Genomic DNA, 52,891 nt, shown 5'->3' with positions numbered 1-52,891 from the left:
TCTGGGTCTGGCGGGCCCGCCGGGCGGTCGCGGCGGGGGACTGGTGGGCCGCGTTCGCCCTCACCGGGCTGACCGCGTGCCTGGTCAGCCCGATCACCTGGGTGCACCATCTCGTCTGGCTGCTGCCGTCGTTCGCCGTCCTGCTGCGCGACGGGCACGCGCGCGTGACGGCCGCTCTGTACGCGGTGCTGTGCACGAGCGTGGTGTGGCTGTGGATCGACGACGGGTCCGGTGTCGACGGCTTCGTCGGCGGCAGCGCGTACGTCTGGGTCACGCTCGGGCTGCTGCTGTGGCTGCCGGTGGACCCCGCCGGTCAGACCCGCTTCACGCCCATGATCCGCAACAGCAGCGACACCGCCCCGGCGCCCAGCACGGCCGCTCCGACGATCGTCCAGGTCTCCGGCCAGCCCGGCCCGCCGTCGGACGTCACGGTGGCGGCCACCGGAACCGGAACCGGAACCGGCGCGGACACGGACGCCGGCAGTGCCGCCGGAGCCGCCGGGCCCGCCTGCGACACGGCCCGCACGGTGCCGAGCGAGCCGACGGGATCGACGCGTCCGGCGGCCCCGAAGCCCCAGTCGAGAAGGGAACGCGCCTCCTCGTAGACGGCGTATCCGCCGCCCTCCTGAGGGTTCATCACCGTGACGACCAGGGTGCGCCCGCCCCGGCGCGCGGCGGCGACCAGGGTGTTGCCCGCCTTGGTGGTGTAGCCGTTCTTGACGCCGATCACCCCCCGGTACCGCTCGACGCCGTTGGCCCCGGTCAGCAGCCGGTTGGTGTTCTGGATCTCGTACGAAGAGCCGCCCCCGCCCGGGAACTTCGCGTAGGCCGTGCCGCAGTACGCGGCGAAGTCGGCGTTGCGCAGCCCGTTCCGGCCGAACACCGCGAGGTCGTACGCCGACGACACCTGGCCCGAGGTGTCGTAGCCGTCGGGCGAGCGCACATGGGTGTCGCGGGCGCCCAGGGCACGGGCCTTGGCCTGCATCCGGACGGCGGTGTCGCGCCAGCCCCCGCTCAGGGCGGCCAGCACATGCACGGCGTCGTTCCCGGAGTTGAGGAACACCCCCCGCCACAGGTCGGAGACACGGTACGTATGCCCCGCCGCGACCCCGACCAGACTGCTGCCTTCCCCGATGCCCGCCAGATCGGCCTCGGTGACCTTGTGCCTGAGGCCGGCGGGCAGTGTGGGCAGCACGGTGAGGGCGAAGAGCGTCTTGAGGGTGCTGGCCGGCGGCAGTTCGCGGTGCGCGTTGCGCGCGGCGAGCACCTCACCGGTACCGGCGTCGGCCACCAGCCACGACAGCGCGGACAGGTCCCGGGGAAGGCGGGGCGCGCCGGGGCGGAGCCGGGCCTGGGTGCCGGAGCGGTACAGCAGCCGTGCGTCCGAGGCCGTCGGCGTGACCGGGTCGGCACCGGTGCGGGCGTTCGCCTGGACGGGCGTGAGCGCCAGCACGCCCGTCACGCACAGCGCACAGCAGGAGGCGGCGATCCGGGAAGAGAATCTGATGGTCATACCGCAAACGTAAGAATGGCCGTGCCGAACACGGCGCTGCCGGGGCCGGGAAGCGCCCTCGAACACCCGGATGCGCTAGCGCAAAGCGGGGATGGGCGTGGTTCCGTGGCCGGCTTCGGGCGCTCGGGTCAGCCCGCTGCCGGGAGCGTCGGCTGGATCCGGCGCAGGAAGGACGCGTTGTCGGGGGTGGCGCGCAGCCGCTCCAGCAGGGTCTCCAGGCTCGCCTGGCCGTCCCGCGTCTGCAGGGCCCGCCGCAGCCCCTGTACGGTCGTCAACTCGGCCTGGGGAAGCAGGAGTTCCTCGCGACGGGTGCCGGAGGGGTTGATGTCGACGGCCGGATAGACCCGCCGGGAGGCCAGCTCGCGGCTCAGTCGCAGCTCCATGTTGCCCGTGCCCTTCAGCTCCTCGAAGAAGAAGTCGTCGGCGCGGGAGCCGGTCTCCACCAGGGCGGTGGCGAGGATCGTGAGCGAACCGCCCTCCTCGGCCAGGCGCGCGGAGCCGAACAGCCGCTTCGGGCCGAGCAGCGCGGCGGCGTCGACCCCGCCGCTGAGGGTCCGGCCGCCGGAGGCCGCCGCGTTGTTGTGGGCCCTGCACAGCCGGGTGAGGGAGTCCAGGAGGATGACGACGTCCTCGCCCGCCTCGACGAGCCGCTTGGCCCGCTCGACGACGAGTTCGGCGAGTGCGATGTGCTGCTTGGGCGCCTTGTCGAAGGTCGAGGCGTACACCTCGCCGCGCACGGAGCGCCGCATGTCGGTGACCTCCTCGGGCCGCTCGTCGAGGAGGACCACCATCAGACGGCACTCCGGATGGTTGCCCGCGACGGCCGCCGCGACCTGCTGGAGCAGCACGGTCTTGCCGGTCTTGGGCGGGGCCACGATCAGCCCGCGCTGGCCCTTGCCGACCGGGGCGACGAGATCGGTGACGCGTCCGGTGAGTCCGGCCGCCGGGTGTTCGAGGCGGAGCCGCTCGCGCGGGTGCAGCGGGGTGAGATCGCGGAAGTGGCGACGCCCGCGCAGTTCCTCCGGCGTACGGCCGTTGACCAGCGCGACCTCGGTCAGCGCGCGCTGGGTGCCCTGCGCTCCGGCGACGAGGTCGCCCTTGCGCAGGCCGTGACGCCGGATCAGCGCCGGGGAGACCTGGAGGTCGGCAGGTGAGTGCAGGCAGCTCTCGGCTGCCCGCAGATACCCCTTCCCGTTGCCGTCGATGTCGAGGACACCGGCCGCGATCCGGGCCGGGGGCAGTTGCCGTACCGGGGGGTGTTCGAGTGTGGTGGTGGTCATGGTCGGGAGTCCTTTCACGGACGGGGACGCGCGCCGCATGGGGCACGCGGAAGAAAGAGGAAGGGGGGAGCCGCGAGAAACCGGGCGCGCCGGGCGCGCCACGGGCGGCGGGAGACAGCGACACCTCGGGAGGCAGGCTGGGGCAGGCGGCGCAGCCGCCGCCCCGAGGGGCGCGGGGAACCGCGCGGCCAGCCACAACGCACCCGCACCCGCCGCCCAACGGCAGTGCCGCGCGCCGCAGATGGTGAGGTGGTACTGGAACCTGGAGAAGTCGATGCGCCGATCGGAATCCGACGGGTGGATCATCGAGCTGAGGAAGAACCGCACCGGCGCCGAGAAACCCGGCGTACACAAGTGCTGCGAGCACCGTACCACACAAAGCGCGGGGAGTGGCCGTCAGTCGCGTGACCCGGTGGCTCGGCGGCTCGCGAGGAGCCCGTACAGAAGCGGGATGCGCGGCTCCGGCAACCGCCACCAGCCCGACTCCGTACGCTCCATACGGGGCCAGCGCGGCCAGGGCAGTTCGTCGCTCTCGCGCAACCGCCGGATGGTCAGTCCCGCCCCGATCAACGCGTTGACGGCCTCGTCCATTCCGTGCGTCCACTCGAAGCTCTCGGTGGCCCCGGTCACGGCCGGACCGTCGGTGTACGTGAACGTGGAGTCGCGGTGCACGACGGCCCCCGGCGCGCCCAAGTAATCGTGCCGCAACAGCAGTTCACCGGTGTCGTCCGGCGCGGGCTTCGGGCCCAGCGAGTTGAGCAGCGGATGGAACTCCACGAGGTACAACAGGCCACCGGGACGCAGCAGCCGGCACACCGTCTCAGCCCAGCGGTCCAGGTCGGGCAGATAGCACAGGGCGCCCTTCCCGGTGTACACGACGTCGAACCGCCGCTGCTCCAGGGCCTCCACGGCGTCGTACACGTTCGCCCGTACGTAGGTCACGTCGAGGCCGGCCCGCGCCGCGATACCTCGTGCGGCCGTCACGGACGCCTCGGAGATGTCGAGGCCGACCGCCCGCGCCCCGCGTTCGGCGAAGGCGAGGGTCTCCGTGCCGAGGTGGCACTGGAGGTGGAGCACATCACGGCCGGTGAGTTCGCCGAGGTCCTCCCACTCCCAGGAGGCGAACCAGCGCGACGGATCGAGGTTCTCGTCAAGACCGTAGAAACGGCTGGCGAGATGGACGGGGGTACGGGCGTCCCAGTTGGCCTCGTTGGCCCGCATCATCCGCGCGTGCTCGTCGGTGGTCATGCGGCCATCCAACCAAAGCGCGCCCGCCGCCGGAGTGCGGACGCGCGGCTTCGGCTCCCCGCACACGCGGGGTCCTCCGCACTCAGGCGGACCCGGCGGCACGCGCCTCCCGCGCGATCCGCTCGAACTCGGCGCCCATGGCCGCCGACAGCTCCTGCGCCGCCGACAGCGGACGGACCATGACCGTCAGCTCGTCGATCAGACCGTCCTCGTCGAGATGCAGCAGGTCGCAGCCCTGGATCTCGCGCCCGCCGACCCGCGCCGTGAACACCAGTGCGTGGTCGCTGCCGTCGGGCGTGCCGATCTCCCGCTCGTATTGGAAGTCCTCGAAGACCCGGGACACACCGCGCAGGATCGCCGCGGTGATCGCCCTGCCGGGGTAGGGCCGGAACGCGACCGGACTGGTGAACACGACGTTCTCCGCCAGCAGCTTCTCGACGGCGTCGAGATCCCCGGCCTCCACAGCTTCACGAAATGCGCGCATCCGCTCACCCTAAAGGGTGAACCTGTCGGCCGGGAGTCCGCGGCGGCGGCACCTGGGCTCCTTCTAAGCTGGCCCGATGTTCAGCCCCGAAGGCCCCACCCTCCGTGAACTCGCCGTACAGGCGCTGTCGTCCGTCGAGCACGGCTACGACCTGCTCGCACCGAAGTTCGACCACACCCCGTTCCGCACGCCGGACACGATCCTCGACGCGGTGGCGTCGGCGCTCAGCCCCCTCGGGCCCTTCGACGACGGCCTCGACCTGTGCTGCGGAACCGGCGCCGGTCTGGCGGTCTTGGAGGGGGTGTGCCGGGGGAGTGTCACCGGGATCGACATCAGCGCGGGCATGCTGGAGGTGGCCAGGCGGCGGGCGGGCGAACTGTCCGGCGGCCCGCGCGTCACCCTGGTACGCGGTGACGCGCGAGCCCTGCCCTTCGCCCCCGCGTCCGTCCCCGCCTTCGATCTGGTCGTCAGCTTCGGGGCGTTCGGCCACTTCCTGCCGGGCGAGCTGCCGGGGCTGTTCGCCCAGGTCCACTCCGTACTGCGGCCGGACGGGCACTTCGCCTTCCCCGTCGTGGCCCCGCCCCGCCCGGGCACGCGTGCCTACTGGGCGCTGCTCGCCTTCGACGCGGTGATGCGGGTCCGCAACGCCGTGTGGAAGCCGCCGTTCGTCATGTACTACCGGGCCTTCGGGCTGGCCGACATCCAGAGGGGGCTGACACGCGCCGGCTTCGACGTGGAGACCCAGGCCCTGCCCGAGTTCGGGCGCCGGCCGGACGGCAGTCCGCGCTGCCGGATGGTGGTGGCGACGCGGACGACCGCCGGGTGACAACCCGTCAGCCCCTGATGGACGACCGGCCCCTGACGGGCTAGCTCTTGATGAACTCCAGCAGGTCGGCGTTGAACGCCTTCTCGAAGTCGCCCACCAGGCCGTGCGGAGCGCCCGGGTAGACCTTCAGTGTCGAGTCCTTGACCAGCAGTGCCGTCTTCTCCGCCGACGCGGCGATCGGCACGATCTGGTCGTCGGCGCCGTGCGCGATCAGCGTCGGTACGTCGATACGGCCCAGGTCCTCGGTGAAGTCGGACTCCGAGAACTGCTTCACGCAGTCGTAGGCCGCCTTGATCCCGACCTGCATGCTCCACAGCCAGAACGCGCGGCGCATGCCCTCGGACGGGGTCGCGTCCGGCCGGTTGAAGCCGAAGAAGGCCTCGCTGAGATCCCAGTAGAACTGCGAACGGTCACCCTCGACGCCCGCCCGGATCCCGTCGAACGCCTCGATGGGCGTGCCCTCGGGGTTGGCGTCGGTCCTCAGCATCAGCGGCGGCACCGCACCCAGCAGCACGACCTTGGCGACCCGCGCCGTCCCGTGCCGGCCGATGTACCGGGTCACCTCGCCGCCGCCGGTCGAATGACCGACGAGCACGACGTTTTCGAGGTCGAGCGACTCGATCAGTTCGGCCAGGTCGTCCGCGTACTGGTCCATGTGGTTGCCCTGCCACGGCTGCGCGGAACGGCCGTGCCCGCGCCGGTCGTGCGCGACGGCGCGGAAGCCGTTGTCGGCGACCAGCCGCGACTGCCCGTCCCAGGCATCCGCGTTCAGCGGCCAGCCGTGACTGAACACCACCGGCTGCCCGGTACCCCAGTCCTTGAAGAAGATCTCGGTGCCGTCGGAAGTGGTGAACGTACTCATATGTGCCTTTCGAGAGGCGGGACACCAATTACATCGGTTACGTCAGTTATGTCAGAGCGCGCTGTACAGGGCGTCGATCAACGCCGTCTTCCGCGGGTCGTCGGCGATACGGGGACCCATACGGTTCATGACGTACCCCATCGACACACCGGCCTCCGGGTCGGCCAGCCCGCAGGAACCGCCGAAGCCGTCATGGCCGTACGCCCTCGGGTTCGGCCCGTACGAGCCGCGCGGGCCGCTCAGCCACAGCCCCAGCGCGATCTCCGTCTCATGGCCGAAACCGGCGCCCAGCACCAGGTCGAGGCACTTGCCCTGGCCCTCGCGCACCCGCTCGACCGCCTCGGCGGACAGGACGCGCCGGCCGCCGTACGTGCCCCGGCCGGCGAAGACCCCGTACAGCGCGGCGATCGCGCGTGCCGTGCCGTGGCCGTTCGCGGCCGGTATCTCGGCGGCCCGCCACTCGGGGCTCATGGCATCGGCGGCGCCCAGCAGGGGGTTGGTCAGGGCGGCGATCGCGACAGGCGTCAACTGGGCGAAGACCGCGGCCTGTTCGCCGGCCGGCGCGGCCGGTGGCGGTACCAGCTCGGCGGCCCGTCCGGCCTCCTTCTCCGGCAGCCCGATGGTGAAGTCGATGCCCAGCGGTCCGGTGACCTCCCGCTCAAGGAAGGCGCTCGGCAGCAGACCCGACACCCGGCGGACCACCTCACCGACGAGGAAGCCGTACGTGGACGCGTGATAACCGGACCGCGTCCCCGGCTCCCACCAGGGCTCCGTCGCCGCCAGGCGGCTGGTCGTCAGCTCCCAGTCGTAGAACTCGGCGAGCGAGTGCGGCTCCCGCAGACCGGCCAGGCCCGCCCGGTGCGACAGCAGATGCCGTACCAGCACGCCTTCCTTGCCGGCCGCCGCGAACTCCGGCCAGTAGTCGGCCACCGGGGCGTCGAGGTCGAGCAGCCCCCGGTCGGCGAGGATGTGCGCGCACAGCGCCACCGGGCCCTTGGTCGTCGACCACACGTTGACGAGCGTGTCGCGCTCCCACGCGCGGGTGCGCCCCGGGTCGGCCCAGCCGCCCCACAGGTCGACCACCGTCTCGCCGCCGACCGTGACGCTCACCGCCGCGCCCAGCTCGCCGCGGTCACGGAAGTTCTCCTCGAACGCCGTGCGTACCGCGACGAAGCGGGCGTCGCAGTCGCCGTGGACGGGTGGTGCGTGCTCGGACATGTGCTCTCCACGGTTCGCCGGAACAGCGGGCCGCGACACCGCGGCCCGGCACCGACGAACGTACCGACTGGTCGGATCACGCGGAAGGCATCGGAATCGGCCACTCGGCCGTACCGGACCGTCAGACGTACGAGCGCAGCCAGTCCACCTTCACGGCCTCCTGGAACGGGCCGCCGCCCTCGTGGTCGTTGAAGTCGTAGACCTCGATCCGCTTGTCGTCCTGCGCCCAGGCGTTGAAGGCCGCGTAGACCGTGGACGGCGGGCAGGTCGCGTCCTCCAGCGCCGTCGAGAAGAGCGCCGGGGCCCGGCCGCGTGCCGCGAAGTGCACACCGTCGAAGTAGGAGAGCGTGTTCAGCGCGTCGGCGGTGCGGCCGCGGTGGGTCTTGAGGTAGTAGCCGATCTCCCGGTAGGGGTCGCGGTCAGTCATGGTCGCCGCGCGCGGGAAGTCGCACAGGAACGGCACGTCCGGGGCGATCGCGGCCAGATCGGGGACCAGCCCGCCGACCGCGATCGTGATCCCGCCGCCCTGACTGGAACCGATGGCCACCGTGCGCGCCGCATCGGCCAGGGGATGCGAGCGGGCCGCCTCCACCGCGCGTACCGCGTCCGTGTACACCCGCCGGTAGTAGTAGTTCTCGGGGGCGTCGATGCCCCGGGTCATGAATCCGGGGACCGAGGGCGCGCTGCCCACCGGGTCCGACGTCGCACCGCCGCCGCCCCAGCCGCTGCCCTGGCCACGGGTGTCCATGACGAAGTGGGCACGGCCGGTCGAGGCCCACAGCAGGTGCTCGTGCGGCAGACCGCGCCCGCCGCCGTACCCGATGAACTCCACGACCACCGGCAGCGGCTCCGACGCCCCGGCGGGCAGCCGCAGCCAGCCCTTCACCGGGTGACCGCCGAACCCGGCGAACGTCACGTCGTACACGTCGACAGTCGTCAGCCCGGTCTCCACCGGTACGAAGCGGGCCTCAAGGTCGTGTTCCCGGGCCTCCTGGAGGGTCTTGGACCAGAAGGCGTCGAAGTCCTCCGGCTCGGCGGACGCGCTCCGGTACTTCTGCAGTTCGTCGAGCGGGAGGTCGAACTGGGCCATGTCGGACCGCCTTTGAAGGTAGTGGCAAGCGCTTGCGGATGATCACACCGTACGTGGGGGAGTCGGCGACCCGCCAGACCTTATGTCCTGGACAGACCCCGTACGGGAGGGCCGCGCCTCTACGATGACGCCCATGCCGACTGCTGTGGAGCTGCTGGTCAGGGACGCCGAACTGCTCGTCGTGGACGGCGCGCGGGAGATTCCCGGCGGGTGGGTGGCCGCCCACGGCGGGCGGGTCACCGCCGTGGGCGCCGCCGGGACCGAACCCGAGGCCCTCACCACCGTGTCGGCGGCCGGGCGACTGGTCACCCCCGGCCTGATCAACACGCACCACCACATCTACCAGAACCTCACGCGCTCCTACGCGCCCGCCGTCAACGGCACCCTCTTCGACTGGCTCACCACCCTTTACCCGCTGTGGGCGGCGCTCGACGAGGAGGCGGCGTACGTGTCCGCGTACGTCGGCATGGCCGAACTCCTCATGGGCGGCTGCACCACCTCCTCCGACCACCTCTACGTCCATCCGCGCCCCGGACTCGTCGACGCCGAGATCCGCGCCGCCCGCGACATCGGCTTCCGCTTCCACGCCACGCGCGGCTCCATGACCCGGTCCGTGGAGGACGGCGGCCTGCCGCCCCGGAGCGTCACACAGACCGAGGAAGAGGTCCTCGCCGACAGCGAGCGCCTCATCAAGGCCCACCACGACCCGCACCCGGGGGCCCTGATCAGGGTCGCCCTCGCCCCCTGCTCACCCTTCTCGGTGACCCGGGAGCTGATGACGGCCACCGCCGAACTCGCCGAGCGGTACGACGTACGCCTGCACACACACCTCGCGGAGGACCACGACGAGGACACGTACTGCCTGGAGACCTACGGCTGCCGGCCCGTCGAGTACTTCGAGGAGGCCGGGTGGATGAGCGACCGCACCTGGGTCGCCCACTGCATCTACCCCAACGACGCCGAACTGCGCCGCCTGGCCGCCGCGGGCGTCGGCGTGGCGCACTGCCCCAGCTCCAACATGCTCATCGGCGGCGGCACCGCGCGCGTGAAGGAGATGCGCGAACTGGGCCTGCCCGTCGGCATCGGCTGCGACGGCTCCGCCTCCACCGACCACGCCTCCCTCTGGATGGAGACACGCGGCGCCCTGCTCCTCGGCCGCTACCGGGGCGGCCCCGGCGCTATGACCGCGCGCGACGCCCTCGACATCGCCACCCGGGGCTCGGCGCGCTGTCTGGGCCGCGCCGACGAGATCGGGCATCTGCGGCCCGGCGCCTGCGCCGACCTGGTCGTGTGGGACCTGCACGAGGTCGCGCTCGCCGGTGCGTTCAGCGACCCCGTGGAGGCGTGGCTGCGCTGCGGACCGGCCCGCGCGTGGACGACGGTCGTCGCCGGGCGGGTCCTGGTCGACCGGGGCGAACCCGTCCTGCCGGGCCTGCGGGACGCCCTCACCGACCACACCCGGATCGCCCGCCGCATGCAACGGACCGCCGAGCAGCACTGATCACGCCCGCGGTCCCGGTACACCCACGGTCCCGTCACGCCCGCCGTTCCGTCCACTCCGGCTCCGTACGCTCCCACGCGCGGTCCCACTCCAGGAGCCGACGCCGAACGACGGTATGGCGGACGACTGTTCGGGCAAGAAGGACGACACCGGCGGCTGCGCACGAGGCCTGCGGCACACGACCGGCCCCCGCCCCCGTGGCTCCGGCGAACCACCCCGGGCCGGGGCGCCGGCTCAGCCGAAGCGTTCGATGCGGATGCGGTCCACGGGCTGGCCCGCCGCCACCAGCAGCCGTGAGGCGTGTTCGGCGAACGCGTTGGAGCCGCACACGTATGCCTCCCAGCCGGCCGGTGGCCGCCCGGCGGTCAGGAGTGGCGCCACGTGGGAGGCCGCCAGACGGCCGACCGGCACACCCTGGGGCGCCCGGCGGGTGAAGACGGGCGTGGTCTCGGGCCCGTACTCACGCGCGTAGATCAGGTTCTCGGGGTCGCGCGCGGACACCAGCAGTCGCAGCGGTACCGGCAGGGCACGTGCACGGTGGTGCCGGAGCATCGACATCAGCGGTACGACCCCGGAGCCGGCGCCGATGAGCAGCGCGGGACGGTCGCCCGGCCAGGCGAAGAAGCCGCTGAGCGGACCGCGCACCTCGACCTCGTCGCCGGGCTTGGCCACCCTGTGGAACCAGCCGGACACCTCGCCGCCCTCGACATGGTCCAGGGTCAGCTCGATGTGCCCGGTGTCGTCCGGGGGCGAGGCGATCGAGTAGTGGCGCTGAGCCGTGTAACCGTCGTCGGCGGTCAGCCGCAGCATCAGGTGCTGGCCGGGCAGATGACCCGCCCAGCCGGGCACCGCGAACCGGAAGGTGGACGCGTGGGGCGTCTCCCGCCGGATCTCGGTGAGCGTGGCCGTCTGCCACAGGGCCGCCGCCCGGTTGCTGACGGCGATCCGGCCGGGCACGGCGAACCTGGTGGAAGGGACGAAGCTCCCAGTGGTCCCAGTGGTCCCAGTGGTCCCAGTGCTCCCAGTGCTCCCAGTGGTCTCAGCGGTGGCAGTGGTCTCAGTTGATTCAGTCACCGGAGTACCTCTGCTCCTCCCACGGGTTCCCGCGCGCGTGATAGCCGTTCTGCTCCCAGAACCCCGGCTCGTCGTGGTCGAGGAGCCGCAGCCCCGCGATCCACTTGGCGCTCTTCCAGAAGTACAGGTGCGGCACCAGCAGCCGCGCCGGGCCACCGTGCTCGGCGGGCAGCGGCTGCCCCTCGTACTCCCAGGCGATCCACGCCCGGCCGCCGGTCAGGTCGGCGAGCGGGAGGTTGGTGGTGTACCCGGTGTGCGAGTAGGCGACGGCGTGGGTGGCGGACACGTCGGGGCGTACCGCGTCGAGGAACGCGTCCAGGGACACGCCCCCGAACCGCACCCCGAACTTCGACCAGCTCGTCACACAGTGGATGTCACCCTCGTACGCCGACGCGGGCAGCGCGTGCGCCTCGGCCCAGTCCCAGGCGCGGGCCTCGGCCACCAGGCCGTCGATCCGGAAGGACCAGTCCGCGGGCGCGAGATCGGGGGTGACCTCGGCGGACAGCACGGGCCAGTCGTCGCCCGCGTCGTACTGTCCGGGCGGCAGCCCGGCGTTGTGGACACGCGGGCGTCCGGTGAAGCCTCGGGTGACGTTCATACGGTGGATGCCTCACGGTCAGGCCTGGTCAGTGGGTACGCGTACCACCGTACGGGGTCGCTGGGCGGGCCTCGGACCCCGGGCCCGCGGTGATCATTGCGGGCGTATGAACTCTCCCCGGGGCCTCGGAACCCCGGGAATAGCACTCCCGTGATCGGCCTTGCCCATGAGTGCGGGTTGTGGTGACCGGCGTTTCGGCCGGTCCGGCGCGAGCGAGGAGAGTGGGAGCAGATGCCCAAGGCGTACGTCTTCACACGGTTCGGGGGTCCGGAGACCGAGGCGCTGGCCGATGTGGACCGGCCGAGCCCCGGCCCCGGACAACTGCTCGTGGCGGTGCGCGCGGCCGGGGTCAACCCCGTCGACTGGAAGCAGCGCACCGGCTACGCCCGCGCGGGTGAGGTGGCGCGCGAACTGCCCGCCGTCTTCGGCAACGAGGTCGCCGGAGTGGTCGCGGAGCTCGGCGAGGACGTCACCGGCTTCGCCGTCGGGGACGAGGTCTTCGGCAACCCGGTGGCCGGCGGCTACGCCGAGTACGCGCTGCTGCCCGTCACGGTGACCGCGCACAAGCCCGCCACGCTGTCCTTCACGGACGCGGCGACCCTGCCCGTCGCGGCGGCCACCGCGTACGACGGGGTGGCCCAGCTCGCCCTGCCGGAGGGCGCGACCCTGGTGGTCACCGGCGCGGGCGGCGGGGTCGGCGCCGCGGTCCTCCAGATCGCCCGCGCCCGGGGCCTGCGGGTCGTCGGCGTCGCGAGCGACGGCAAGAAGGACTTCGTCGAGTCGCTGGGCGCGGTCCACGTCCCGTCCGGCCCCGACCTGGCGGCACGGGTGCGGGCGGCGGCCCCGGACGGCGTCGACGCCGTCTACGACCTGGTCGGCGGCGAGGTGCTCGCCGAGGCGGCGACCCTGCTGCCGGAGGCCGACCGCACGAAGCTGATCACGGCCGGCGCGTACGCCGACGTCGCGAAGCGGTTCGGCGGCGCCCGGGTGGCACGCGCCCGCAACGCCGCCGTCCTCGAAGCGGTCGCCGACCTCGTCGTACGCGGCGACCTGACCCCGTACGTCACCCGCACCTTCCCGCTCGACCGGGCCGGCGAGGCCCTGCGCACGGTCGAGGACGGCCACGCGCGCGGCAAGACGGTCATCGTGGTCGGGCCGACGGCCGAAACCGGGGCCGACGCATGAGCACGACCGCACACCCCCTCGACAGTCCCGCGCTCGCCGCCCTCACCGGCCCGCACGCACACTTCGCCGAATGGCGGGGCCGCATCGTGCGCTACCAGGTCGACGTGACCCCCTGGCTGGCCCTGCCCGCCGAACTCGACGACCGCGACTGGGCGGACCTCGCCGCGCTCGCCGGCCCCGGAGCCGATGTCCCGCTGCTCGGGTTCCAGGGGCGTGTTCCGGACGGCTGGGAGATCACGTTCCACGCGGAGGGCGTGCAGCTCGTGGACGACGGAGTGGCCGCCGCCCCGGACCCGGAGGCCGTGGAACTGGGCCCGGCCGACGTGCCCGAGATGCTGGACCTCGTCGAGCGCACCAGGCCCGGCCCCTTCCTGCCCCGCACCATCGAACTCGGCACCTACCTCGGGATCCGCCGGGGCGGCGCGCTCGTCGCGATGGCGGGGGAGCGGCTGCACCCGCCGGGCTGGACCGAGATCAGCGCGGTCTGCACCGACCCGGCCGCCCGTGGCGAGGGCCTCGCGACCCGGCTGATCCTCGCCGTCGCCCATGGCGTCCGCGCCCGCGGCGAGACCCCGTTCCTGCACACCGCCGCCGACAACACCAACGCCATCCGGCTGTACGAGTCCCTGGGCTTCCGGCTGCGCCGTACCACCGCGTTCATGGGCGCCCGGGCACCTGAACGCCTGTCCGGCGAGCGGGAGTTGGCGGTGCCGTAGCCGGGATGAGTGAACCGGGGGCGCCCGAGCCGAACTGTTCGGGTAATGTTGCCGTCCGGCTGTGGAACACCCCCAGCCGGACGTCACCAGGGAGGTGAGACCCATTACCGCTGTGTCAGGTCGGGTGCTCTCACCTCAGGACAACGTGGACCGCCTCCGCTAGGCGACCCTGAGAGCGCCCTTCGGCTTCCGAAAGGCTCTCGGCTCAATGTCCTCCACTCCTCCCGGTTCTTCTGGTTCCCCCGGTTCCCCTGGTTCTTTCATTTCTTCCGGTGCTGCCGGTTCTGCCGGTTCCTCTTCGTTCGGTCGCTCCCCGGACTCCGTCGTCGTCGCCCTGCGCGCGGCCGGCTGTGTCTTCGCCGAGGACGAGGCACGGCTGATACTCTCCGCCGCCCGCGACACGGAGGAACTGGCCGCCATGGTCGCCCGCCGCAGCTCGGGCCTGCCACTCGAACACGTCCTCGGCTGGGCCGAGTTCAGCGGTCTGCGCATCACCGTGGAACCCGGTGTCTTCGTGCCGCGCCGGCGTACCGAGTTCCTGGTGGCGGAGGCCCTCGCCCAGACCCCGGACGCGTCCGTCGTCGTGGACCTGTGCTGCGGCTCGGGCGCGGTCGGCGCCGCGCTGGCCGCCGTACTCACCGGTGTCGAACTGCACGCCGCGGACATCGACGCGGCCGCCGTGCGCTGCGCCCGGCGCAATGTCGCCGCCTACGGCGGTCGCGCCCACGAGGGCGACCTGTTCGACGCCCTGCCCGCCGATCTGCGCGGCCGGGTCGGCATCCTCGCCGCCAACGTGCCCTACGTCCCCACCGGGGAGGTCGGCCTGCTGCCCCCGGAAGCGCGCGACCACGAACCCCTGGTCGCCCTGGACGGCGGCGGCGACGGCCTCGACGTACTGCGCAGGGTCGCCGCGGGGGCCGGTGACTGGCTGGCCCCGGCCGGCTGCCTCCTGGTCGAGACGAGCGAACGCCAGGCGCCGTCGGCCATCGAGGCGTTCGAGGCCGTCGGCCTGGTGACCCGGCTCGCGGTGTCCGAGGAACTGTACGCGCACGTGGTGGTCGGAGTCCGGCGCTGACCCGCGCCGACAGCCCGGTGGCCGTCCGCGCGAGAGTGCTCGCCCGGACGGCCACCGGCCGTGCGTGGTCCCGGCTCAGAGCCGGTAGGGCTTGGCACGCCGGCGCAGCGCCCAGGCCGCGGCCACGGCACCGCACGCGACCAGGGCGCCGCCCGCCGCGAAGGTGAGGGTGCTGTAGTCCTTGACGGCGCCGCCGAGGCCGCCCATGACGCCCATGGTGGGGGAGGAGGTGGCGGAGATGGTGGGTGCCGAGGCGGTGCTGACGATGACCGCCTGGGAACCGGCGGTGACGCCGTTCGCACACCGGACGCTGACGGTGTAGGTGCCGGTGCCCACGTTGGACCAGACGGCGGACTGACCGGCGCTCGTGCCCGTGAGCATGACCACCCGCCCTTCGGCGAAGGACCGCTGGCTGCTGTTGAGGAGTGAGGCGTTGCCGAACCCGCTGCCGCTGCTGGTGGGGCATGCGGTGGTGGTCACCGAGACCGTGGATCCGCTGGTGCTCACGGAGATCCCGGCCGCCGAAGCCGTCGGGGCGGTCAGGGCGAGCGCGAGCACGGCGGCGGTGGCCACGGTCGGGCCGAATCGGAGGAGGAGGGAAACGGTTCGCATGTGGACTGCCCTTCGGCGGCACGGTTGGCGGTACGTCCCATGCGCCGCCGAGGGTCGGGGATCGCCCGTGCTGCCTCGGGGCAAGCCAAGGTGCTCCGGCCCCGCCCCGCACCTGGACGGCCACCGGGCAGGTGACGGATTCCTTCTTACGGCGGACTGCCGATGCCGTTTCCGGTTCCGGTCCGGGTGCCGGGGACGGTGAGCATCTCGACGATGTTGGTCCGGACCAGCGCCGTGAGGTCGGCGGGCGCGTGCAGCGCGAGGGGTGTGCCCTTTCCGAGCCTGCCGCGACCGTATGCTGAAGGCCATCCAGGCTGAACGGGCCCCGCTGTCAGGGCAGTTCACGCCAGTGGCGCGGAACCGCTGTCGTCGCAGGACCCGCGCGCACGAGGGCGGCCGGGCTGCCTGAGCCGATACGGGATCAGGTGCCCGGCCCCTGTCCGGAGTTCGGGGCATGCACCGTACGGCCCCCCAGCGGTGGACGCGTGATCGGACCGGCACCAGATTGGACCGAGTGTCCGTCAGATCCCCCAGGAGAGGCCCCTATCGTGCGTGTCCAGACGCTGACGCTGGCCGTGGCAGGCGTCGCCCTGCTCGCCCCGACCACGCTGCCCGCCCACTCGAACGAGCCGGTGCGGTACGAGGGCAGCGTCCAGGCCTCCGACCTGCTGGCCCGGGTGCGTGACTGCGCTCCCGTGTCCAACGGCCACTACCGCAGCGACGCCGGAGCCGAAGCGGACATCCCCGTCTGCGGCACCGGGGACGCCGTCTTCTGGAAGGCCGACCTGGACATCGACTGCGACGGCCGGCCAGGTCCGATGTGCAACGGGAACACCGATCCGTACTTCGCCGACAGCACCGCCTTCCAGCAGTCCGACGGCCGCTATCTGAGCCCCGAACGCCTGCCGTTCATCGTGGTCCCCATGGCCAGCGCCATCTGGAACTACCGTGACGACGGCATCCGGGGCGGCTCGGTCGCCGCCGTCATCTACAAGGACCGCGTGCAGTACGCGGTCGTCGGCGACACCGGCCCGTACGACATCATCGGCGAGGCCTCCTACGCCACCGCCGCCGCGCTGGGCATCAACCCCGACCCGCACGGCGGCGGAGCGGCCTCCGGTGTCACGTACATCGTCTTCAAGAACTCCAGGGTGTCGCCGATCGAGAGCCACGCGGCCGCGGTGGAGACCGGAGAACGGCTGGCGAGGCAGTTCGTCGGCCAGACCGCCGAGGACGCCGGGGGCGCGGCCGGCGACTGAGGTGACCCGGGTGTCAGGTCTTCCGGTACGTGTACGCCTCCGAGGCCGCCGCCTCGACCGCCGCGAGGCCGGCTCCCGTCGACGCCGTGACGACCGCGGCCACCGCACCCTCGACGAACGGGGCGTCCACCAGGCGGGTGCCGTCCGGGAGTTCGTCGCCCTCCGCCAGGAGCGCCTTCACCGTGAGGACCGCGCTGCCCAGGTCCGTCAGGACGGCGACCCCGGCACCCCGGTCCACGGAACGGGCCGCCGCCGTGATCAGCTCGGCACTGGTGCCCAGCTCACCGGACCGGGTGCCGCCCGCCGCGGCGACGGGCACGGTCGCACCGCCGCCGACCAGCGCCCGGGCCAGGTCCGCCACCGAGGCGGCCACCGCCGCGCTGTGCGACACCAGTACGACCCCGACCAACGGCTCACCGCTCCTCAGCCTGCTGTCGTCACTCACCGGCGGTCTCCGCGAGAGCGGCGATCAGCAGCGCCGACGAGGTGGCCCCCGGATCCTGGTGGCCGATACTGCGCTCGCCGAGATAGCTGGCTCTGCCCTTGCGGGCCCGCAGGGGTGTCGTCGCCACGGCGCCCTGTTCGGCGGCCACGCGTGCCGCGGCGAACGACTCGGCGAGGGCGTCCACGGCGGGCACGAGGGCGTCGATCATCGTCTTGTCGCCGGGCGCCGCCCCACCGAGCGCCATCACCGCGTCCACCCCCACGCGCAGCGCCTCCGTGAACTGCGCGGGGCTGACCTCGGCGGCGTCGCCGAGCGCCTTGCCCGTCCGGCGCAGCAGCGTTCCGTACAGGGGGCCGGAGGCGCCGCCGACCGTCGAGATGAGCCGGCTGCCGGCGAGCACGAGGACGGCACCGGGAGTCTCCGGCACCTCCTTCGCCACGGCGTCGGCCACGGCGTCGAAGCCGCGCCGCAGATTGCTGCCGTGGTCGGCGTCGCCGATCGGCGAGTCCAGGGCGGTGAGCCGCTCCGCCTCGCGGCCGACGGACACGGCCGTCGCCGTCATCCAGCGGCGGAAGAAGTCGGCATCGAGCACTAGATCTCCTTGCGTGGTAGGTACGTTCGTCGCTGTCTCGCCGGGCGATGACCGCCCCGCGCTTCCGGCGGGGATCACATGCCCCAGCGCAGACCCGCCGTCCGCACCGGCGCGTCCCACAGCCGCAACAGCTCCTCGTCGATCTCGCACAGGGTCACCGAGGCGCCGGCCATGTCGAGCGACGTGACGTAGTTGCCGACGAGCGTGCGGGCCACGGAGACCCCGCGCGCGGTGAGGACCCGCCGCACCTCGGCGTTGAAGCCGTACAGCTCCAGGAGCGGCGTGGCGCCCATCCCGTTGACCAGGAGCAGCACGGGATTGCGCGGGTCCAGGTCCTCCAGCACGGCGTTCACCGCGAAGTCGGCGATCTCGCCCGAGGTCATCATCGGCCGCCGCTCCCGGCCCGGCTCGCCGTGGATGCCGACGCCCAGCTCCAGCTCGCCCGGCGGCAGATCGAAGGTGGGGCTGCCCTTCGCCGGGGTGGTGCAGGCGCCGAGCGCGACGCCGAAGCTGCGCGAACTGTCGTTGACCCGCTGGGCGACGGAGCGCACCTCCTCCAGAGGGCGCCCCTCGTCCGCCGCCGCACCGGCGATCTTCTCCACGAACAGGGTGCCGCCCGTGCCGCGCCGCCCGGCCGTGTAGAGGCTGTCGGTGACGGCGACGTCGTCGTTGACGAGAACCTTCGCGACCTGGATGCCCTCGTCCTCGGCGAGTTCGGCCGCCATGTCGAAGTTGAGCACGTCACCGGTGTAGTTCTTCACCACGAACAGGACACCCGCCCCGCTGTCGACGGCAGCCGCGGCCCGCACCATCTGGTCGGGCACGGGAGACGTGAACACCTCACCCGGACAGGCCGCAGACAGCATCCCCGGCCCCACGAACCCGCCGTGCAGCGGCTCGTGCCCCGACCCGCCACCGGACACGAGGGCCACTTTCCCGGCGACGGGCGCGTCCCGCCGTACGATCACCCGGTTCTCCACGTCGACGGTCAGCTCGGGATGCGCCGCCGCCATGCCCCGCAGCGCGTCCGCGACCACGGTCTCCGGAACGTTGATGAGCATTTTCATGGGTACCTCCTACAGACGTTATCGGACGGGCCGTTGACCTGCGTCTTTTCTGGGCAGTGCAGGTTCGGTCAATTATCGATCTTGGCGGTTGACGGCGGCCCCGGGCGGGCTCCGGCGGTACTGATGCGGACTCAATGCTGACTTTGATGACGGTATGTCAGTAATGCTGGGGCTGTTCGGACATGGGGCGGCACGATCGCGTCTGCTGGAAGTATCGACCTTGCGGCAGTGAACGTCACCTGCGCGGGCGCTCATGAGATGCCGGGATGCCTGGGGCTCTCTGTAGCGGTCAGTCCTCCGTCATCGGGATACCTCATGGATTGGGCGAGCGAGCCTCTGTTGTCTGTAATGGCTGAGACTGGGCCAGAATGGTGACGGTTCCGGACGTTTGTCGACGGTGCAGAAAAAGATGAGCGGAAACCCCTTACGGGGTCGGCTTCTGGGAAGAAATGACGTGGTCGCCTTTTCGGGAGGGAGATTGAATGTCCCGTTCCTCGACTGGGTCTGACCGGTACGTGGAGATGTGTGTGGCCGGACCGGGTGTGCGGGGGTGGGGTGCTGTCGGAGGCGGGACCCCACGAAGGGCGCCTTTTAGCCCAGCCCAACCATCAATGACATCAACTTGTTATTATCGTTACCGAATCGAGATGTTTGAGGTCTTGGGGTGACGCGGGTCGGTGAACTAGTGGGCATGGATGCCGCCGTTCACGGTTCTGGACGAGGGAGAGAACTCGCAGGTCGCGATGGTGTCGTGGAGCGTTGCTCAAGGCAATGACATGTGTTGCTTACGCCGTCGCAATGTGCGAGTACCGAAGAGCGCGGGCTATGGCCGGTGCATGACCGACCGTACCGAACCCCCCTGCCGAACCACCGGTACGCGCGATGACCGAACCTGCCGCACTGGGGTACCGCAGTATTTCCCGCGCCCCCCTGGCTCTCGTTGACTCCTGTACATGGCCGACCTAATGTCGCCGACAGCAGCCCAAAGAAAACGAATGGCAATTTCCCCGCTCTGCCATTCGTCGCTGCCGAATCAACCGTTATACCCCCCACCCCCCAGGATCGATTCTGATGCTTCAGCACGCCGACAAGTCGATGATGGTCAGCGGCCTTACGGATTCCCCCCGCAATGCCGCCCGCCGTACTCGGCGACCGCCCGGTTCCCACCAAGTCACCTGTATGGCGAGTCTGGACGCCGGACTCAAAATCGAAGCGGCGAACGCCGACTTCTTCCGCCATGTCGGCCGGCCCTCCGACGAGATCTGCGGACGAAGCTTCTACGACGTACTGCACCCAAGCGCCCGCAACATCCTCCCCAGGCACTTCACCCACCTCTCGGACGGCCACGGCAGCCGGTTCGTGGAGAGAGTGGTCGCCATGCGCGGCCATGACCGGGTCTTCTCGGCCGAGATCACCGGCATCGCGGTCAAGGGAGAAGGCGACGATGCCTCAAAAGTCGTCGTGCTGATGAGTCCGGACGACGAGCCGGCCGAGGCGGCGGCCCCGCCGGCGAAGACGCTGATGCTCTCGGCCCTTGACGCTCGCATCCTGGAAGGCGTCGCCACCGGGGCCTCGACCGTTCAGCTGGCCACACGTCTCTACCTCAGCCGCCAGGGCGTCGAGTACCACGTGGGCGTGATGCTCCGCCGCTTCAAGGCACCCAACCGCGCGGCACTTGTCTCCCGCGCCTACTCGATGGGCGTGCTCACGGTCGGCAGCTGGCCGCCCCGTGCCGTGCCCGACTTCGTGAAGTAGCCCTTCCCCCCTCCGCCATTCCTCTTTCCCTCCCCCACTTCTTGCCGCACCGAGGTAACCAGGCCCGTGTGGCCGACGCCGGTTTCCCCAGGTCAAGCCGGGAACCGGCGTTCTCGGTGGCGGCGACCACTGATCCCGCGAACCCGGGCCCCCCAGGCCCCCGGACGCCGTTCCGTGGGAGACACCAGTGCGACGGCAACACCGCGTACGCCTGTCGGCACCATGTCCGGGCGATTCCCGGCTCCCCCGCAGGGCATGGCGCTTGAGCCTCTCAACCCCATGTGATTCTAGGGGCCGCCCTAGTCCATGCGGCCCTAGCGTTGGAGTATCGGCGGCCCACGCGCTGCTGCCCGCCTCCTGGCTCGGACGGCGCGGCTGCCAACGACGCCGTACGTATGCCGTACCCGTGCTGTACCGACGATCGCGGACCGAACGGTCGGGCCAACAAGCTGGTGGAGTGGAATGAGCGAGTCAGCAAGCACCTCGTATGGGCTCAACGCCGCGCCTCAGCGCGCCATCGCCGTCATCGGCCTGGCCTGCCGCCTGCCCGGCGCCGCGAACCCCGACGCCCTGTGGCGACTGCTGCGTGAAGGGCGAAGCGCGGTGCGTCCAACTCCAGCCGACCGCTTGCGACTTGCCGATGCCACAGCTCCTGACCGGACCGGTGGCGGAGCACCCCACGAGGTACCCCGCTGGGGCGGATTCCTCGACGACGTCGATCGTTTCGACGCCGGATTCTTCGGAATCTCCCCACGGGAGGCCGACACCATGGATCCCCAGCAGCGTCTCGTCCTCGAACTCGCCTGGGAAGCCCTGGAGGACTCCCGTATCGTTCCGGCGCGACTCGGCGACAGCAGCACCGGAGTCTTCATCGGCGCGGCCCACGACGACTACGCCACGCTGCACCACGGGCTCAGTACCGAGGACATCACCCACCAGACCCTCACCGGCATCCACCGCGCCCTTATCGCCAACCGGGTCTCCTACCTCTTCGGTCTGCGCGGTCCCAGCCTCACCCTCGACTCGGCGCAGTCCTCGTCCCTCGTCGCACTCCACCTCGCCTGCGAGAGCCTGCGCGGCGGCGACAGCGACATCGCCATCGCGGGCGGTGTCAATCTGCAACTCGCCGCCGAGAGCAGCCTGTACCTCCACCGCTTCGGCGCACTCTCACCCGACGGCCGCAGTTACACCTTCGACTCCCGCGCCAATGGCTTCGTCCGCGGCGAGGGCGGCGGCCTCGTCGTACTGAAGCCACTCGACCGCGCACTCGCCGACGGTGACCCCATCCGTGCCGTCATCCGCGGCAGCGCCGTCAACAACGATGGAGGCGGTGACACCCTCACAGCACCTGACGGCCGCGCCCAGGAGGACGTCATCCGCCGCGCCCTGCGAAACGCAGGGGTGTCCCCGCAGGACCTCCAGTACGTCGAACTCCACGGCACCGGAACGCCGGTGGGGGACCCGGTCGAAGCCGCCGCTCTCGGCGCGGCGCTCGGCACCGCACGGGAGGCCGACGAGCCGCTGCGGGTCGGCTCGGTGAAGACCAACGTGGGCCACTTGGAGGGTGCGGCGGGCATCGCGGGGCTGCTGAAAACCATCCTGACTCTTCAGCACCGCGAACTCCCGCCCAGCCTCAACTATGAGACGCCCAACCCCGACATCCCTCTCGACGCTCTTCGCCTGCGGGTTCAGGACAGCCTCGGCCCCTGGCCCCGGCCCGACTCGTCCCTCATGGCGGGCGTGAGTTCCTTCGGGATGGGTGGGACGAACGCGCATGTGGTGCTGGAGGAGGCGCCCGAGCTTGGGGCTTCCCAGGGGGGCGCGCTGGAGTCTGTCGATGGCGATGTCGCTCCGGTGTTTGCCGAGGGTGGTGTGGTGCCGTGGGTGGTGTCCGGTCGTGGTGCGGAGGGGCTGGCTGGTCAGGCGGGCCGGTTGGTCTCGTTCGTGGAGTCGGTTGCGGATGGTGTGCGGCCGGTGGACGTGGCGTGGTCGTTGGCGGCGACGCGTACGGCGTTCGAGCGGCGGGCCGTTGTCCTGGGAGCTGGACGAGGTGAACTCGTTGACGGCCTGGGGGCGTTGACTTCTGGCCTGGTGGCTCCGGCGACGGTGGTGCGAGGTGCCGTCACCGCTGACTCCGACCGGGTGGTGTTTGTCTTCCCGGGGCAGGGGGCGCAGTGGGTTGGTATGGGGCGGGAGTTGATGGATGTCTCTCCTGTGTTTGCTGCCTCGATGCGTGAGTGTGGGGCTGCTCTTGCGCCGTTCGTCGACTGGTCGTTGACGGATGTGGTGCGTGGTGGGGCTGGGCTGGCTGATGTTGATGTGGTGCAGCCGGTGTCGTGGGCGGTGATGGTGTCGCTGGCGGCGGTGTGGCGGGCGTGTGGTGTCGAGCCGTCTGCTGTGGTGGGGCATTCGCAGGGTGAGATCGCTGCGGCTGTGGTTGCGGGGGGTCTGTCGCTTGAGGACGGGGCTCGGGTCGTCGCGTTGCGGTCGAGGGCGATCCGGGTGATCGCCGGCCGTGGCGGCATGGTGTCTGTGGCTCAGCCTCTGGCTGTGGTGGAGGAGTTGCTGGAGGGCCGCTGGCCGGGTCGTATTGACATCGCGGCGGTGAATGGTCCGGGTTCGGTTGTGGTGGCTGGTGACGCGGACGCGTTGGATGAGCTGGTGGCGCACTGTGAGAGCGGTGACGTTCGTGTGCGTCGTGTTCCGGTGGATTACGCCTCGCATACGTGGCATGTGGAGGAGATCGAGGAGGAGTTGGCGCGGGTGCTGGCTCCGGTGGTGCCTCGTACGGGTGGGGTGCCGTTCTTCTCCACCACCGAGGCCGAGGCCATCGACACCGCGCGGCTGGATGGCGGGTACTGGTATCGCAACCTGCGCGGGCGCGTGCGTTTCGCGGAGGCCGTCGAGAAGCTGAACGAGCAGGGCTATGGCGCGTTCGTGGAGGTCAGTTCGCACCCTGTCCTCGGCATGGCCGTGCAGGAATCCGCCGAAGACGCCGTGGTCGTCGGCAGTCTGCGTCGCGACGAGGGTGGCGCGGGGAGGTTCCTGACCTCGCTCGCCGAGGCATGGGTACGTGGCATCCCCGTCGAGTGGACAGCCGTCCTCGCGGGGCAGCGGGCACGGCCCGTTTCCCTGCCCACCTACGCCTTCCAGCGACGCCGTCATTGGCTCGACGCCGTCTCGGCCCGGCGGGAGAAGCCGGTGGGTGCGTCTGGCGAGGTCGCGGAGGTCGTCCAAGGCGTTGAGGTCGGATACGGTGCGTCGCCCGTTCGGTACGAAGATCTGCTGCGGCGGATCCGGGCCCATGCCGCTGTCATCCTGGGGCACGGTACGCCCGATGACGTCGACGTGACCTTGACGTTCAAGGCATTGGGCTTCGACTCCGCGACCTCGGTCGAGTTGCGGAACAGGATGGTCACCGAGACTGAGCTGGCACTCCCCGCTTCCGTACTCTTCGACCACCCGACGCCGCAGGTTCTCGCCCGGCATCTGCACGGTCTGCTCGCAGGGACCACGGGTACCAAGGGGGAGTCCGAGACGACTGCGGACCGGCGTGCCGCCACGGACGAGGACCCGATCGCCATTGTGGGCATGGGGTGCCGGCTGCCCGGTGGCATCCGCACGCCTGAGGAGCTGTGGGCGCTTCTCTCGACAGGCGGGGACACGATCTCGGCCTTCCCGACCGACCGAGGCTGGGACCTCGACAACCTGTACCACCCCGACCCTGAGCAACACGGCACGACTTATGCCCGTTCCGGCTCGTTCCTGTACGACGCCGCCGAGTTCGACGCCGGCTTCTTCGGTATCTCGCCGCGTGAGGCTGAGGCGATGGATCCACAGCAGCGGTTGTTGCTGGAGACATCGTGGGAGGCGCTGGAGCGCGCCGGGATAGATCCCGAGACCCTGCGTGACGGCGACGGGGGAGTGTTCGTCGGGCTCATGCAGCAGGAGTACGGTCCCGGACTGCACCAGGCCCCCGAGTCCGTCGACGGATACCTGCTGACCGGAACATCATGCAGCGTGGCCAGCGGGCGCATTGCCTACACGCTTGGACTGCGTGGCCAGGCGGTAACGGTGGACACGGCGTGCTCGTCGTCCCTGGTGGCGCTGCACCTCGCCGTGCGGGCCCTGCGGTCCGGGGAGTGCTCGTTCGCGTTCGCCGCAGGGGCGACCGTGATGGCGGAGCCGGGCATCTTCGTGGAGTTCAGCAGGCAGCGGGGGCTGGCGCCGGACGGCCGGTGCAAGCCTTTCGCGGCGGGTGCGGACGGTACGGGGTGGGGCGAGGGTGTGGGTGTGCTGCTGTTGGAGCGGCTCTCGGACGCTCGTCGGCATGGTCATCCGGTGCTGGCAGTGGTTCGTGGGTCGGCGATCAATCAGGACGGTGCGAGCAACGGGCTCACGGCCCCCAATGGGCCGTCGCAGGAACGCGTTATCCGTGCCGCGCTGGCCAACGCCCGTCTGACGCCGGATCTGGTGGACGTGGTCGAGGCGCACGGTACGGGTACGACGCTGGGCGACCCGATCGAGGCGCAGGCGTTGCTGGCCACGTACGGGCAGGGCAGGGATGACGAACGGCCTTTGTGGCTCGGCTCGTTGAAGTCGAACATCGGGCACATGCAGGCTGCTGCCGGTGTTGGCGGCGTCATCAAGATGGTGCTGGCGATGAGGCACGGTGTGCTGCCCCGGACGTTGCATGTCGATGAGCCGACCCCGCATGTGGACTGGTCGGCGGGTGCGGTGTCGCTGCTGACGGAGGCGGTGGAGTGGCCGCACGCCGAGGGGCGGCTGCGGCGTGCGGGTGTGTCGTCGTTCGGGATCAGTGGGACGAACGCGCATGTGGTGCTGGAGGAGGCGCCCGAGTTCGGGGCTCTCCAGGGGGGCGCGTCGGAGTCTGTCGATGGCGATGTCGCTCCGGTGTTTGCCGAGGGTGGTGTGGTGCCGTGGGTGGTGTCCGGCCGTGGTGTGGAGGGGCTGGCTGGTCAGGCGGGCCGGTTGGTCTCGTTCGTGGAGTCGGCCGCGGATCGTGTGCGGCCGGTGGATGTGGCGTGGTCGTTGGCCGCGACGCGTACGGCGTTCGAGCAACGGGCCGTTCTGCTGGGCACGGATCGCCAGGAACTGATCAAGAGCCTTGGGGTTGTGTCGGCGGGCGACGATGCGGTGCCGGCCAATGTGGTGCACGGCCGGATCGCGCGTGCCGTCAGCGGTGTCGTGTTTGTCTTCCCGGGTCAGGGGGCGCAGTGGGTTGGTATGGGGCGGGAGTTGATGGATGTCTCTCCTGTGTTTGCTGCGTCGATGGAGGCTTGTGAGGCTGCTCTTGCGCCGTTTGTCGACTGGTCGTTGACGGATGTGGTGCGTAGCGGGGCTGAGCTGGCTGATGTTGATGTGGTGCAGCCGGTGTCGTGGGCGGTGATGGTGTCGCTGGCGGCGGTGTGGCGGGCGTGTGGTGTGGAGCCGTCTGCTGTGGTGGGGCATTCGCAGGGTGAGATCGCTGCTGCTGTGGTTGCGGGTGGTCTGTCGCTAGAGGACGGGGCTCGGGTCGTCGCGTTGCGGTCGAGGGCGATCCGGGTGATCGCCGGCCGTGGCGGCATGGTGTCCGTCGCCCAGCCCCTCGCTGTGGTGGAGGAGTTGCTGGAGGGCCGCTGGCCGGGTCGTATTGACATCGCGGCGGTGAATGGTCCGGGTTCGGTTGTGGTGGCCGGTGACGCGGACGCGTTGGATGAGCTGGTGGCGCACTGTGAGAGCGGTGACGTTCGTGTGCGTCGTGTTCCGGTGGATTACGCCTCGCACACGTGGCATGTGGAGGAGATCGAGGAGGAGTTGGCGCGGGTGCTGGCTCCGGTGATGCCTCGTACGGGTGGGGTGCCGTTCTTCTCCACCACCGAGGCCGAGGCCATCGACACCGCGCGGTTGGATGGCGGGTACTGGTATCGCAACCTGCGCGGGCGCGTGCGTTTCGCGGAGGCCGTCGAGAAGCTGAACGAGCAGGGCTATGGCGCGTTCGTGGAGGTCAGTTCGCACCCTGTCCTGGGCATGGCCGTGCAGGAAATCGCCGAGGACGCTGTGGTCGTCGGCAGTCTGCGTCGCGACGACGGTGGCGCGGGGAGGTTCCTGACCTCGCTCGCCGAGGCATGGGTTCGCGGCATCCCGGTCGACTGGACTGCTGTCCTTGCCGGGCAGCGGGCATGGCCCGTCTCTCTGCCCACCTACGCTTTCCAGCACCGGCGTTACTGGCTGGAGAAGACCGTTCCGGCCCTGGCTCTGGCTCTGGACTCCCGTCAGCAGGTGGATGCGCGTTTCTGGGATGCGGTCGAGCGTGAGGATCTCGAAGGGCTTGCCGAGACGCTCCGTCTGCCGGAGAGCGAGCCGCTGGCCGGAGTGCTTCCCGCGTTGTCGAGTTGGCGCAAGGGGGAGAAGGCCCGGTCGGTGGTGGACGGCTGGCGGTACAAGGTGGTCTGGAAGCCCATCGGCCGGGATAGGGACGCCGGGCCTGCGCGGCTTGCCGGTGACTGGCTGATCGTCGTGCCGGGTGAGAGCACCGGAGTCCCGAGCACCGAGAGCCCCCAGGCCCGCCACGGCCACCTCAGCACTCTCATCGCCGACGCGCTGACCCGCCACGGCGCCCGAGCGCGCGTTCTCGAACTGGCCCCGGGAGACATCGCGGCGGACATCCTGGATGCCGCGTTCGCCGAGGTGCTGGACGGTCTTTCCGCTTCCCCGGCCGGTGTCCTGTCGCTTCTCGCGCTGGACGAGGAGGCGTTGCGGGAACACCCCGTTGTGCCCGGCGGTGCCGCGCTCACCGTGTCCCTCTTGCAGGCCCTCGGGCGGGCCGGGGTATCGGCACCCTTGTGGTCCGCCACCCAGGGCGCCGTGGCCGTCGGGGGTGAGGAGACGGTCACCCGGCCGACGCAGGCCGCCGTCTGGGGGATCGGCAGGGTTGCCGCTCTCGAATTCCCGGAGCGTTGGGGCGGGTTGGTGGATCTCCCCGCCCGGTTCGACGAGCGGGATGCCGCCGCACTCTGCGGTGTCCTCGCGTCGCACGGTGACAGCCCCGAGGACCAGCTCGCCCTACGCGCCGGCACCACCTTCGTACGGCGTCTCGTCCCGGCCTCCCTGTCCGGCGGTACGAACCGTGCGGGACGCCGGTCCGCGACCCGGAACTGGAAGGCGCGCGGCACCGCGCTCGTGACCGGAGGCACCGGCGCACTCGGCGCTCACGTCGCCCGATGGCTGGCACGCAGTGGCGCTGACGACGTGGTCCTGGTCAGCCGCCGGGGTACTGGCGGCCGTCCGGAACTTGGGGAGCTGGAGGCCGAGATCGCGGCTCTGGGAGCCCGGTTGACGGTCGTCGTATGCGATGTGGCGGACCGCGAGGCCCTGGCCGCGCTGCTCGGTTCGCTGAGCGCGGGGGGCCGTCCGGTACGGACGGTTGTGCACGCTGCCGGTGTCGGCACCCTCGGAGGACTGCCGGAGCTGAGCGTCGAGGACTTCGCCGACGTGGTGTCGGGCAAGGTCGCCGGGGCGTGGAATCTCGTCGATGTCCTGGACCCGGCCGAGACCGAGACAGTGGTCTTCTTCTCGTCGATCTCCGGTGTCTGGGGCGTGGCCGACCACGCGGCGTACGCCGCCGCCAACGCCACCTTGGACGCGATCGCCGAGCACGCCCGCAGGACGCGCGAACTGCCGGTGCTCTCGGTGGCCTGGGGGCCGTGGGAGGACGGTGGCGGAATGATCACCGAGGACATGCGTGATCCGTTGCGCCGACGCGGCATTCCCGTCATCGCTCCGGAGCCCGCGATGGTCGCGCTACAGGACGCGCTCGATCACGACGACACTGTTGTGGCCGTCGCGGACGTCGACTGGGCCCGATTCGTCCCCGTGTTCAGCGCGGCACGCCCCTCCCCCTTCATCGCGGATCTGGAGCCCGGGGACGAGCATGTGTCGGACAGTCAAGTCCGCGCCTCTGCCGCAGAGTCAGGGCGGGGCGAGGGCACGGCCGGGGCGATGTTCGCCACGCGGCTTCGTGGGCTGACGGTCGGCGAACAGGATCGATACGTACAGGACCTCGTGCGTGCCGAGGCTGCCGCACTGCTCGGCCATGCGTCGGCTGACGCGGTCGACGCCGAGTACGCCTTCAAGGAACTCGGCTTCGACTCGGTGAGCGCCGTCGAACTGCGCAACCGCCTGACCGCCCGTACCGGGCTCAAGGTGCCGACGACGGCGGTCTTCGACCATCCCACTCCGATCGCTCTCGCCGCCCACCTTCGCGAACTGGCCCTCGGAGCGGAGGCCAAGCAGGCGGAGACAAAGCCGGCGGAGACGAAGCCGTACGCTACGAACTCCCCAGGGGAACCTGACGACGATCACGACCTCATCGCCATAGTCGCCATGGGCTGCCGGTATCCCGGCGGCATCGCCACCCCGGACGACCTGTGGCGTGTCGTCACCGCCGGTGAGGACCACATCACCGGCTTCCCCACCGACCGCGGCTGGGACACGGCAGGGCTGTACCACCCCGACGCCGACCGGCAAGGCACCAGCTACGTCCGGCACGGCGGATTCCTGCACGACGCCGGTCAGTTCGACGCGGCCTTCTTCGGGATCTCCCCCCGCGAGGCGGCTGCCATGGACCCGCAGCAGCGGCTGCTGCTGGAAACGTCGTGGGAGGCGCTGGAGCGGGCCGGTATCGACCCGAAATCCCTGCGGGGCAGCAGAACCGGCGTCTTCATGGGCCTCACCGACCAGAACTACGGCTCGCTCCTCAGCCGAAGTGCGAACGGCACCGAGGGCTATCTCGTCACCGGCGGTTCGACCGCTGTCGCCTCGGGCCGGGTCTCCTACGTCCTCGGTCTGGAGGGGCCTGCCGTGACGGTCGACACGGCGTGCTCTTCGTCGCTGGTCGCCCTGCACCTGGCGGTCCGGGCCCTGCGCTCCGGCGAGTGCTCGATGGCGCTCGCGGGGGCCGCGATGGTCATGGCCGACCCGGTGCCGTTCGTGGGCTTCAGCCGGCAGCGCGGCCTCGCACCCGACGGACGCTGCAAACCCTTCGCGGAGGCCGCCGACGGGTTCTCCCTGGCGGAGGGCGTGGGCGTGCTGCTGGTGGAGCGGCTGTCGGACGCTCGTCGGCATGGTCATCCGGTGCTGGCAGTGGTTCGTGGGTCGGCGATCAACCAGGACGGCGCGAGCAACGGACTCACCGCGCCCAACGGGCCGTCGCAGCAGCGGGTGATCCGGGAAGCCCTGGCCGACGCTCGCCTCAACGGCGTTGACGTGGACGTCGTCGAAGCCCATGGCACTGGCACACGACTCGGCGATCCCATCGAGGCCCAGGCACTGCTGGCCACATACGGCCAGGACCGACCCGCGGACCGGCCGCTGCTCATCGGCTCGGTCAAGTCCAACATCGGGCACACCCAGACCGCGTCCGGGATGGCGGGCGTGATGAAGATGGTGCTCGCGATGCGGTACGGCCTCGTGCCCGGAACGCTGCATGTGGACGCACCGTCGTCACATGTGGACTGGTCGGCGGGTGCGGTGTCGCTGCTGACGGAGGCGGTGGAGTGGCCGCACGCCGAAGGGCGTCCCCGTCGGGCGGGTGTGTCGTCGTTCGGGATCTCGGGGACGAACGCGCACGTGGTGTTGGAGGAGGGGCCCGAGCTTGGGGCTCTCCAGGAATTCACGCCGGAGTGCGTGGATGGCGACGTCGCTCCGGTGTTCGCCGAGGGTGGTGTGGTGCCGTGGATGGTGTCCGGCCGTGGTGCGGACGCGCTGGCCGGTCAGGCCACTCGCTTGGCGTCCTTCGTCGAGTCGGTTGCGGATCGTGTGCGGCCCGTGGATGTGGCGTGGTCGTTGGCGGCGACGCGTACGGCTTTCGAGCAGCGGGCCATCGTCCTCGGGACCGATCCCGGTGAACTCGTCGTGCGCCTCAAGGCGTTGGCTACGGGAGAACCGACCACCACCAATGTCGTGCGTGGCGCGGTCGCCGGTCGCGCCGATCGGGTGGTGTTCGTGTTTCCGGGGCAGGGGGCGCAGTGGGTTGGTATGGGGCGGGAGTTGATGGATGTCTCGCCTGTGTTCGCTGCCTCGATGCGTGAGTGTGAGGCTGCTCTTGCGCCGTTCGTCGACTGGTCGTTGACGGATGTGGTGTGTGGTGGGGCTGAGCTGGCTGATGTTGATGTGGTGCAGCCGGTGTCGTGGGCGGTGATGGTGTCGCTGGCGGCGGTGTGGCGGGCGTGTGGCGTCGAGCCGTCCGCTGTCGTGGGTCACTCGCAGGGTGAGATCGCTGCTGCTGTGGTCGCCGGTGGTCTGTCGCTTGAGGACGGGGCTCGGGTCGTCGCGTTGCGGTCGAGGGCGATCCGGGTGATCGCCGGCCGTGGCGGCATGGTGTCCGTCGCCCAGCCCCTCGCTGTGGTGGAGGAGTTGCTGGAGGGCCGCTGGTCGGGTCGTATCGATGTCGCGGCGGTGAATGGTCCGGGTTCGGTTGTGGTGGCCGGTGACGCGGACGCGTTGGATGAGCTGGTGGCGCACTGTGAGAGCGGTGACGTTCGTGTGCGTCGTGTTCCGGTGGATTACGCCTCGCACACGTGGCATGTGGAGGAGATCGAGGAGGAGTTGGCGCGGGTGCTGGCTCCGGTGGTGCCTCGTACGGGTGGGGTGCCGTTCTTCTCCACCACCGAGGCCGAGGCCATAGACACCGCGCGACTCGATGGCGGGTACTGGTATCGCAACCTGCGCGGGCGTGTGCGTTTCGCGGAGGCCGTCGAGAAGCTGTACGAGCAGGGCTATTCGGCGTTCGTGGAGGTCAGTTCGCATCCGGTGCTGGGTATGGCCGTGCAGGAGGCGGCTGAGGACGCGGTCGTGGTGGGCAGTCTGCGCCGCGATGACGGTGGCGCCGGGAGGTTCCTGACCTCGCTTGCCGAGGCATGGGTTCGCGGCATCCCCGTCGACTGGACAGCCGTCCTCGCCGGTCAGCAGGCACGGCCCGTCTCTCTGCCCACCTACGCCTTCCAGCACCGGCGTTACTGGCTTGATCTGCCGGAGAGCGCATCTCGTTCCGAGGTCGGTGCCGCCTCGGTGGACGAAGTGGACGCCCGATTCTGGGAGGCCGTCGAACGGGAGGACCTGGAAGCTCTCGCGGACACGCTCGACCTCGGATCCGCCGGCTGCGGGACCCTGGGCACCGTGGAACCCGCGCTGCCCGTGCTGGCCCAGTGGCGTCGGCGCAAGCGTGAGAGCACGGTGCTGGACTCCTGGCGCTACGCGGTGACATGGCAGCCGGCCGACGTGTCGGTGGCCGGGCAGAGTTCCTTGCCGTCGCAGTGGCTGGTCGTCGTGCCCGGTGGCGGTCATGCCGCTGAGGGCATGGTGTGTGAACTGGTTGAGCGGTTGCGTGGCCGGACGGAGGTCGAACGAGTCGTCGTCGTGGAGTTCGACGTGATTCGGGAGGACCGAGACGTTCTCGCGGCACGCATCCGCGAAGCCCTCGCCGGAACCTCGCTCACCGGAAACGTGCTGTCCCTCCTTCCGCTGGGCCACGGATGGGGCCCGACCTCGTCCGACCCTGGTCCTGGTGGCGGCAGCGCCGAGCCGCAGTCCTCCGACGGACCACGGACATCGACCGTGCCCGGCAGCGTCAAGGCGTCGCTCCTGCTCATGCAGGCACTCGCTGACGCCGCGGTGGAGGCTCCGCTGTGGACGGTCACCCAGGGCGCTGTCAGCGTGTCCGGCCCAGCTGGGGCGCCGGGCGCGACATCCGCCACGGGACCCCTCCCGGAACAGGCGTCCGTCTGGGGGCTCGGCCGGGTCTACGGTCTTGACCGTCCGGAGCGTTGGGGTGGCTTGATCGATCTTCCCGCGCCGCACACTGCGACCCCGGGCGCCGCGGAAAGCGACGAGCGCCTCTGGGGCGGATTCTTCGCGGGGCTGGCGGGCAAGGAGGACGAGGACCAGTTCGCCGTGCGCGCGGACGGACTCTACGTACGCCGTATGGTCCGCAAGCCGGTCGGCGGGGAAGGCGTCGAGCGCCGGGAGGTCGGGTTCTCCGGGACGACGCTCATCACTGGTGGCACCGGCGCTTTGGGGGCGCACCTCGCCCGGCGGCTGGCCGCGACCGGGGCCGAGCATCTGCTGCTGGTCGGCCGACGTGGACCTGACGCTCCCGGCGCCGCTGAACTCAAGGCGGAGCTGGAAGAGTTGGGTTCCGTACGGGTCACCGTCGCAGCCTGTGACATCACCGACCGGGAGGCGCTGGCCGAAGTGCTGGCGGGCGTACCGGAGGACGTCCCGGTCAACGCCGTGGTGCACGCGGCGGGAGTGGAGCCGCCGGCCGCCGCGATCGAGGACACGGACCTGGCCGCCCTTGAGGACGTGGCGGGCGCGAAGATCGCCGGTGCGATCCATCTCGACGCGCTGTTCGCGGACCGTCCGCTGGAGGCCTTCGTGCTGTTCTCCTCCGGTGCCGGAGTGTGGGGCGACGGTGGCCACTCGGGCTATGCGGTGGCCAACGCCTACCTCGACGCGTTCGCCGAGTGGCGCCGTAGCCGCGGTCTGGTCGCCACCTCCATCGCCTGGGGAGCCTGGGCGGGCGGTGGCATGGTCCACGAGGCCGAGAGGGACCGACTGCGTCGCTACGGCGTGCCCGTCATGGACCCCGAGGTCGCTGTGGGGGCCGTGCAGCAGGCCCTGGCCCACGACGAGACGTCATTGGTCGTCGCCGACGTGATCTGGGACCGGTTCGCCGCGACCTATTCGGCCGCCCGTCGGCGTCGGCTCTTCGACGAGATCCCGGAGGTCCGGCTTCTCGGAGCCGTGGCCGCGACCGAGGCGATCGGCGCCGCGGCGGACGGAGACGGTGTCACCGGCGACTCGGCCCGATCCGGATCCGGGACCGTACCCGGTCTCGGCGAGACGCAGCCGTTCGTCCGTCAACTGGCCGGAGCGGGCCGCGCCGAACAGGAGCGGATGGCGCTCCAGCTCGTCCGTACGCAGGTCGCCGCAGTCCTCGGACACGATGGCACCGGTGGGATCGGCGCAGGCCAGCCCTTCCGTGACCTCGGCTTCGACTCCCTGACCGCGGTGGAACTGCGCAACCGCCTCAAGGAGGCCACCGGCCTCGGCCTGCCCGCCACCCTGGTCTTCGACCACCCGACGCCCACTCTCCTCGGCAAGCGGCTGCTGTCCGAACTCACCCCACAGACGCAGCGTGGGGACGGCCAAGAGCTCGCCCCCCTGGACGAGTTGGAGGCCGCGGTCGCCTCCCTGGACCCCACTGACGACGCGTCACGCACCAGGATCGCCCAGCGTCTGCAAGCGCTGCTGTGGCGGCTCACCGAGCATCCGGCGGAGCAGCCGGGGGGCGGCGACGTGCCCGACGAAGATCTGCTCGAGACCGTCTCCGACGAGGAGATGTTCGACCTGATCAACAAGGAACTGGGCCTCAACTAGCGCCCTCCCCCCCCACGACCGCACCCCTTCCACCACCGCGTACCCCACCCCCGTCCGACCTGCCCGTTGCCGATGCCGTACGGGTGACTCCAAGCCTTCGGGCCTGCTCTAGGGACTGATGACGTTCATGGCCAACGAGGACAAGCTCCGCGACTACCTCAAACTGGTGACCACCGACCTGCGGCAGACCCGCCGACGTCTCCAGGAGGTCGAGGCCCGGCAGCAGGAGCCCATCGCCATCGTCTCGATGAGCTGCCGTCTTCCCGGCAACGCCCATACCCCGGAGGAGTTCTGGGACCTGCTCGTCGCGGGCGTCGACACCGTTTCCGAACTGCCCGCGGACCGTGGCTGGGACCTGGAGGGCCTGTACCACCCCGACCCCGAGCACCAGGGGACCACATACACACGCTCCGGCTCGTTCCTGTACGACGCCGCCGAGTTCGACCCCGGCTTCTTCGGGATCTCCCCGCGCGAGGCCACGGTGATGGACCCGCAGCAGCGGTTGCTGCTGGAGACGTCATGGGAGGCACTGGAGCGCGCCGGGATCGACCCGGACACGCTGCGCGGCGAGAAGGCGGGGGTCTTCGTCGGCAGCAGCGACCAGGGGTACGGTGCGGCGGCCGCCCATGCCCGGGACCGCGTCGAGGGCCATATGCTGACCGGCGGCTCCGGGGCTGTGCTGTCCGGCCGCATCGCCTACACCCTCGGCTTCGAGGGCCCCGCCGTCACCGTCGACACCATGTGCTCGTCGTCCCTTGTCGCGCTGCACCTCGCTGTCCAGGCCCTGCGCCAGGACGAGTGCCGTCTCGCCATCGCCGCCGGCGCCACCGTCATGGCGAGCCCCCGTAACTTCGTGGAGTTCAGCAGGCAGCGGGGGCTGGCGCCGGACGGCCGGTGCAAGCCTTTCGCGGCGGGTGCGGACGGCACGGGGTGGGGCGAGGGCGTGGGTGTGCTGCTGCTGGAGCGGCTGTCGGACGCCCGCCGCAACGGCCACCCGGTACTGGCGGTGATCCGTGGGTCGGCGATCAACCAGGACGGTGCGAGTAACGGGCTCACAGCCCCCAACGGGCCGTCGCAGGAACGCGTTATCCGTGCCGCGCTGGCCAACGCCCGTCTGACGCCGGATCTGGTGGACGTGGTCGAGGCGCACGGTACGGGTACGACGCTGGGCGACCCGATCGAGGCACAGGCCGTGATCGCCACCTACGGCCAGGACCGCGAACAGCCGGTCAGGCTGGGGTCGCTCAAGTCCAACATCGGTCACCTACAGGCGAGTTCGGGCGTCGCGGGCATCATCAAGATGGTGTTCGCCATGCACCACGGCGTTCTGCCCAGGCTGCTGCACCTGGACGAGCCCACAGCGCACGTCGACTGGTCCTCCGGAGCGGTCGAACTCCTCGCGGAGAACCAGCAGTGGCCCGACACCGGCAGGCCGCGCCGCGCCGGCGTGTCTTCGTTCGGCGGCAGCGGAACCAACGCGCACGTGGTTCTGGAACAGGCGCCAGAGCCGGAGGAGTCCCGGACCGACGCCGTACAGGTGCCCGAGGCCGCCGACGACGACGCCGGTCCTGTGTTCAGCGGTAATGGTGTGGTGCCGTGGGTCGTGTCCGGTCGTGGTGCGGAGGGGCTGGCTGGTCAGGCGGGCCGGTTGGTCTCGTTCGTGGAGTCGGCCTCGGATGGTGTGCGGCCGGTGGATGTGGCGTGGTCGTTGGCCGCGACGCGTACGGCGTTCGAGCACCGGGCCGTGGTCCTCGGAACCGAGCGGAACGAACTCGTCGACGGGCTGCGCGCGTTGACGTCAGAAACAACCTCTCCCGGAACGGTGACCGGCAGCTTCGACGCTGCCCCCGACGGCGCGGTGTTCGTGTTCCCGGGTCAGGGGGCGCAGTGGGTTGGTATGGGGCGGGAGTTGATGGATGTCTCTCCTGTGTTCGCTGCCTCGATGGAGGCTTGTGAGGCTGCTCTTGCGCCGTTCGTCGACTGGTCGTTGACGGATGTGGTGCGTTGCGGGGCTGAACTCGCGGATGTCGATGTGGTGCAGCCGGTCTCGTGGGCGGTGATGGTGTCGCTGGCCGCGGTGTGGCGGGCGTGTGGTGTCGAGCCGTCGGCGGTGGTCGGTCACTCGCAGGGTGAGATTGCTGCGGCTGTCGTTGCGGGTGGTTTGTCGCTTGAGGACGGAGCGCGGGTCGTCGCGTTGAGGTCGAAGGCGATCCGGGTGATCGCCGGCCGTGGCGGCATGGTGTCTGTGGCCCAACCAGTGGCTGCGGTGGATGAGCTGCTGGTCGGTTGGTCGGGCCGCATCGACATCGCTGCGGTGAACGGGCCGGGTTCGGTTGTGGTGGCCGGTGACGCGGACGCGCTGGATGAGCTGATGGCGCACTGCGAGAGCGGTGACATCCGTGCGCGTCGCATTCCGGTGGACTACGCCTCGCACACCTGGCATGTCGAGGAGATCGAGGAGGAGCTGGCGCAGGTGCTGGCTCCGGTGGTGCCTCGTACGGGGCAGGTGCCGTTCTTCTCCACCACCGAGGCCGAGGCCATCGACACCGCGCGGCTGGATGGCGGGTACTGGTATCGCAACCTGCGCGGCCGCGTGCGTTTCGCCGAGGCCGTCGAGAAGCTTAACGAGCAGGGCTATTCCGCGTTCGTGGAGGTCAGTTCGCACCCGGTCCTCGGCATGGCCGTGCAGGAGACCGCTGAAGACGCGGTCGTGGTGGGCAGTCTGCGCCGCAACGACGGTGGCGCGGAGAGGTTCCTGACCTCGCTCGCCGAGGCATGGGTACGTGGCATTCCCGTCGACTGGACAGCCGTCCTCGCCGGTCAGCAGGCACCACGCCCCGTCTCCCTGCCCACCTACGCCTTCCAACACAGCCCGTACTGGTTCGAACCGGCGGCGCCGCAGCTCTCCGGGGCGGACGGTGGGGTCGAAGACGCGGTGGACGCGGAGTTCTGGGCAGCCGTAGAGGGTGAGGACCTTCAGGCGCTGACCGGTGCTCTCGATGTCGCCGAGGACTCCGGGCAGCAGGCATTGGCCGAGGCGCTGCCCGTGCTGTCGGCGTGGCGCCGGGGCCGTCGTGCCGCGTCCACCCTCGACTCCTGGCGCTACCGTCTCGCCTGGCGGCCGATGGCCGATTCCGCCGCCGCACTCGGCGGTGTCTGGCTGGTCGTCGTTCCCGCGAGCCAGGCGGATGCCAAGCTCGTACAGGTCTGCCTGGACGGCCTCGCCGCGCACGGCGCGCAGACCGCCCCGCTGTTCGTGGACGCCACCGACACCGACCGGGAACAACTGGCCTCCCTGCTCGCCGAGACCGCCCGCCACAGCGGCACCGACACCTACAGCGGAGTCCTCTCCCTCCTCGCGCTCGACGAGCAACCGCACCCGGGGCAGCCAGGGCTCGCGGCCGGTCTCGTGGCCGGGCTCGCCCTGATCCAGGCGTGCGCCGACACCGGCGTACGCGCCCCCCTGTGGCTTGCCACCAGCGGAGCCGTCACCACCGGTGACAGTGACCCGCTGCGCAACCCGGTGCAGAACGGAACCTGGGGCATGGGCCGGGTCGCCGCACTGGAGCACCCCGAGTTCTGGGGCGGCCTCGTCGACCTTCCGGAGACGCCCGACGAGCGCACCGCCGACCGCCTGTGCGCGGTCCTCGCCGACACCCGGAGCGAGGACCAGATCGCCGTCCGTCGCACCGGCACACTGATCCGCCGACTGGTCCGGACCCCCGTCGGAGCCACGGGCGGCGGCGGCCGTACCTGGACCTCGCGCGGCACCGCGCTGGTCACCGGCGGCACCGGTGGCCTGGGGGCCCACACGGCCCGCTGGCTCGCCCGCAACGGCACCGAACACCTCGTACTGCTCAGCCGCCGAGGACCCGAAGCGCCTGGCGCCACCCAACTCGAAGCGGAACTGCGCGAGTTGGGTGCCCGTGTCACCATCGCCGCCTGCGACATCGCCGACCCGGACGCGCTGGCCGCGCTCGTCGAACAGGTCGAGGCCGACGGGCCGCCGATCCGTACCGTCGTGCACACCGCGGGCGTCGGCATCCTCATCCCGCTGGCCGCGACGACACTCCAGGAGTTCGCGGACGGCGCCGAGGCCAAACTCAGTGGCGTCGCCAACCTCGACGCACTCTTCTGCGACGACCGGCTGGACGCCTTCATCGTCTTCTCCTCCGTCGCCGGCGTCTGGGGCAGCGGCGACCACGGCGCCTACGCGGCGGCCAACGCCTACGCCGACGCGGTCGCCGAACACCGGCGCGCTCGCGGCCTGGCCGGTACGTCGATCGCCTGGGGCATCTGGAGCGACGAGGGCGGCGGCATGGGCCTCGAAGTCGTCCAGGAACAGCTTCGCTGGCGTGGTATCACCTTCATGGACCCGGCGCTCGCCGTCGCGGGCATGCAGCAGGTACTCGACCGCGACGAGTGTTTCGTCGCGGTCGCCGACATCGACTGGGACCGTTTCGTCCCCGCCTTCACCGCCGCCGGCCCCCGCCCGCTGCTGACCGAGGTGCCCGAAGTGGCGGAGCTGCTGCGCGCCGAGGAGGACCGCCACCGCCAGGACGCCGCGGAGGCCGAGACCACCGGTCTCGTCTCCCGGCTGCGCGGCATGACCGCCGAGGAGCAGGAGCAGACCGTACGGGACCTGGTACGCGCCCAGGTCGCCGCAGTGCTCGGCCACAGCACCTCGAACAGCGTCGAACTCGGCCGGGCCTTCCGTGAGTTGGGCTTCGACTCGCTGACCTCGGTAGAACTGCGCAACCGGCTGAACACCGCGACCGGGCTGCGGCTGCCCGTCACCGTGATCTTCGACCGGCCCACGGTCACCGCACTCGCCCGGCACATCCGCGAGGAACTGGTCGGGCAGTCCGACGCCCTCCCCGCCCCGGTGGCACGGGCAGCCGCCGTCACCCAGGCCGGCGCGGCGGCGGACGACGACCCGATCGTCATCGTCTCGATGAGCTGCCGATACCCGGGCGGTGCCAACAGCCCCGAGGAACTGTGGCGCATCCTCGCCGAGGGCCGCGACGTCATCGACGGATTCCCCGACGACCGCGCGTGGAACCTCGACGCCCTCTACGACCCCGACCCGGACCGTGAGGGCACCTGCTACGCCCGCGAAGGCGGCTTCGTCCACGACGCCGGCGACTTCGACGCCGGATTCTTCGGCATCTCGCCCCGCGAGGCCATCGCCATGGACCCCCAGCAGCGACTCCTGCTGGAAACCTCCTGGGAGGCGTTGGAGCAGGCCGGACTCCTCCCCGAAACGCTGCGCGGCACCCCGGTCGGTGTCTTCGTCGGCGCCGCCAACCAGGGCTTCGGCGGCCTGGACAACCTGCCCGAAGGCGTCGAGGGCCATATCGTCACCGGCAGCGCCACCAGCGTCCTGTCCGGCCGCATCGCCTACACCCTCGGACTTGAGGGCACCGCGGTGACCATCGACACCGCGTGCTCGTCGTCGCTGGTCGCCCTGCACATGGCCGTCCAGGCACTGCGCTCCGGCGAGTGCTCGATGGCGCTCGCGGGCGGCGTCGCCGTCATGGTGGAGCCCATCGGCTTCATCGGCTTCGCCCGCACCCGGGGTGTCGCCAAGGACGGCCGCTCCAAGGCGTTCGCCAAGGCGGCCGACGGCATGGGCCTCGCCGAGGGCGCCGGCATGCTGCTCCTGGAACGCCTGTCGGACGCCCGCCGCAACGGCCACCCGGTACTGGCCGTGGTCCGCTCCACCGCCCTCAACCAGGACGGCGCGAGCAACGGTCTCAGCGCCCCCAGCGGCCCCGCCCAGCAGCAGGTCATCCGCGCGGCCCTGGCCGGTGCGGGCCTGACGACTGCGGATGTGGACGCGGTGGAGGCGCACGGTACGGGTACGACGCTGGGCGATCCGATCGAGGCGCAGGCGTTGCTGGCCACGTACGGGCAGGGCAGGGATCGCGAACAGCCTCTGTGGCTCGGCTCGATGAAGTCGAACATCGGACACTCACAGGCCGCCGCCGGTGTCGCAGGCATCATCAAGATGGTGCTGGCGATGCGGCACGGTCTGCTGCCCCGGACGTTGCATGTCGATGAGCCGACCCCGCATGTGGACTGGTCAGCGGGTGCGGTGTCGCTGCTGACGGAGGCGGTGGAGTGGCCGCACGCCGAGGGGCGGCTGCGGCGTGCGGGTGTGTCCTCGTTCGGCGTGAGCGGGACGAACGCGCATGTCGTGCTGGAGGAGGCACCGGCCGCGTCCGAATCCCGCGACGAGGACACGGCGCCGGTGTTCGCCGAAGGCTGTGCGTTGCCATGGGTGATCTCCGGTCGTGGCGGCGACAGCCTCGGTGGGCAGGCGGGACGGCTGGTCTCGTTCCTGGCATCGGCCGACGATGATGTGCGGCCGGTGGACGTGGCGTGGTCGCTGGCCGCGACGCGTACGGCCTTCGAGAACCGTGCTGTCGTCCTGGGCGGAGAGCGGGGTGAACTCACCAAGGGAATCGCCGCGTTGACTTCAGGTGAGATCGGCGCTGCTGGTGTGGTGCGCGGTTCGGTCGGCGGCGGATCCGATCGGGTGGTGTTTGTCTTCCCGGGTCAGGGGGCGCAGTGGGTTGGTATGGGGCGGGAGTTGATGGATGTCTCGCCTGTGTTCGCTGCGTCGATGCGTGAGTGTGAGGCTGCTCTTGCGCCGTTCGTCGACTGGTCGTTGACGGATGTGGTGCGTGGTGGGGCTGAGCTGGCTGATGTTGATGTGGTGCAGCCGGTGTCGTGGGCGGTGATGGTGTCGCTGGCCGCGGTGTGGCGGGCGTGTGGTGTGGAGCCGTCTGCTGTGGTCGGTCACTCGCAGGGCGAGATTGCTGCGGCTGTCGTCGCGGGTGGTTTGTCGCTTGAGGACGGGGCGCGGGTCGTCGCGTTGAGGTCGAAGGCTATCCGTGTGATCGCCGGCCGTGGTGGCATGGTGTCCCTCGCCCAACCCCTGGCTGCGGTAGAGGAGTTGCTGGCGGGCCGCTGGTCGGGCCGTATCGACATCGCGGCGGTGAATGGTCCGGGTTCGGTTGTGGTGGCCGGTGACGCGGACGCGCTGGATGAGCTGGTGGCGCACTGCGAGAGCGGTGACGTTCGTGTGCGTCGTGTTCCGGTGGATTACGCCTCGCACACCTGGCATGTGGAGGAGATCGAGTCCGAACTGGCCGAGGTGCTGGCCGCGGTGGAGCCTCGTACGGGTGGGGTGCCGTTCTTCTCCACCACCGAGGCCGAGGTCATCGACACCGCGCGTCTCGACGCCGCCTACTGGTATCGCAACCTGCGTCAGCGTGTGCGGTTCGCCGAGGCGGTCGAGAAGCTGAACGAGCAGGGCTATTCGGCGTTCGTGGAGGTCAGTTCACACCCGGTGCTGGGTATGGCCGTGCAGGAGGCGGCCGAGGACGCTGTGGTCGTCGGCAGTCTCCGCCGTAATGACGGTGGTGCCGAGAGGTTCCTGACCTCGCTCGCCGAGGCATGGGTACGTGGCATCCCCGTCGACTGGACTGCTGTCCTTGCCGGGCAGCGGGCACGGTCCGTCTCCCTGCCCACCTACGCTTTCCAGCACCGGCGTTACTGGCTGGAGAAGACCGTTCCGGCTCTGGCTCTGGCTCTGGACTCGCGTCAGCAGGTGGATGCGCGTTTCTGGGATGCGGTCGAGCGTGAGGATCTTGAAGGGCTTGCCGAGACGCTCCGTCTGCCGGAGAGTGAGCCGCTGGCCGGAGTGCTTCCCGCGCTGTCGAGTTGGCGCAAGGGGGAGAAGGCCCGGTCGGTGGTGGACGGCTGGCGGTACAAGGTGGTCTGGAAGCCCATCGGCCGGGACAACCGGGCCACCGCCCTGACCGGTACCTGGCTGCTTCTTGTGCCGCACGAGCACACCGCCGGCGGCCTCACCGGCTCTCTCACCGGCTCTCTCAGCAATGGTCTGGCCGCCCACGGCGCTCAGGTGACCACCCTCGCAGTGCCCTCCGGTACCGACCGGGACGGGCTCGCCGCCCTGCTCGGAATCGCCCTGGCCCAAGCGGACGTTCCGCCGCCGACCGGCGTACTGTCCCTGCTCGCGCTCGACGAGTCGCCGTACGCCCCCGGCAGTGCGCTCGACAACGGGCTCGCCCTGAACACCGCCCTGGTGCAGGCACTCGGGGACGCCGGGGTCGGCGCACCGCTGTGGCTCGGCACCCGTGGCGCCGTGTCCACCGGACGCGCCGACCGGCCCGCCGCACCCGCCCAGGCGCAGAGCTGGGGACTGGGCCGGATCGCGGCTCTGGAGTACCCGCAGCGTTTCGGCGGGATCGTCGACCTCCCGGAGGAACTGGACGAGCGTGCCGTCGCCCGGCTGGTGAGCGCGCTGTCCGGCGCCGTCGAGGAAGATCAGGTGGCCGTACGCGGTTCCGGTCTCTTCGTACGACGTCTGGTACGCGCCGCCCTGCCCGAGGCCGCCCCCGCCGACTGGGCGCCCGGCGGCACCGTACTGGTGACCGGTGGAACCGGTGGCGTCGGCGCGCAGGTCGCCCGCAGGCTGGCCCGCAACGGTGCCGCGCATCTGCTGCTTGCCGGACGCCGTGGCCCCGACAGCCGGGGTGCGGCCGAGCTGACGGCTGAACTGACCGCGCTCGGCGCCCGCGTCACCATCGCGGCCTGCGATGTCGCCGACCGTGATCAACTCGCCACGTTGCTGTCCGAAGTACCGGCCGACCTGCCCCTCACCGCTGTCGTGCACGCGGCCGGAGTCCTGGACGACGGTGTGCTGGACACGCTCACTCCCGAGCGTGCCGAGACCGTGCTGCGGCCCAAGGTGGCGGCCGCACTGCATCTGCACGAGCTGACCCGGGACCTGGACCTGTCCGCGTTCGTGCTGTTCTCCTCGCTCGCCGGCACCCTCGGCGGCCCGGGGCAGGCGAGTTACGCCGCCGCCAACGCCTTCCTCGACACGCTCGCACGGCAGCGGCACGCCGACGGGCTCCCCGCGACGTCCCTCGCGTGGGGCGCGTGGGGCGGCGGCGGTCTGGCCGCCGGTGAGACGGGTGAGCGGCTGGCCCGCGCCGGAATGCCAGCCATGGACCCGGAGTCCGCGCTGACGGGCCTCGAACAGGCCGTCGCGGGTGACGAACCCGTGCTGGCCCTGGCCGACGTACGGTGGGAGACATACGCGTTCGCCCACTCCGACACTCCCGCCCATGCGCTCATGGAGCTGCCGGAGGTACGCGCGGCCGTGTCGGCGCGCACCGTGCCCGCAGAAGGCGGCGGTGACCGCAACGCGCTGACGGCGCGGATCGCGGTGCTGTCCCCCGATGAACAGCGACGTGAACTCCTGGCCCTCGTACGTACGTTGGCCGCCGGAGCGCTCGGGTACTCCGACGCCGGGGAGGTCGACGAGGAACGGGCCTTCCGCGATCTCGGCTTCGACTCGCTCACCGCGGTGGCGCTGCGCAACAGCATCGCGGAGGCCACCGGGCTGCGACTGCCGGTGACACTGGTCTTCGACCACCCCACCGCCACCGCACTCGCCCGCAAGCTGCACGACGACCTGTTCGGCACCAGTGCCACGACCGAGCCGGTGTCGGGGACCCCGGCCCCGGTGGCCGCCACCGACGACGACCCGATCGTGATCGTGGCCATGAGCTGCCGCTACCCGGGCGGCGCCGCCGGCCCCGAGGAACTGTGGCAGCTCCTCGTCGACGAACGGGACGCCGTGTCGGTCCTCCCGGACGACCGGGGCTGGGACCTCAAGGGGGCCTACGACCCCGACCCGGACCGGCCGGGCACCTTCTACGCACGCGGCGGAGGATTCCTCTACGACGCCCACCACTTCGACCCGGAGTTCTTCGGGATGAGCCCGCGCGAGGCGCTGGCCGTCGACCCGCAGCAGAGGCTGCTCCTGGAGACGTCCTGGGAGGCGTTCGAGCGGGCCGGTATCGAACCGGGAGTGCTGCGCGGCAGCCGGACCGGGGTCTTCGTCGGCTCCAACTACCACGACTACGGCTCCCGGGTTCAGCACGCCCCCAAGGAATTCGAGGGCTATCTCGCCACCGGCAGCGCGGGCAGCGTGGCCTCCGGGCGGATCGCCTACACCTTCGGCCTGGAGGGCCCGGCCGTCACCGTCGACACCGCGTGCTCGTCGTCACTGGTGGCCCTGCACATGGCCGCGTCCGCGCTGCGCGGCGGCGAATGCACGATGGCGCTGGCCGGCGGGGTCACCGTGATCTCCTCGCTGGACACCTTCATCGAGTTCAGCAGGCAGCGCGCGCTGTCCGAGGACGGGCGCTGCAAGGCGTTCTCCGACGACGCCGACGGCGCCGGATGGGCCGAAGGCGTCGGCGTGGTGCTGCTGGAGCGGCTGTCCGACGCCCGCCGCAACGGCCACCCGGTGCTGGCCGTGCTCGCCGGTTCCGCGGTCAACCAGGACGGCGCGAGCAACGGTCTGACCGCGCCGAGCGGTCCCGCGCAGCAGCGGGTCATCCGGCAGGCCCTCGCCGCCGCCGGGCTCGACGCGGCCGATGTCGACGCCGTCGAGGCGCACGGCACCGGCACGCGCCTCGGCGACCCGATCGAGGCACAGGCCCTGATGGCGACATACGGTCAGGACCGGCCGGACGAGCGGCCGTTGCTGCTCGGCGCCCTCAAGTCCAACATCGGGCACACGCAGGCTGCCGCCGGTGTCGGCGGCGTGATCAAGATGGTGCTGGCGATGCGGCACGGCATGCTGCCGCGCACCCTGCACGCCGACCGGCCGTCGACCGAGATCGACTGGACCGACGGCGCCGTGTCGCTGCTCACCGAGACCGTTCGGTGGCCGGACACCGGCCGGCCGCGCCGAGCCGGCGTGTCGGCGTTCGGCATCAGCGGCACCAACGCCCATGTGATCCTGGAGCAGCCGCCCGTCACGGCCGAACCCGTGGAGCGGGAGCAGCCGCCCTCCACTGTCGCCAGGCCGGAGCGGCCTGCCGCCCCGGCCTCGGAGACCACCACGTCGCCGGAGGCGACTCCCCTGACCGGCACCTCCGGTGACGTGGTCCCCTGGGTACTGTCCGGCCGCAGCGCCGACGCGCTGCGCGCCCAGGCCGCCCGCCTGCTCGCCCACCTCACCGAACCGCGGCGGCAGGACAGCACCGCCGACGAGGCGGCCGCCCCCGCCGACATCGCCCATTCCCTCGCCCTCACCCGTGCCACGTTCGACCACCGGGCCTCCGTCGTCGGCCACGACCGGGACGAACTCCTCGCCGCGCTCACGGCGTTGGCGGCGGGCCGGGAAGCACCCGGGCTGGTGCGCGGGGAGCGGCGGCGAACCGGACGCACCGCGTTCCTGTTCAGCGGTCAGGGCAGCCAGCGAGCGGGCATGGGGCGTGAACTGTACGCCGCGTACCCGGTGTTCGCGGACGCCCTCGACGCCGTATGCGCCGAGCTCGACCGTGAACTCGAACGGCCGCTGCGCGAGGTGATGTTCGCCGAGGCGGGCAGCGCCGACGCGGAACTGCTGGACCGTACGGTCTACACACAGGCCGGGCTGTTCGCTCTCGAAGTGGCCCAGTTCCGGCTGCTGGAACACTGGGGGCTGCGCCCCGACGTCGTCGTCGGCCACTCCATCGGTGAACTGGCCGCCGCCCACGTGGCCGGCGTGCTCGCCCTCGGTGACTCCTGCCGGCTGGTCGCCGCCCGAGGCCGTCTGATGCAGCAACTGCCTGCCGGTGGCGCCATGTTGTCCGTGCAGACCAGTGAGACGGAGGTCGTCGAGGCGCTGCGCCCGTACGAGGGCCGGGTCTCCGTCGCCGCCGTCAACGGCCCCGCGTCCGTGGTCGTCTCCGGTGACGAGGACGCGGTGGACGAACTGGCCGCGGCCTGGCGCGCGGCAGGTCTGCGCACCAAGCGGCTGACCGTGTCGCACGCCTTCCACTCGCCGCGGATGGAACCCATGCTGGACCGTTTCGAGGCGGTCGCCCGCGAGATGACCTACACGGCTCCGGCCGTGCCCGTCGTCTGCGACCTCACCGGTGAACTCGCCGACTCCGGGCAACTGGAGGGCGCAGACTACTGGGTGCGCCATGTGCGCGGCACGGTCCGCTTCGCCGACGCCGTGGCCACGCTCGAACAGTACGGCGTGACGGCGTACGTCGAGCTCGGTCCGGACGGTGTCCTCACCGCCATGACCCGTGACTGCCTCACCGCCTCCGACCCGGCCACGACCGGTGCCGGCATCGTCTCCACGCCGCTGCTGCGCCGTGACCGGTCCGAGCGGACAGCACTCACGACCGCCCTCGCCACGCTGCATGTGCACGGCGTGAGCCCCGACTGGGCGCGGTACTTCGCCGACCGCCCCGTGCGCCGGGCCGAACTGCCCACGTACGCCTTCCAGCGTGCCCGTTACTGGCTCGACGCGGCGCCCCGCACCGTCGACCTCGCCTCCGCCGGGCTCGTCGACGGAGCGCATCCGCTGCTGGCCGCGGGCACCACGCTCGCCGGCGGTGACGGCTATCTGCTCACCGGACGGCTGTCGCTGAGCAGTCACCCCTGGCTCGCCGACCACTCGGTGTCCGGCACCGCGATACTGCCGGGCACCGCGTTCCTGGAGCTGGCCCTGCTGGCCGCCGACCGGGTCGGATACGCCACGGTCGACGAACTCACCCTGGAGGCACCGCTCGTCCTGCCCGAACACGGCGCCGTCCACGTCCAGGTCACCGTCGGTGAACCCGGCGAACAGGGGGCGCGCGGTGTGACCGTGCACTCCCGTCCGGACGACGCGACGGACGACGAACGCTGGACCCGGCACGCCCTGGGCCGCCTCGTCCCCGAGGCGAAGGAACCGGCCGACGACACCCTGGCCGGGGTATGGCCCCCGGCGGGCGCCGAAGCGGTCGCCGTCGAAGACCTGTACGACCGCTTCGCCGCGAACGGCTTCGTGTACGGGCCCGCCTTCCAGGGTCTGACCGCGGCCTGGAAGCTCGGTGACGACGTGTACGCGGAGGTCGAACTGCCCGCCGAGGCCTCTCCCGGCGCCGACGCGGCCGACTACGGCCTGCACCCGGCTCTCCTGGACGCCGCCCTCCAGACCGTCGGACTGACCGCCGCCGCCTCGTCCGGCCCCGGCCTCATGCCGTTCAGCTGGTCGGGCGTACGGCTGCACACACCGGGCGCGACCGCGCTGCGGACGCATCTGGCCCCGGCCGGTCCCGACACGGTCGCGCTGCGGGTCACCGACCTGGACGGCCGCCCCGTCGCCACGGTGACCGGACTGACCCTGCGGCCACTGCCCGCCGGGCAGCCCGGGGCGGCCCGCGCCGCCGCACGTCATCTGCACGAACTGGAATGGGTGACCCCGGCCGACGCGACCACCCCGTCCCTCCGGGCCGCAGCCGTCACCGGCGGCTGGGCCGTCCTGGACGGAATCGGCCGCGGCGACGGTGACGACGACCCCGGCATCGGGAGCGCGCTGACGGCGGCGGGACTCGCCTCCACCCACCACCGGGACCTGGCGGCCCTCGCCTCCGCCGTCGCCGCCGGCACGGTGCCCGTACCCGGCACGGTGCTGGCCGCCGTACCCGGAGCCGGTGGCATCGACGCCGGGCAGCCGGGGGAGACCGGCCTGGCCTCCGCCGTCCGGCACGCGACCGGACACGTTCTGCGGTTGATCCAGGACTGGCTCGCCGACGACACGTTCAACGCGACCCGGCTGGTCCTGGTCACCCGGCACGCCATGAGCGTGCACGACGGCGAACAGGCGCCCGACCCGGTGGCCGCGGCCGTATGGGGGCTGGTGCGCACGGCGCAGTCGGAGAACCCTGGGCGGTTCGTGCTCCTCGACTGGGACGGCGCACCGGAGTCCTACCAGGCACTGCCGACCGCGGCCCGGCACGAGGAGCCGCAAGTCGCCCTGCGCAAGGGTGAGTTGCGTGCCCCCCGCCTGGTCCGCCTCGGACTGAACCAACTCGCGGACGTCACCGCCGGCGCACTGCTCGACCCGGACGGAACCGTGCTGGTCACCGGCGCCACCGGCGCGCTCGGCGGACTTGTCGCCCGCCACCTGGTCACCCGGCACGGCGCCCGGCATCTGCTGCTGGCCGGCCGCCGGGGCGCGGACGCGCCCGGTGCACGGGAACTCGTCGCCGAACTGACCGAACTGGGCGCCCACGCAGACCTCGTCGCCTGCGACACCTCGGACCGGGCCGCACTCGCCGCCCTGCTCGCCACCGTCCCCGACGGGCATCCGCTCACCGCCGTGGTGCACACGGCGGGCGTCCTCGACGACGGCGTCATCGGCTCCCTCACCCAGGAACGGCTCGACACCGTGCTCGCCGCCAAGGTCGACACGGCTCTGCATCTGCACGAGCTGACCCGCGACAGCGGACTGCGAGGGTTCGTGCTGTTCTCCTCGCTGGCCGGCATCTTCGGCGGCTCGGGACAGGGCAACTACGCGGCGGCCAACGCCTTCCTGGACGCCTTCGCCCGACAGCGGCGCGCCCATGGCCTGCCCGCCCAGTCGCTGGCCTGGGGCCTGTGGGAGCAGCGGTCGGCGATGACCGGCAAGCTGGACGACGCCGATCTGCGGCGGATGGCACGCGGCGGAGTGGTCCCGATGCCGTCCGAGCAGGCCCTCGGCCTGTTCGACGCCGCTGTCGCCGCCGACCGCGCGCTGCTCGTCCCGGCCCGGTTCGACACCGCCGCGCTGCGCACACCCGACGGCGAGGTCCCGGCACTGCTGCGGTCCCTCGTCAAGCCCGCCCGCCGCCGCACCGGCGCCACGGCCGAGCACGGGACTCCGCCCGCCGAGGCGCTGCGCCGCCGGCTCGCCGAACTGGACACGCAGGGACGGCTGGCCGTGCTGCTGGACGTCGTCCGCGACCAGGCGGCGGCTGTCCTCGGCTACGCCGACTCCGACGCCGTCGACCCCGAACGGGGCTTCCTGGAGATGGGATTCGACTCGCTGACCGCGGTCGAACTGCGCAACCGGCTGGGCGCCGCCACCGGGCTCAGGCTGCCCGCCACCCTGCTGTTCGACTACCCGGCCCCCGACCGGCTCGCCCGCCATCTGCGGGACGAGACCGACGCGGAATCGGGACCGGCCCCGGCCGTCCAGCCGATGCTGGCCGAACTCGCCCGGATGGAGGCCGCGCTGGAGGCGGTCACCATCGACGACTCGGAGCGCTCCGCACTCACGGAACGGCTGCGGGGGCTGCTGTCCCGGCTGGACGTGGCGGGCACGGACACGGACGCCGGCGGAAGTGGCGCGGGGGACACCGTCGAGGAACACCTCGACGCGGCCACGGACGACGACCTCTTCGACTTCATCGACAAGCAGTTCGGTTCGTCGTGAGTGTTCGTGAATGCTCGTGAGTCAAATCAGTGCTCGTGAGCCACATCAGAGAAAGAGAACGTGACTGTGACAGACCGGGTGCTGAACGTGGGTGTCGTCGGCTGTGCCACCATCGCCCAGCGCACCACCATCCCGGCGCTCGTCGCCGACCCGTCGGTGCGGCTGGCCGCGGTGGCCAGCCGCAGCCGGGCCAAGGCCGAGGCCGTGGCCCGGCGGTTCGGCTGCGAAGCCGTCACCGGCTACGCCGCGCTGCTGGAACGCGATGACATCGACGCCGTGTACGTACCGCTGCCGCCCGCCCTGCACGCGGAGTGGGTGGCGCGGGCGCTGGCGGCGGGCAAGCACGTCCTCGCCGAGAAGCCGCTCTCCCTCGACCGGGCCGAAGCCGCCGAACTGGTCGGCGCCGCCCGGGCCGCCGGGCTGCTGCTGATGGAGAACTTCGCGTTCCTGCACCATGGGCAGCACGACGCCGTACGCGCCCTCATCGACGAGGGCGCGATCGGTGAACCCCGGCACATCACGGCCGAGTTCGCATTCCCGCCGCTTCCCGCGGACGACATACGGTACGACCCGGCGCTGGGCGGCGGCGCACTGCTCGACGCCGGCGTGTACACGCTGCGAGCGGCCACCCTGTATCTCGGGCCGCAGGTGACGGTGCGCGGGGCGGTGCTGCGCGTCGATCCCGGTACCGGGGTCGACGTCGCGGGTGCGGCGCTGGTCGCCGATCCGGCCGGCCGGACCGGTCAGCTGACATTCGGTTTCGACCGGTCGTACCGCTGCGCCTGCACGATCTGGGGCAGCGAGGGGAGCATCGAACTCGACCGTGCGTTCAGCGCGCCGCCCACGCTGCGGCCGGTGCTGAGCCTGCGGCGCCAGGACAGCCTGGAGGTACGGACGCTGCCGGCCGGCCACCAGTTCGCCTCCCTGGTCGCCGAGTTCGCCCGCACGGTGCTCGACGAGGGCGACTTCAAGGGGCCAGGGGAGGACGTTCTGCGGCAGGCCGAACTCGTGGACGAGGTCAGGAGCGCGGCCGGGGGCGGTGAGCGGGGCCCACAGCCGCGATGAGTTCCGTCCCCGACCGTCCCCGACCGTCCCCGAAAACAGCGGAGGCCCGCTGCCGTCTCACACGGCAGCGGGCCTCCGGGCGTATCCCTCAGCGGGGCGTCACGTGTCGTTCCACTTGAACAGGCGCAGGGTCAGCGCCGTCACCACGGCCGTGAACGCCAGCATGCCGCCCATGGTGGGCAGGACGTCCACCACACCGCCGCCCCGGCTGAGCACGGCCTCGCTGCCGGTCACGAGGTAGCGCAACGGCATCGCGTACGACACCGCCCTGACCCACTCGGGGGCACTGTCGAGGGGGAAGAACGACCCGGACAGGAACGACATCGGCAGCACCACCAACTGGGCGAGACCGCCGGCGGATTCCTCGGTCCTGGTGACCGAGCCGATGAGCAGGCCCAGCGACATCAGGGACAGCGTTCCGCACATCACCAGGGGTATCACCAGCCACCAGTCGCCCGTGAGCCGCAGACCGAAGTACGGCAGCGTCGCGACCAGCAGGAACAGCGCTGTCTGCGTGAGCGCGATCAACAGCGTCGTGAAGGTACGGGCGACGACCAGCTCCCAGGCACTGGTCGGGGACAACTGCATGCGCTGGAGGAACCTCCTGCGGCGCATCGTCACCAGCGTCAGCGACGAGCTGGCCACCGCGCTGGAGGCGATCGCCCAGCCCAGCAGACCGGGCGTCAGATACTGGATGGGTTTGACCGACCCGTCCTCGACCTGACTGGCATTCAGCGTGTACGTGGCCGGCCGGCCGGTCGCGGCCAGGTTCGCCGCCTCCAGAACGGCGTTGAGCGTCGCCCGCGCGGAAGCCCCCTTGACGGAGTCGGCGGCGCTGTAGCGCAGAACGACCGTGCCCCCGTCCTGTGCGACCAGCGCGTCGTAGTCGCCCTTGCGCACCTTCGCCAGAGCGGCTGCCTCGTCGGTCACCCTGGTGATGGTGGCGACGCTGGAGAGCTGCTTGTGCTGCGCCTCGGTGAGTGAGTCCAGCACCCGCACTTCGCCGACCTGGGCCACCTTGATGTGCGACGTCCCGGTGGTCTTGAACAGCGAACCGAACAACAGCAGGAACAGGACCGGGAACACCAGCAGGAAGAAGATCGTGCTCTTGTCGCGCAGCACGCTCAGCATCATCACCCGGGACAGCTCACGGACCGGACTGAGCCGGTCGTCGCGTGCGGCACCCCCACCGCCCGAACCGGTTCTCCGGCTGTCCTTCCCGGTCCCGGTCTCCCGCACGGTGTCGTTCGAGGAGTGGTTCGAGGTGTCCTCAGAGGTGTTCTCCGCGACTTGCGTCGTGGTCTCTTCGACGCTCACGCGCCGTACCCCCGTCCGGTCAGCTGGAGGAAGACGTCCTCCAGGGTGGCGCCTCGCACCTCGAGGCCACGCAGGGCCCCTTTGTCCCCGAGGACGGAGAGCACCGGTCCCGGAGTGCGGGTGGCGACCGACAGGGTGACCCCGTCGTCCTCCACCGCGGCCTGGTCAACCCCGGCGGACACCAGCAGCTCACGCATGGCGTCCGCGCCGATCAGCCCGGACTCCACGCTCACCCGCACCATGTCGTCGATCTCGCGGATCAGGGCGGCGGGTGCGCCGGTGCGGAGCACCTTGCCCTTCTCCATCACCGACACGCGGTCGCAGAGGATCTCCGCCTCGTCCAGGTAGTGCGTCGTGAGCACCAGGGTGTGCCCTTCCTCATTGACGGAGCGCAGCAGGTCCCACAGATTGCGGCGGGCATGCGGGTCCAGACCGGCGGTGGGCTCGTCCAGGAAGACGATCTCCGGGTCGTGCACCAGACCGCAGGCGATCGACAGCCGCTGCGCCTGGCCGCCGGAGAGCTTGTCCGCCGGCACGTTGTGGAACTCTGAGAGCCCGACGCGATCCAGCATGGTGTCGGCCTTGCGCTTGCCCACCCGGTAGAACGACGCGAACAGCCGGATCGTCTCGCGCGTGGTGAGCTTGTCGAGGAAGGACGACGCCTGGAACTGCACGCCGATCCGCTTCAGCACCTCGGGGTTGCGGGGCCAGGGACTCTGGCCGAAGAGCTCGATCCGGCCCTCGTCGGGCTCGCGGACGCCCTCCAGAAGCTCCAGGGTGGTCGTCTTGCCCGCGCCGTTGGGGCCCAGGATGCCGTAGAACTCGCCCGTCTCGATGCGCAGCGAGACGCCGTCGACGGCTTGGATGTCCCCGTACCGCTTCCGGACGCCGTCCGCGACGATCGCGGCCGTCATGACGCGTCCGTCCTGGCCGGGCGGAGCCGAGCACCGGCACCGCCGCACATGAACTGAAGGTCCATCACTCGACTGTCGTCTCTCCATGATCGATTGAGGATGACGGCCGGCCGGGAGTACCCCGGGCCCTCCGCCACGGCCGGACCACCCGAGGGCCCGGCAGCGGCCGGGCAGGCACAGCAGAGTGCGGCTCCATCGGCGGTACGGAACCTCAGCTCAGCACAGCCGTCGCGGTCAAGGCCACAACAGGCGCCCAGGACTAGGGAATCGCCCCTACTCCTCGGCGCGGAACGGGGAAAGGGCGCGTCCCGTGCGGACCGGGGGACATAGGTTCGACACACATCCAGAAGATCCGTGGCGCTTGTGCGCCACCAACAGGATCGAGGAATCCCACGATGCCCCCCACAGCCCGGGACGACTCCGGGCACCGCCCCGGCGGCCCCGACACGTCCTTAGCCAACCC

At 71.1% G+C, this 52,891-nt stretch carries 23 protein-coding genes and 3 pseudogenes; 11 read left to right on the top strand and 15 right to left on the bottom strand.

Translation table 11 applies throughout. The annotated features are described in order from the left end of the window. Positions 1 to 605, top strand: a pseudogene (locus AOK08_RS48695) (hypothetical protein); the annotation flags it as partial. A gap of 83 nt (positions 606 to 688) precedes the next feature. Here AOK08_RS48695 and AOK08_RS13460 read toward each other — a convergent pair. From AOK08_RS13460 to AOK08_RS13445, 4 genes and pseudogenes are all read right to left on the bottom strand, one after another. Beyond that, positions 689 to 1,513: pseudogene (locus AOK08_RS13460) on the bottom strand (D-alanyl-D-alanine carboxypeptidase family protein); the annotation flags it as partial. Between the two features lie 128 nt (positions 1,514 to 1,641). Continuing rightward, positions 1,642 to 2,917: pseudogene (rho, locus tag AOK08_RS13455) on the bottom strand (transcription termination factor Rho). Positions 2,918 to 3,189: 272 nt separating this feature from the next. Next, on the bottom strand, positions 3,190 to 4,041 hold the full coding sequence (locus AOK08_RS13450; protein WP_055525760.1) for a class I SAM-dependent methyltransferase: 852 nt from the start codon (positions 4,039 to 4,041) through the stop codon (positions 3,190 to 3,192). Between the two features lie 82 nt (positions 4,042 to 4,123). Further along, complete coding sequence (locus AOK08_RS13445) at positions 4,124 to 4,525, bottom strand: nuclear transport factor 2 family protein (RefSeq protein ID WP_055525759.1); 402 nt, start codon at positions 4,523 to 4,525, stop codon at positions 4,124 to 4,126. 76 nt (positions 4,526 to 4,601) lie between these two features. Here AOK08_RS13445 and AOK08_RS13440 point away from each other — a divergent pair, with 76 nt between their 5' ends. Continuing rightward, the gene (locus AOK08_RS13440) at positions 4,602 to 5,351 is read left to right on the top strand and encodes a class I SAM-dependent methyltransferase (RefSeq protein WP_055525758.1); all 750 of its coding nucleotides are present in this window, start codon (positions 4,602 to 4,604) and stop codon (positions 5,349 to 5,351) included. 40 nt (positions 5,352 to 5,391) lie between these two features. Here the strand turns inward: AOK08_RS13440 and AOK08_RS13435 are convergent, their stop codons facing one another. The 3 genes from AOK08_RS13435 to AOK08_RS13425 all read right to left on the bottom strand — a co-directional run bounded on the left by AOK08_RS13435 (position 5,392) and on the right by AOK08_RS13425 (position 8,521). Then, a complete protein-coding gene (locus tag AOK08_RS13435) occupies positions 5,392 to 6,213 on the bottom strand; it encodes an alpha/beta fold hydrolase (protein ID WP_055525757.1) in 822 nt (273 codons plus the stop codon). 51 nt (positions 6,214 to 6,264) lie between these two features. After that, positions 6,265 to 7,431 (bottom strand): serine hydrolase domain-containing protein, encoded by a 1,167-nt coding sequence (locus AOK08_RS13430; protein ID WP_055525756.1) that lies wholly within the window; start codon positions 7,429 to 7,431, stop codon positions 6,265 to 6,267. Between the two features lie 121 nt (positions 7,432 to 7,552). Continuing rightward, on the bottom strand, positions 7,553 to 8,521 hold the full coding sequence (locus tag AOK08_RS13425; protein WP_055525755.1) for an acetylxylan esterase: 969 nt from the start codon (positions 8,519 to 8,521) through the stop codon (positions 7,553 to 7,555). Between the two features lie 133 nt (positions 8,522 to 8,654). Here AOK08_RS13425 and AOK08_RS13420 point away from each other — a divergent pair, with 133 nt between their 5' ends. Further along, on the top strand, positions 8,655 to 10,022 hold the full coding sequence (locus AOK08_RS13420; protein ID WP_079054005.1) for an 8-oxoguanine deaminase: 1,368 nt from the start codon (positions 8,655 to 8,657) through the stop codon (positions 10,020 to 10,022). A gap of 234 nt (positions 10,023 to 10,256) precedes the next feature. Here AOK08_RS13420 and AOK08_RS13415 read toward each other — a convergent pair whose 3' ends face one another. Together AOK08_RS13415 and AOK08_RS13410 are read right to left on the bottom strand one after the other, a co-directional pair. Next, positions 10,257 to 10,979 (bottom strand): ferredoxin reductase, encoded by a 723-nt coding sequence (locus AOK08_RS13415; protein WP_055525753.1) that lies wholly within the window; start codon positions 10,977 to 10,979, stop codon positions 10,257 to 10,259. 109 nt (positions 10,980 to 11,088) lie between these two features. Further along, positions 11,089 to 11,694, bottom strand: a complete 606-nt coding sequence (locus AOK08_RS13410) for a sulfite oxidase-like oxidoreductase (protein WP_055525752.1) — start codon at positions 11,692 to 11,694, stop codon at positions 11,089 to 11,091. A 231-nt stretch (positions 11,695 to 11,925) separates the two neighbouring features. On the opposite strand from AOK08_RS13410, the gene AOK08_RS13405 reads away from it, so the two are divergent. From AOK08_RS13405 to AOK08_RS13395, 3 genes are all read left to right on the top strand, one after another. Beyond that, positions 11,926 to 12,879, top strand: coding sequence for an NADP-dependent oxidoreductase (locus tag AOK08_RS13405; RefSeq protein WP_055525751.1), 954 nt, complete (start codon positions 11,926 to 11,928; stop codon positions 12,877 to 12,879). Further along, positions 12,876 to 13,595: a GNAT family N-acetyltransferase gene (locus tag AOK08_RS13400; protein WP_055525750.1), complete on the top strand. Its 720-nt coding sequence runs from the start codon at positions 12,876 to 12,878 to the stop codon at positions 13,593 to 13,595. The genes AOK08_RS13405 and AOK08_RS13400 overlap by 4 nt, the downstream gene beginning before the upstream one ends. A 208-nt stretch (positions 13,596 to 13,803) precedes the next feature. Continuing rightward, positions 13,804 to 14,670, top strand: coding sequence for a putative protein N(5)-glutamine methyltransferase (locus AOK08_RS13395; protein ID WP_079054003.1), 867 nt, complete (start codon positions 13,804 to 13,806; stop codon positions 14,668 to 14,670). Between the two features lie 75 nt (positions 14,671 to 14,745). Here AOK08_RS13395 and AOK08_RS13390 read toward each other — a convergent pair whose 3' ends face one another. Further along, on the bottom strand, positions 14,746 to 15,282 hold the full coding sequence (locus AOK08_RS13390) for a hypothetical protein (RefSeq protein ID WP_055525749.1): 537 nt from the start codon (positions 15,280 to 15,282) through the stop codon (positions 14,746 to 14,748). 548 nt (positions 15,283 to 15,830) lie between these two features. Here AOK08_RS13390 and AOK08_RS13385 point away from each other — a divergent pair. Beyond that, positions 15,831 to 16,541, top strand: coding sequence for a glycoside hydrolase family 75 protein (locus AOK08_RS13385; protein ID WP_055525748.1), 711 nt, complete (start codon positions 15,831 to 15,833; stop codon positions 16,539 to 16,541). Positions 16,542 to 16,554: 13 nt separating this feature from the next. On the opposite strand, the gene AOK08_RS13380 is transcribed toward AOK08_RS13385, so the two are convergent. From AOK08_RS13380 to dhaK, 3 genes are all read right to left on the bottom strand, one after another. Then, positions 16,555 to 16,986 (bottom strand): PTS-dependent dihydroxyacetone kinase phosphotransferase subunit DhaM, encoded by a 432-nt coding sequence (locus AOK08_RS13380; RefSeq protein ID WP_241826939.1) that lies wholly within the window; start codon positions 16,984 to 16,986, stop codon positions 16,555 to 16,557. Then, positions 16,979 to 17,578 (bottom strand): dihydroxyacetone kinase subunit DhaL, encoded by a 600-nt coding sequence (dhaL, locus tag AOK08_RS13375; RefSeq protein ID WP_055525747.1) that lies wholly within the window; start codon positions 17,576 to 17,578, stop codon positions 16,979 to 16,981. The genes AOK08_RS13380 and dhaL overlap by 8 nt, the downstream gene beginning before the upstream one ends. Before the next feature lie 74 nt (positions 17,579 to 17,652). Continuing rightward, positions 17,653 to 18,645, bottom strand: a complete 993-nt coding sequence (gene dhaK, locus AOK08_RS13370) for a dihydroxyacetone kinase subunit DhaK (RefSeq protein ID WP_055525746.1) — start codon at positions 18,643 to 18,645, stop codon at positions 17,653 to 17,655. A 1,179-nt stretch (positions 18,646 to 19,824) separates the two neighbouring features. On the opposite strand from dhaK, the gene AOK08_RS13365 reads away from it, so the two are divergent. The 4 genes from AOK08_RS13365 to AOK08_RS13350 all read left to right on the top strand — a co-directional run bounded on the left by AOK08_RS13365 (position 19,825) and on the right by AOK08_RS13350 (position 50,197). Further along, positions 19,825 to 20,400, top strand: coding sequence for a helix-turn-helix transcriptional regulator (locus tag AOK08_RS13365; RefSeq protein ID WP_055525745.1), 576 nt, complete (start codon positions 19,825 to 19,827; stop codon positions 20,398 to 20,400). 462 nt (positions 20,401 to 20,862) lie between these two features. Next, complete coding sequence (locus AOK08_RS13360; protein WP_107100932.1) at positions 20,863 to 33,840, top strand: type I polyketide synthase; 12,978 nt, start codon at positions 20,863 to 20,865, stop codon at positions 33,838 to 33,840. Positions 33,841 to 33,967: 127 nt separating this feature from the next. Continuing rightward, the gene (locus AOK08_RS13355) at positions 33,968 to 49,132 is read left to right on the top strand and encodes a type I polyketide synthase (RefSeq protein WP_055525764.1); all 15,165 of its coding nucleotides are present in this window, start codon (positions 33,968 to 33,970) and stop codon (positions 49,130 to 49,132) included. Between the two features lie 60 nt (positions 49,133 to 49,192). Further along, positions 49,193 to 50,197, top strand: a complete 1,005-nt coding sequence (locus AOK08_RS13350) for a Gfo/Idh/MocA family protein (protein ID WP_241826938.1) — start codon at positions 49,193 to 49,195, stop codon at positions 50,195 to 50,197. Between the two features lie 99 nt (positions 50,198 to 50,296). Here the strand turns inward: AOK08_RS13350 and AOK08_RS13345 are convergent, their stop codons facing one another. Together AOK08_RS13345 and AOK08_RS13340 are read right to left on the bottom strand one after the other, a co-directional pair. Beyond that, positions 50,297 to 51,514 (bottom strand): ABC transporter permease, encoded by a 1,218-nt coding sequence (locus tag AOK08_RS13345; protein ID WP_241826937.1) that lies wholly within the window; start codon positions 51,512 to 51,514, stop codon positions 50,297 to 50,299. Then, entirely contained in the window at positions 51,511 to 52,428 is a 918-nt protein-coding gene (locus AOK08_RS13340; RefSeq protein ID WP_055525743.1) for an ABC transporter ATP-binding protein, read from the bottom strand. The genes AOK08_RS13345 and AOK08_RS13340 overlap by 4 nt, the downstream gene beginning before the upstream one ends. Positions 52,429 to 52,891 lie beyond the last annotated feature (463 nt).

Source organism: Streptomyces graminilatus (assembly GCF_001418565.1).
GTDB lineage: Bacteria > Actinomycetota > Actinomycetes > Streptomycetales > Streptomycetaceae > Streptomyces > Streptomyces graminilatus.
Note: the sequence above shows the minus strand (reverse complement) of the source record. Positions and strands in the feature narration are given on the sequence as shown.

Coding starts and splice junctions, on each gene's coding strand:
- AOK08_RS13440 (WP_055525758.1), top strand. CDS start 4,602: ATGTTCAGCCCCGAAGGCCCCACCCTCCGTGAACTCGCCGTACAGGCG.
- AOK08_RS13435 (WP_055525757.1), bottom strand. CDS start 6,213: ATGAGTACGTTCACCACTTCCGACGGCACCGAGATCTTCTTCAAGGAC.
- dhaK (WP_055525746.1), bottom strand. CDS start 18,645: ATGAAAATGCTCATCAACGTTCCGGAGACCGTGGTCGCGGACGCGCTG.
- AOK08_RS13425 (WP_055525755.1), bottom strand. CDS start 8,521: ATGGCCCAGTTCGACCTCCCGCTCGACGAACTGCAGAAGTACCGGAGC.
- AOK08_RS13390 (WP_055525749.1), bottom strand. CDS start 15,282: ATGCGAACCGTTTCCCTCCTCCTCCGATTCGGCCCGACCGTGGCCACC.
- AOK08_RS13395 (WP_079054003.1), top strand. CDS start 13,804: ATGTCCTCCACTCCTCCCGGTTCTTCTGGTTCCCCCGGTTCCCCTGGT.
- AOK08_RS13410 (WP_055525752.1), bottom strand. CDS start 11,694: ATGAACGTCACCCGAGGCTTCACCGGACGCCCGCGTGTCCACAACGCC.
- AOK08_RS13445 (WP_055525759.1), bottom strand. CDS start 4,525: ATGCGCGCATTTCGTGAAGCTGTGGAGGCCGGGGATCTCGACGCCGTC.
- AOK08_RS13400 (WP_055525750.1), top strand. CDS start 12,876: ATGAGCACGACCGCACACCCCCTCGACAGTCCCGCGCTCGCCGCCCTC.
- AOK08_RS13365 (WP_055525745.1), top strand. CDS start 19,825: ATGGCGAGTCTGGACGCCGGACTCAAAATCGAAGCGGCGAACGCCGAC.
- AOK08_RS13450 (WP_055525760.1), bottom strand. CDS start 4,041: ATGACCACCGACGAGCACGCGCGGATGATGCGGGCCAACGAGGCCAAC.
- AOK08_RS13340 (WP_055525743.1), bottom strand. CDS start 52,428: ATGACGGCCGCGATCGTCGCGGACGGCGTCCGGAAGCGGTACGGGGAC.
- AOK08_RS13430 (WP_055525756.1), bottom strand. CDS start 7,431: ATGTCCGAGCACGCACCACCCGTCCACGGCGACTGCGACGCCCGCTTC.
- AOK08_RS13355 (WP_055525764.1), top strand. CDS start 33,968: ATGGCCAACGAGGACAAGCTCCGCGACTACCTCAAACTGGTGACCACC.
- AOK08_RS13420 (WP_079054005.1), top strand. CDS start 8,655: ATGCCGACTGCTGTGGAGCTGCTGGTCAGGGACGCCGAACTGCTCGTC.
- AOK08_RS13360 (WP_107100932.1), top strand. CDS start 20,863: ATGAGCGAGTCAGCAAGCACCTCGTATGGGCTCAACGCCGCGCCTCAG.
- AOK08_RS13405 (WP_055525751.1), top strand. CDS start 11,926: ATGCCCAAGGCGTACGTCTTCACACGGTTCGGGGGTCCGGAGACCGAG.